This is a genomic window from Vineibacter terrae, assembly GCF_008039615.1.
Classification (GTDB): domain Bacteria; phylum Pseudomonadota; class Alphaproteobacteria; order Reyranellales; family Reyranellaceae; genus Vineibacter; species Vineibacter terrae.
Window position 1 is genome coordinate 1 of sequence record NZ_VDUZ01000038.1, and the last position, 56353, is coordinate 56353.

General features: G+C 68.2%; 52 protein-coding genes (1 of these 52 cut by a window edge). 28 read left to right on the top strand and 24 right to left on the bottom strand.

The window, feature by feature from the left end:
* Positions 1-113: 113 nt before the first annotated feature.
* Complete coding sequence (locus FHP25_RS27875) at positions 114-1205, top strand: HlyD family secretion protein (protein WP_231712504.1); 1092 nt, start codon at positions 114-116, stop codon at positions 1203-1205.
* Positions 1202-2794, top strand: coding sequence for a DHA2 family efflux MFS transporter permease subunit (locus FHP25_RS27880; protein WP_147850261.1), 1593 nt, complete (start codon positions 1202-1204; stop codon positions 2792-2794). The genes FHP25_RS27875 and FHP25_RS27880 overlap by 4 nt, the downstream gene beginning before the upstream one ends.
* A gap of 139 nt (positions 2795-2933) precedes the next feature.
* On the opposite strand, the gene FHP25_RS27885 is transcribed toward FHP25_RS27880, so the two are convergent.
* Positions 2934-4445 (bottom strand): ATP-binding cassette domain-containing protein, encoded by a 1512-nt coding sequence (locus FHP25_RS27885; protein ID WP_147850340.1) that lies wholly within the window; start codon positions 4443-4445, stop codon positions 2934-2936.
* Between the two features lie 402 nt (positions 4446-4847).
* Between FHP25_RS27885 and FHP25_RS27890 the strand changes: the two genes are divergently transcribed.
* A complete protein-coding gene (locus FHP25_RS27890; RefSeq protein ID WP_178133827.1) occupies positions 4848-6038 on the top strand; it encodes a CaiB/BaiF CoA transferase family protein in 1191 nt (396 codons plus the stop codon).
* Between the two features lie 54 nt (positions 6039-6092).
* On the opposite strand, the gene FHP25_RS27895 is transcribed toward FHP25_RS27890, so the two are convergent.
* A complete protein-coding gene (locus tag FHP25_RS27895) occupies positions 6093-6299 on the bottom strand; it encodes a hypothetical protein (RefSeq protein ID WP_147850263.1) in 207 nt (68 codons plus the stop codon).
* Positions 6300-6446: 147 nt separating this feature from the next.
* Here FHP25_RS27895 and FHP25_RS27900 point away from each other — a divergent pair, with 147 nt between their 5' ends.
* Entirely contained in the window at positions 6447-7706 is a 1260-nt protein-coding gene (locus FHP25_RS27900) for a serine hydrolase domain-containing protein (protein WP_147850264.1), read from the top strand.
* A gap of 126 nt (positions 7707-7832) precedes the next feature.
* On the opposite strand, the gene FHP25_RS27905 is transcribed toward FHP25_RS27900, so the two are convergent.
* The gene (locus tag FHP25_RS27905; protein WP_147850265.1) at positions 7833-8849 is read right to left on the bottom strand and encodes an LLM class flavin-dependent oxidoreductase; all 1017 of its coding nucleotides are present in this window, start codon (positions 8847-8849) and stop codon (positions 7833-7835) included.
* A gap of 121 nt (positions 8850-8970) precedes the next feature.
* Entirely contained in the window at positions 8971-9771 is an 801-nt protein-coding gene (locus tag FHP25_RS27910; protein WP_147850266.1) for a hypothetical protein, read from the bottom strand.
* 142 nt (positions 9772-9913) lie between these two features.
* Between FHP25_RS27910 and FHP25_RS27915 the strand changes: the two genes are divergently transcribed.
* Both FHP25_RS27915 and FHP25_RS27920 read left to right on the top strand, forming a co-directional pair.
* Positions 9914-10585 (top strand): CoA transferase subunit A, encoded by a 672-nt coding sequence (locus FHP25_RS27915; RefSeq protein ID WP_147850267.1) that lies wholly within the window; start codon positions 9914-9916, stop codon positions 10583-10585.
* 28 nt (positions 10586-10613) lie between these two features.
* The gene (locus FHP25_RS27920; RefSeq protein WP_178133836.1) at positions 10614-11273 is read left to right on the top strand and encodes a 3-oxoacid CoA-transferase subunit B; all 660 of its coding nucleotides are present in this window, start codon (positions 10614-10616) and stop codon (positions 11271-11273) included.
* A 100-nt stretch (positions 11274-11373) separates the two neighbouring features.
* On the opposite strand, the gene FHP25_RS27925 is transcribed toward FHP25_RS27920, so the two are convergent.
* The 3 genes from FHP25_RS27925 to FHP25_RS27935 form a co-directional block, all read right to left on the bottom strand.
* Complete coding sequence (locus tag FHP25_RS27925; protein WP_147850269.1) at positions 11374-12099, bottom strand: transporter substrate-binding domain-containing protein; 726 nt, start codon at positions 12097-12099, stop codon at positions 11374-11376.
* A gap of 103 nt (positions 12100-12202) precedes the next feature.
* The gene (locus FHP25_RS27930) at positions 12203-12991 is read right to left on the bottom strand and encodes an anti-sigma factor family protein (protein WP_178133828.1); all 789 of its coding nucleotides are present in this window, start codon (positions 12989-12991) and stop codon (positions 12203-12205) included.
* A 14-nt stretch (positions 12992-13005) separates the two neighbouring features.
* On the bottom strand, positions 13006-13554 hold the full coding sequence (locus FHP25_RS27935) for a sigma-70 family RNA polymerase sigma factor (protein ID WP_178133829.1): 549 nt from the start codon (positions 13552-13554) through the stop codon (positions 13006-13008).
* A gap of 136 nt (positions 13555-13690) precedes the next feature.
* Here FHP25_RS27935 and FHP25_RS27940 point away from each other — a divergent pair, with 136 nt between their 5' ends.
* Positions 13691-14578, top strand: a complete 888-nt coding sequence (locus FHP25_RS27940) for a metallophosphoesterase family protein (RefSeq protein WP_147850272.1) — start codon at positions 13691-13693, stop codon at positions 14576-14578.
* Positions 14579-14581: 3 nt separating this feature from the next.
* Complete coding sequence (locus FHP25_RS27945) at positions 14582-14950, top strand: cupredoxin domain-containing protein (protein ID WP_147850273.1); 369 nt, start codon at positions 14582-14584, stop codon at positions 14948-14950.
* A 64-nt stretch (positions 14951-15014) separates the two neighbouring features.
* Here the strand turns inward: FHP25_RS27945 and FHP25_RS27950 are convergent, their stop codons facing one another.
* Positions 15015-15734 carry a DUF2161 domain-containing phosphodiesterase gene (locus FHP25_RS27950; protein ID WP_147850274.1) on the bottom strand — a complete coding sequence of 240 codons (720 nt, stop codon included), beginning with the start codon at positions 15732-15734 and terminating at the stop codon, positions 15015-15017.
* 111 nt (positions 15735-15845) lie between these two features.
* Between FHP25_RS27950 and FHP25_RS27955 the strand changes: the two genes are divergently transcribed.
* The 4 genes from FHP25_RS27955 (at position 15846) to FHP25_RS27970 (ending at position 20637) form a co-directional block, all read left to right on the top strand.
* A complete protein-coding gene (locus tag FHP25_RS27955) occupies positions 15846-16787 on the top strand; it encodes a branched-chain amino acid ABC transporter permease (protein ID WP_147850275.1) in 942 nt (313 codons plus the stop codon).
* Between the two features lie 3 nt (positions 16788-16790).
* Positions 16791-18554, top strand: a complete 1764-nt coding sequence (locus tag FHP25_RS27960; protein WP_218578643.1) for a branched-chain amino acid ABC transporter ATP-binding protein/permease — start codon at positions 16791-16793, stop codon at positions 18552-18554.
* Entirely contained in the window at positions 18532-19239 is a 708-nt protein-coding gene (locus tag FHP25_RS27965) for an ABC transporter ATP-binding protein (protein WP_147850276.1), read from the top strand. Before FHP25_RS27960 ends, FHP25_RS27965 begins: the two co-directional genes overlap by 23 nt.
* Positions 19240-19386: 147 nt before the next feature.
* On the top strand, positions 19387-20637 hold the full coding sequence (locus FHP25_RS27970) for an ABC transporter substrate-binding protein (RefSeq protein ID WP_147850277.1): 1251 nt from the start codon (positions 19387-19389) through the stop codon (positions 20635-20637).
* A 178-nt stretch (positions 20638-20815) separates the two neighbouring features.
* Here FHP25_RS27970 and FHP25_RS27975 read toward each other — a convergent pair whose 3' ends face one another.
* The 3 genes from FHP25_RS27975 to FHP25_RS27985 form a co-directional block, all read right to left on the bottom strand.
* Positions 20816-21319, bottom strand: a complete 504-nt coding sequence (locus FHP25_RS27975; RefSeq protein ID WP_147850342.1) for a DUF3455 domain-containing protein — start codon at positions 21317-21319, stop codon at positions 20816-20818.
* 108 nt (positions 21320-21427) lie between these two features.
* A complete protein-coding gene (locus tag FHP25_RS27980) occupies positions 21428-22375 on the bottom strand; it encodes an LLM class flavin-dependent oxidoreductase (RefSeq protein ID WP_178133830.1) in 948 nt (315 codons plus the stop codon).
* A gap of 347 nt (positions 22376-22722) precedes the next feature.
* On the bottom strand, positions 22723-23571 hold the full coding sequence (locus tag FHP25_RS27985; protein WP_147850279.1) for an LLM class F420-dependent oxidoreductase: 849 nt from the start codon (positions 23569-23571) through the stop codon (positions 22723-22725).
* A 98-nt stretch (positions 23572-23669) separates the two neighbouring features.
* Between FHP25_RS27985 and FHP25_RS27990 the strand changes: the two genes are divergently transcribed.
* Positions 23670-24971 (top strand): cobalamin-independent methionine synthase II family protein, encoded by a 1302-nt coding sequence (locus FHP25_RS27990; RefSeq protein WP_147850280.1) that lies wholly within the window; start codon positions 23670-23672, stop codon positions 24969-24971.
* A gap of 44 nt (positions 24972-25015) precedes the next feature.
* Here FHP25_RS27990 and FHP25_RS27995 read toward each other — a convergent pair whose 3' ends face one another.
* Genes FHP25_RS27995 through FHP25_RS28005 form a run of 3 tightly spaced genes read right to left on the bottom strand, consistent with a single transcriptional unit; the run spans position 25016 to position 27423 of the window.
* Positions 25016-25504, bottom strand: coding sequence for a metallophosphoesterase family protein (locus tag FHP25_RS27995; RefSeq protein WP_147850281.1), 489 nt, complete (start codon positions 25502-25504; stop codon positions 25016-25018).
* Positions 25505-25531: 27 nt separating this feature from the next.
* Positions 25532-26302, bottom strand: coding sequence for an acetoacetate decarboxylase family protein (locus FHP25_RS28000; protein ID WP_147850282.1), 771 nt, complete (start codon positions 26300-26302; stop codon positions 25532-25534).
* Positions 26302-27423, bottom strand: a complete 1122-nt coding sequence (locus FHP25_RS28005) for an LLM class flavin-dependent oxidoreductase (protein ID WP_147850283.1) — start codon at positions 27421-27423, stop codon at positions 26302-26304. Before FHP25_RS28005 ends, FHP25_RS28000 begins: the two co-directional genes overlap by 1 nt.
* A gap of 173 nt (positions 27424-27596) precedes the next feature.
* Between FHP25_RS28005 and FHP25_RS28010 the strand changes: the two genes are divergently transcribed.
* From FHP25_RS28010 to FHP25_RS28020, 3 genes are all read left to right on the top strand, one after another.
* Entirely contained in the window at positions 27597-28622 is a 1026-nt protein-coding gene (locus FHP25_RS28010) for a TIGR03617 family F420-dependent LLM class oxidoreductase (RefSeq protein WP_147850284.1), read from the top strand.
* 70 nt (positions 28623-28692) lie between these two features.
* A complete protein-coding gene (locus tag FHP25_RS28015) occupies positions 28693-29943 on the top strand; it encodes an adenylate/guanylate cyclase domain-containing protein (RefSeq protein ID WP_178133831.1) in 1251 nt (416 codons plus the stop codon).
* Positions 29944-30303: 360 nt separating this feature from the next.
* Positions 30304-31806, top strand: coding sequence for a hypothetical protein (locus tag FHP25_RS28020; RefSeq protein WP_147850286.1), 1503 nt, complete (start codon positions 30304-30306; stop codon positions 31804-31806).
* Here the strand turns inward: FHP25_RS28020 and FHP25_RS41535 are convergent.
* Positions 31730-32116 carry a hypothetical protein gene (locus FHP25_RS41535; protein WP_218578647.1) on the bottom strand — a complete coding sequence of 129 codons (387 nt, stop codon included), beginning with the start codon at positions 32114-32116 and terminating at the stop codon, positions 31730-31732. The genes FHP25_RS28020 and FHP25_RS41535 overlap by 77 nt on opposite strands.
* Here FHP25_RS41535 and FHP25_RS28025 point away from each other — a divergent pair.
* Complete coding sequence (locus FHP25_RS28025; RefSeq protein ID WP_218578648.1) at positions 32099-33322, top strand: hypothetical protein; 1224 nt, start codon at positions 32099-32101, stop codon at positions 33320-33322. The two genes, FHP25_RS41535 and FHP25_RS28025, sit on opposite strands and share 18 nt — an antisense overlap.
* A 63-nt stretch (positions 33323-33385) precedes the next feature.
* Here FHP25_RS28025 and FHP25_RS28030 read toward each other — a convergent pair whose 3' ends face one another.
* The 7 genes from FHP25_RS28030 to FHP25_RS28060 all read right to left on the bottom strand — a co-directional run bounded on the left by FHP25_RS28030 (position 33386) and on the right by FHP25_RS28060 (position 42704).
* On the bottom strand, positions 33386-34579 hold the full coding sequence (locus FHP25_RS28030; protein WP_408068554.1) for an ABC transporter substrate-binding protein: 1194 nt from the start codon (positions 34577-34579) through the stop codon (positions 33386-33388).
* Positions 34580-34755: 176 nt separating this feature from the next.
* Positions 34756-35955, bottom strand: coding sequence for an ABC transporter substrate-binding protein (locus FHP25_RS28035; protein WP_147850287.1), 1200 nt, complete (start codon positions 35953-35955; stop codon positions 34756-34758).
* A 94-nt stretch (positions 35956-36049) separates the two neighbouring features.
* A complete protein-coding gene (locus FHP25_RS28040; RefSeq protein ID WP_147850288.1) occupies positions 36050-37243 on the bottom strand; it encodes an ABC transporter substrate-binding protein in 1194 nt (397 codons plus the stop codon).
* Positions 37244-37411: 168 nt separating this feature from the next.
* A complete protein-coding gene (locus tag FHP25_RS28045; RefSeq protein WP_147850289.1) occupies positions 37412-38620 on the bottom strand; it encodes an ABC transporter substrate-binding protein in 1209 nt (402 codons plus the stop codon).
* Between the two features lie 103 nt (positions 38621-38723).
* A complete protein-coding gene (locus FHP25_RS28050; protein WP_147850290.1) occupies positions 38724-40232 on the bottom strand; it encodes a class I adenylate-forming enzyme family protein in 1509 nt (502 codons plus the stop codon).
* Positions 40229-41422: an acyl-CoA dehydrogenase family protein gene (locus FHP25_RS28055; RefSeq protein ID WP_147850291.1), complete on the bottom strand. Its 1194-nt coding sequence runs from the start codon at positions 41420-41422 to the stop codon at positions 40229-40231. Before FHP25_RS28055 ends, FHP25_RS28050 begins: the two co-directional genes overlap by 4 nt.
* 49 nt (positions 41423-41471) lie before the next feature.
* Positions 41472-42704 (bottom strand): ABC transporter substrate-binding protein, encoded by a 1233-nt coding sequence (locus FHP25_RS28060; RefSeq protein WP_231712507.1) that lies wholly within the window; start codon positions 42702-42704, stop codon positions 41472-41474.
* Positions 42705-42903: 199 nt separating this feature from the next.
* Here FHP25_RS28060 and FHP25_RS28065 point away from each other — a divergent pair, with 199 nt between their 5' ends.
* The 11 genes from FHP25_RS28065 (at position 42904) to FHP25_RS28115 (ending at position 55190) form a co-directional block, all read left to right on the top strand.
* Positions 42904-44463: a long-chain-fatty-acid--CoA ligase gene (locus tag FHP25_RS28065; RefSeq protein WP_147850292.1), complete on the top strand. Its 1560-nt coding sequence runs from the start codon at positions 42904-42906 to the stop codon at positions 44461-44463.
* Between the two features lie 26 nt (positions 44464-44489).
* A complete protein-coding gene (locus tag FHP25_RS28070; protein ID WP_147850293.1) occupies positions 44490-45650 on the top strand; it encodes an acyl-CoA dehydrogenase family protein in 1161 nt (386 codons plus the stop codon).
* Positions 45651-45654: 4 nt separating this feature from the next.
* On the top strand, positions 45655-46290 hold the full coding sequence (locus tag FHP25_RS28075) for a TetR/AcrR family transcriptional regulator (RefSeq protein WP_147850294.1): 636 nt from the start codon (positions 45655-45657) through the stop codon (positions 46288-46290).
* An 80-nt stretch (positions 46291-46370) separates the two neighbouring features.
* Entirely contained in the window at positions 46371-46775 is a 405-nt protein-coding gene (locus FHP25_RS28080) for a Zn-ribbon domain-containing OB-fold protein (protein WP_147850295.1), read from the top strand.
* 2 nt (positions 46776-46777) lie between these two features.
* On the top strand, positions 46778-47917 hold the full coding sequence (locus FHP25_RS28085) for a thiolase C-terminal domain-containing protein (protein WP_147850296.1): 1140 nt from the start codon (positions 46778-46780) through the stop codon (positions 47915-47917).
* Positions 47918-48137: 220 nt separating this feature from the next.
* Positions 48138-48893, top strand: a complete 756-nt coding sequence (locus FHP25_RS28090; RefSeq protein ID WP_147850297.1) for an ABC transporter ATP-binding protein — start codon at positions 48138-48140, stop codon at positions 48891-48893.
* Positions 48886-49590, top strand: coding sequence for an ABC transporter ATP-binding protein (locus FHP25_RS28095; RefSeq protein WP_147850298.1), 705 nt, complete (start codon positions 48886-48888; stop codon positions 49588-49590). The genes FHP25_RS28090 and FHP25_RS28095 overlap by 8 nt, the downstream gene beginning before the upstream one ends.
* A gap of 148 nt (positions 49591-49738) precedes the next feature.
* On the top strand, positions 49739-50620 hold the full coding sequence (locus tag FHP25_RS28100) for a branched-chain amino acid ABC transporter permease (RefSeq protein WP_147850299.1): 882 nt from the start codon (positions 49739-49741) through the stop codon (positions 50618-50620).
* Positions 50617-51552, top strand: a complete 936-nt coding sequence (locus FHP25_RS28105) for a branched-chain amino acid ABC transporter permease (RefSeq protein WP_147850300.1) — start codon at positions 50617-50619, stop codon at positions 51550-51552. Before FHP25_RS28100 ends, FHP25_RS28105 begins: the two co-directional genes overlap by 4 nt.
* 425 nt (positions 51553-51977) lie before the next feature.
* A complete protein-coding gene (gene ftsH / locus FHP25_RS28110; RefSeq protein ID WP_147850301.1) occupies positions 51978-53819 on the top strand; it encodes an ATP-dependent zinc metalloprotease FtsH in 1842 nt (613 codons plus the stop codon).
* 87 nt (positions 53820-53906) lie between these two features.
* A complete protein-coding gene (locus FHP25_RS28115; RefSeq protein WP_147850302.1) occupies positions 53907-55190 on the top strand; it encodes an aspartate aminotransferase family protein in 1284 nt (427 codons plus the stop codon).
* 88 nt (positions 55191-55278) lie between these two features.
* Here FHP25_RS28115 and FHP25_RS28120 read toward each other — a convergent pair whose 3' ends face one another.
* Complete coding sequence (locus tag FHP25_RS28120; RefSeq protein WP_147850303.1) at positions 55279-55620, bottom strand: hypothetical protein; 342 nt, start codon at positions 55618-55620, stop codon at positions 55279-55281.
* Between the two features lie 187 nt (positions 55621-55807).
* Positions 55808-56353: the 3' portion of a fumarylacetoacetate hydrolase family protein gene (locus FHP25_RS28125; RefSeq protein WP_147850304.1), read on the bottom strand. It continues 393 nt past the right edge of the window; only the last 546 of its 939 coding nucleotides appear in the window; the start codon falls outside the window, past its right edge; its stop codon occupies positions 55808-55810.

Below are 56353 nucleotides of genomic sequence, written 5' to 3' on the forward strand. Positions count from 1 at the left end.
CGGCGCTCCAGCGCCGCTCATGTGTCCGGCGCTACGCGCCGGATGCGGCGCTGGAGCGCCGCGGCCCGGCCAAGTCCCCATAACGGCTGTTTGAGCACCACTGGAGGGTCGTCATGAGGGCACCGGTCAGCCTCCAGGGAATCCTGCAGCGCATGGCGGCGGCGCGCGGCGTGCTGGTCCGGGGCGGCATCCTGGCGGTGGCGGTCGCGATCGTCGTCGTCTTTGCAAGCGAATGGGTGGGCTGGACGAGCAGCCGGACGCAGCAGACGACCGACAATGCCTATGTGCGCGGCGACATCACGCCGCTCAGCGCCAAGGTCGAGGGCATCGTGCGCGCCGTGCCGGTCAACGACTTCCAGGTCGTCAAGGCGGGCGAGCTGCTGGTCGAGATCGTCGACGACGACTACCGCGCGCGCCTGGCGCAGGCCGAGGCGGATGTGCTGGCGGCCGAGGCCAGCATCGACAACATCAAGGCGCGCAAGGCCATGCAGAAGCGTCAGCTCGACGAGGCCGAGGAGCAGATCAACGCGATCAAGGCCGATGTCGAGCGCAGCCGGCTGGAGGCCGAGCGCCAGCGCGAGCTGGTGAAATCGACCTATGGCACGGCCCAGCGGCTGGAGGTCGCCGTCGCCGAGGAGAAGCGGTTCCGCGCCCAGCTGGCGCGCAGCGAGGCCGATCTGGAGGCGCGGCGCACGCAGCTCGCCGTGCTCGATACCGAGGAAAGCGAGCTGCGCGCGGCGCTCAAGTCCAAGCAGGCCATGCTCGACCTGGCGCGCATCAATCTGGGCTACACCAAGGTGGCGGCGCCGATCGACGGCATGGTGGGCGAGCGCAACGTGCGCACCGGCCAATATGTGCGGCCCGGCACGCAGCTGATCACCGTGGTGCCGCTGCAGACGGTCTGGGTGGTCGCCAACTACAAGGAAACCCAGCTCACCCGGGTCGAGCCGGGACAGCGCGTCGATATCGCCGTCGACACCTTCCCCGGCGTGACGATCAGCGGGCATGTCGACAGCCTGGCCCCGGCCAGCGGCGCCCAGTTCAGCCTGCTGCCGCCGGACAACGCCACCGGCAACTTCACCAAGGTGGTGCAGCGCATTCCGGTGAAGATCGTGCTCGATGCCGACCATGCCCTCAAAGGCCGCCTGCGGCCGGGGATGTCGGTGGTCACCACCATCCATGCGGATGCGCCGGTGCGCCGATGAGCGACGTCGCGGTTCCTGCGGGCGGCATGCCGCCGGCGCCCGAGACGATCACGGCCCGGGCCGCGGTGGGCGTCCTCAGCGTGATGCTCGGCGCGGCGATGTCGACCCTCAGCACGCGCCTCGCCAGCTTCGGGCTGGCGGATATCCAGGGCGCGATCGGCGCCGGCTTCGACGAAGGGTCCTGGATCACGACAGCCTACACCGTCGGCGACATCGCCATCATACCGTTCGCGTCGTGGATCGGGCTGTCGTTCTCGGTGCGCCGCCTGGTGGTGATCAGCGCCGGCTGCTTCGTCATCTTCTCGCTGCTCTGCCCGCTGGCGCCGGACCTGCCGAGCCTGCTGGCGCTGCAATTCGCGCGCGGGCTGAGCGCCGGCACGCTGATCCCGGTGACGCTGTTCATCATGATCCGCTGGCTGCCGCTGCGCTGGCGGCTGTACGGGTTCGGGCTCTACAGCCTCAGCTCGACGTTCACGTCGAACATCTCGGCGACGTTCGAAGGCTGGATCACCGAAGCACTGTCATGGCGCTTCATCTTCTGGATGGCCGCGGCGGTCGGCGCCATGGTGGTGGCAGGCACCGCATGGGGGTTGCCGCGGGAGCCCTCCAACCGGGAGGTCCTTCGCAACGGCGACTGGTTCGGCATGGCCACCTGCGCGCTGGGCCTGGGCTTCCTGTCGGCGGCCCTGGACCAGGGCAATCGTCTCGATTGGCTGGGCTCGGGATTGATCAACGGCCTGCTGCTGGCCGGCGCGGGCCTGATGGTGGTTTTCGTCGTCCACGAGCTGCGGCATCCGGCGCCTCTGATCGACCTGCGCCTGCTGCGGCATATCAACCTCGCGCTGGGCATGGTGACCATGCTCGCGTTCCGCATCGCCTTGCTGGCCTCAGCCTACGTGCTGCCGCAGTACCTCACGCGCATCCAGGGCTATCGGCCGCAGGATGTCGGCGAGGTGCTGTTCTGGGTGGCGTTGCCGCAGCTGCTGCTGCCGTTCGTGATCCCCACGATCCTGCGCTTCGTCGATGTGCGGCTGCTGCTGGCGCTGGGCTTCGGCCTGCTGACCGCAAGCTGCTTCATGAGCGTGGAGATCACCCATGACTGGGCCGGGCCCGAGTTCCTGCCGGCGGAGTTCATCCAGGCCGTGGCGCAGCCCATCATCGTCGTCTCGGTGATCACGCTGGGCTTCTCCGTCGTGAAGTCACCGGCCGACGGCCTGAGCCTGGCGCGCCTCGTCAACCTCGTGCGCAGCTTCGGCGGCACGGTCGGCATCGCCGTCGTGGGCACGCTGATCACCGTGCGCGAGCATGTCCACGCCAACCTGATCAACCTCAACGTCGACATCGGCGACTGGATGACCGACCAGCGCACGGCGGCGCTGAGCAACGCCGTCGCCGGCCGCAGCGTCGGCGACGAGCAGGCGACGTTGCGTGGCTATGCATTGCTCGCGCGCGTCATCCAGCGCGAGGCCTTCGTCCTGGCCTACGCCGATGCCTTCGCCGTGATCGGGGCCGTGCTCCTGGTCGTGCTGCTGCTCTACGTGCTCGCCCGTCCGGTCGACGTGTCGGTCCATATCCCGAAGCGGGCGTGAGCGGGCCTGCTGTCATCCCGAGCGCAGCGAGGATCTTCCGCAGATGGCGCACGGTGCGTCCCTCGCGGGAGATCCCTCGCTGCGCTCGGGATGACGGCAGGCCTGGGATGACAAAGAAGATATGCGAATGCCCTGGCGCTCACTTTGAGAGATTCCGCATAGCCTCCGGCGCATCGACCTCGGTCATCCGGCCGCCCTGGATCAGAAGGAAGCGCGTGCCCAGCGTCTTCATGAACCGGCGGTCGTGGGACACCAGCACACAGGTCGCCGCGTGCGCCAGGATCTCGGCCTCGAGCTTCTCCTGCCCGGCGATGTCGACATGGTTGGTGGGTTCGTCCATCAGGTAGACATTCGGCTCGAGCAGGCGCAGCGCCAGCAGGCCCAGGCGCGCCTTCTGGCCCGGCGATAGCTGCGCAATGGGCTGAAGCTGCCGCTCCACCGCGAAGCCGGCGCCGGCCAGCAGGCTGCGGCTGCGCTGGTCGCCAAGGCGGAAGCTGTCGCCGATGAAGGCCAGCGGCGTTGCGCCGCCGGGCAGGTGCGACATGAGCTGGTCGATATAGCCGGGTACGACCGATGGGCTGATCGTGACCCCCGGCACGCTGTCATGCTCGATCATCGCCCGGCGCAGCAGCGCGATGAAGCGCGATTTGCCGACGCCATTGCGCCCCAGCACGATGAGACGATCCTGCTGCAGGATCGCGAGCTTGCCGGTGCGGAAGAGGGCGCGGCCATCCGGCGCTTCCACCGTGACATCGTCGAGCCTGACCAGCACGCGCGCATGCGTGCCGCGGTTGGCCAGCCGGATATCGCCCGGCTTCTCGACGGGTGCCCGCCGCAATGTCTGCTCGAGGTCGTCGGCGCGCTGTGCCATCTGCTTGGCCTTCTTCTGGGACGCATCGCTGCCGCTGTTGATGCCGATGTTGCGCAGGGCGTGGGCGCTCTGGCGCAGGCGGTCCGCCTCGCGGCTGTCCTTGGCGAATTTCGCCTCCTGTGCGGCGTCCGCCTCGGCCAGCAGGCGGCGGGCACGCGAGTAGGGATGGGCGTAGTAATGCGATATCCCCTCGCGCAGAAAGAGCGTGTGCGTCGTGCAGGTATCCAGGAACTGCCGGTCGTGGCTGGTGATCACCATGGGGATCCGGCGCGCCGGACTCGTGACCCACGCCTCCAGCAGGCCGATCTTGGCCAGGTCGAGATGGTTCGTCGGCTCGTCGAGCAGCAGCGCGTCGGGGTCAGTGACCCAGGCGCGCGCGATCAGCGCCAGCCGCTGCCAGCCGCCGCTGAGCGCCTGCAGGGGGCGCCCGCGCAGGTCGGCGGGCGTCTCCAGCTCGTCGAGCACGAGGTCGACCCGCCAGCTTTCGCTGTCGCGATCGGCCGGCGGCAAGGCCCGGCGCACGCAGTCGGCCAGGGACAGGCCCAGCAGGTTGGAGGGGACCTCCTGCTCGACGAGCCCGACCCGCAGGCCGCGCGAGCGCACGACCTCGCCGCTCGTGGGCTCGGCCAGGCCGGCCAGGCATCGCAGCAGGGTGGTCTTGCCGGTGCCGTTGCCGCCGACGAGGCCCAGGCGATCGGCATCACCGATCATCAGGTTGAGGTTCTGGAATAGGGGGGCAGGCGCAAGCACGCTCACGCTGCGCAGGCTGAACGAGCCCATGTTCGACTCACTGGTTGTCATGCCAACGGAAAGGCGCGCCCGCGGGCGAATGCCTCAAGATGCCGTTCGGGACAGACCAGACGGAGCGGAACGCTGTGGTGTCAGTTCCGTGCGATGGCCGGCCCCACGACGTGCTGTCGCGGGGCGTGGCAGGGGCCGCGCGGGTGGTGCTGATTGTATGCGCTCACGCAGCCCTCCCTGCCGGATGGAATCCGCTCGAGTGGTTACGGGATGTCGGTGCGGTTTGCAAGAGCACCCGTAGCCGCCCGGGACGGCGGTGTTCCGAATCCGGCACAGCCCGTGCGATCCAGGCTAGCGGGTATGTTGTCCGCGTGGTTGTGTGCGCTGCCCGCTACCGACGACATTGGCGGGCCGTCCATGCTGGGCCCGAGGAGGATTCTGTTGAGCTACGACGCCCCATTCGCCGGGTTGAAGGTGGTCGACCTGAGCCAGGGAATCGCCGGTCCCTATTGCGGCATGATGCTGGCGCAGCACGGCGCCAATGTGATCAAGGTCGAGACCACCGAGGGCGCGGGCGACTGGTCGCGCGGGCTGGGCGTGCGGTATGGCAACCATTCCGTGTTCTCGATCGTGGGCAACATGGGCAAGCGCAGCGTGGCGCTCAACCTCAAGACCGAGGCCGGCCGTGACGTGCTCTGGCGCCTGCTGGACGAGGCCGACGTGTTCATGGAGGGCTTCCGGCCGGGCGTCATCAAGCGGCTGGGCTTCGACTACGAGGCGGTGTCGGCGCGCGTGCCGCGGCTCCTCTACGTCTCGATCTCGGGCTTCGGCCAATCCGGACCGCTGGCCGAGCGGCCGGCGACGGACCCGGTGCTGCAGGCCTATACCGGCATGATGGTGGAGAACCGCGGCGAGGACGGCATCCCGCACCGCGTGCCGGTGATCGTGGTCGACATGTCCACCGCGCTCTACGCTTTCCAGGCGGTCTCGGCGGCGCTCTACGCGCGCCGCGACCAGCCGCGCGGCCGCTTCATCGAGATCAGCCTCATGCAGGCCGCCGCCGCGCTGCAGTCGATCCGCATGATGGCCTGCCATCTGGAGGGCGGCACCATGAAGCCCGGCGCCGTACCGGGCGGCGTGTTCAAGACGGCGGATGGCTGGATATCGATGGCGGTCATCAACGACCGCGACTGGCTGGCCATGTGCGAGGCGATGGAGCTGCCGCAGCTGGGCCGCGACGAGCGGTTCGCCACCCCGGCAGCACGGGTGGCTGATCCCGAGGCGCTCTATGCGATCGTCAGGCCGGCGCTCGCGGCGCGTCCGACGCAGCACTGGGCGGAACGGTTCGGCGCCGCGCGCCTGATGTACGAGCGTCTGAACTCATATGCTGAGTTCATGGCCCAGCCGCACGTGGAGGCAACCAGGCTGATCCATTGGCTGAACCAGCCCGGCATGACCCAACCCGTGCCGATGCCGATCCTGCCGGGCGCTGTGATGCCTGCCGACGGCACGCCAGGCGCCACGGCCCCGGTGTGCGGCCAGCATACCGAGGCCGTCCTGCGCGAGCACGGCTACAGCCCCGACGAGATATCGGGCCTCATGGCTGGCGGGGCTATCGCCTCGGCGCGGTGATCGGCGGGCCTGCGTGCGGCTTGGTCTCCCGGCTGCCGCCTGGACGGGCGGCGATCAGCTCTGCGCCTGCTGCTCGCGCAACGCCGCTTCCAGGCGATGGATGCGGTCTTCCTGGCGTTGATGCATGTCCATGAGCGAGTTGATCACCGAGATCAGGCCGGTCAGCACTTCCCAATGGCGGCCGTTGTCGGTGGTGCGGGCGGTGCGGCAGGCTGCCTGGACGGATTTCATCTGGTCTTTGAGGGATTTCATCTCGTCCATGCTCGCCACCGTCATTCGTTGCCGCCAGCATATAGCGCTACCAGGGAGCCATCGCCATCACAGAAAGGTCACTTGATGTGGAATGATCTGGTGACGGGGTCGCCGGTGATGCGATAGTCGAGGACCGCCTCGGCAGAGGAATCCACCATGCGCTATCTGCAGCGGATCTATGCCGTCCTGGTTCTCGCCGGCTTCTTCGCTGTCGCTCCGGCCCGCGCCGAGATGCCACTGCCGCGCGCCGACACGCCTGAAGACGTCGGCCTGTCGTCGTCGCAGCTGGCGCGCATCGAGGCGGTGACGCGGGAGCATATCGATTCAGGCCTGGTGCCCGGCGCCGTCATGCTTGTCGTCCGCCAGGGCAAGGTCGCGTGGTTCAAGACCCTGGGCTATCGCGATCGCGCCGCGAACGACCTGATGCGCCCGGATGCGATCTTCCGGATCTACTCGATGACCAAGCCGATCGTCAGCGTCGCCGCGATGATGCTGGTCGAGGAAGGCCGGATGCAGATCACCGATCCCGTGGCGCGCTTCCTGCCCGAGATCGGCAAGATGAAGGTGGGTGTCGAGAAGGCCGATGCGGCCGGCAAGCCGGCGCTGGAGCTGGTGGAGCCGGACCACCCGATGACGGTGCAGGATCTGCTGCGTCACACCTCGGGCCTGATCTACGGCGCGCGCGGCCATTCGCTGGTCAACACGGCCTATGTCCAGGCGCGCCTGGGCGATCGCGAGGCGAGCACCGCGGAGTTTGTGTCGCGGCTGTCGGCGTTGCCGTTGCGTTTCTCCCCGGGCACGCGCTGGGAGTATGGCGTGTCGACCGATGTGCTGGGCCGGCTGATCGAGGTCGTGTCGGGCAGGACGCTGAGCGCCTTCCTCGCGGAACGGATATTCCAGCCGCTGGGCATGAGCGACACGGCGTTCTACGTGCCGGCCGACAAGATGGCACGCGCCGCCCAGCCCTGGCAGCGCCCGGACGGACCGCCCATGACCCGGCGCTTCGACGTGGCGCAGAAGCCGCGCTTCGAATCCGGCGGTGGCGGGCTCACCGCGACCATGGAAGACTATCTGCGCTTCGCCCTGATGCTGTCGAACGGCGGCGAGCTGGGCGAGCAGCGCCTCCTGGGTCGCAAGACGATCGAGTTCATGACCGCCGACCATGTCGCGGGCCTGCCGGGGCGCCCGCCAGGACTGGGCTTCGGCCTCGGCTTCGAGGTGCGCCGCAGGGTCGGCGGCGCCGGCCTGCCCGGCTCGGTGGGCGAGTTCGGCTGGGCCGGCAATGCCGGCACCCTGTTCTGGGTCGACCCCAAGGAAGACCTGATTGCGATCTACATGGTGCAGGTGAGCGACGGCGATCGCATCATGCTGCGCAACCAGTTCCGCACGATGGTGCAGGCGGCGATCGTCGACTGAGATCGAATCGCTGGTCGCGGATACACCTGTCATCCCGAGCGCAGCGAGGGATCTCCTGCGCATGGCGCAGGGTGCGCTACTCGCCGGAGATCCCTCGCTGCGCTCGGGATGACAGTGGGACTGCAGCTACGCCACCGGGACCGCGGCCTCGTCCCTGGCCATCACGCCGTGGATCGCGGCGGCGATCTCGAAGGAGCGCAGGCGGGCTTTGTGGTCGTAGATCTGGCCCGCCATCATGAGCTCGTCGACGCCGGTCTCGGCGATAAAGGCCTCGATGCCGCGCCGCACCGTCTCCGGCGAGCCGACCAGCGCGCGGCTCATCGCATGCGCCACGCCGGCGCGCTCGGCCGCCGACCAGCGGCCTTCCATCGTGTCGACCGGCGGCTGCAGGGGGCCGGGCGTGCCGCGCCGCAGGTTGATGAACTGCTGCTGCAGCGAGGTGAAGAGACGCTGCGCCTCGGCATCGGTGTCGGCGGCGACCACCGCGATCCCGGCCATGGCGTAGGGCTGCGCAAGCTGCTCCGACGGCTTGAATTGCTGTCGATAGATGTCCAGCGCATCGAGCAGGTGGTCGGGCGCGAAATGCGAGGCGAAGGCGAAGGGCAAGCCCAGCGCCGCGGCGAGCTGGGCACCGAACAGGCTGGAGCCCAGGATCCAGATCGGGATGTCGAGTCCGGCTCCCGGCACCGCGCGCACGGCCTGCCCGGGTTGGGCCGGCTGCAGATAGGCCTGCAGCTCGATCACGTCCTGCGGAAAGCGGTCGGCGCCGGCGAGATAGCGGCGCAGGGCTTGCGCGGTGCGCATGTCCGTGCCCGGCGCGCGGCCCAGGCCCAGGTCGATGCGGCCGGGATAGAGGGACTCGAGCGTGCCGAACTGCTCGGCGACCATCAGCGGCGCATGGTTGGGCAGCATGATGCCGCCGGAGCCGACCCGGATGGTGCGCGTGCCGGCGGCGACATGTCCGATCACCACCGCCGTCGCGGCGCTGGCAATGCCGGGCATGTTGTGATGCTCGGCCAGCCAGTAGCGCTTGTAGCCCCAGCGTTCGGCATGCTGGGCGAGATCGAGGCTGTTGCGGAAGGCGAGGCCGGCATCGCCGCCGGCGATGATCGGCGACAGGTCGAGTACGGAAAAGGGAATCACGGCGGACCACCTGTTGGCGTGGCATGCGCTGCGCGCACGTTGCATTCGCGCCAGCATATGGGCATCCGCCGCAGGGACGCCAACTCTAAACCGGGTCGCTGCGCCAGGCGTGGTCAGCCTGTCACCGTCGCCAACCCGGCATCAGCCTGCCGAGGAGGCCCACCGGCCGGCCGGGCTGCACCAGCTTGAAATTGTTGGGGATCATGGCGTGGCCACGCCACAGCGGTATGGCGCCATGGCCTTCAGGGTCGAACGGATCGTCGGGACTGGCGAATCTCACCGCAGCGAAATGCCCTGTCTTGCTCAGATGCGCGCAGCTTTGGGCGATCTGAGCCCAGTTCGCGGGCGGTTCTGGGTCCGGGGCGGGATGGCGTGCCGCACGCACGACCACCCATTCCGGCCCGCGGTCTCCCTTGAACCAGATGGCCGGGTTCAGGTCCGGATCACCCGCCGATGCCGTGACCTCGCGGCCTTGCTCTTCCAGGCGCTCACGCACCGCTTCCACGGCGCAGTCGTGCACCTCCCAGTCGGTCATTTCGATGCGCTCGTCGGTGACCAATGCGCCCGGATCGACCGGCTCGCCGGTTTGCGCGTGGCGAAGGCCCCAGCCGCAATGGACCGGCGACCATGCATCCGATGAAAGCCGCATGGGCAGGACGCAGGGGTGTCCGCGGCAGGCACCGGCGATCCTCATCAGTCCCTTTCGGTTCCCCGGCAGCTCCAGCTCCCGGTGCTCATCCTCGATCTGGACGAAGAAAAGCTGGTTGCCGATGCGAAACGACAGGTGCTCCAGGAACGGCGGCTCAAAGCGTGCCTTGAGCCAGGCGAGCGATGCCGGCGCGTGCCGTTGGATGTGCTCGCCCGCCGCCTGCCAGCATTGATGGAACGCTTCGGCAGGCCGGTGCGCTTCAATCCGCTGCATGGCTTGCATCCCCCAACTTCAAGTTGTTTGTGTATAAATTTACACATATTTGCTAATAAATGGAAGGCCGCTCCCTGTTTTCTTGTGCCGGCGCGATGCGCGCCGCAGTGTTGTGCCAGCGTGTAGAGAGTGGAGCACGGCAATGCCGATCGACAAGCGGGTCGCGACGGCCGCGGACGCGTTGCGCGACGTGAGGGACGAGGCCACCGTATTCATCACCGGCTTCGGCGGCGCCGGCTTTGCCAATGTGCTCTTACGCGCGCTTTGTGAGCACGGGCCCAAGGACCTGACGCTGGTCGTGAACTCGGCGACCCATCCGGCGTCGCTGACCCACGAGCTGATCGCGGCCGGCCTGGTGCGCAAGGTGATCGCCAGCAGCGGCCGTGGGCGCGGCGCCGAGCTGTCGCCTTTCGAGCTGCTGCTGCGCGACGGCAGGATCGAGCTCGAGTGCGTGCCGCAAGGCACTTTCGCCGAGCGTATCCGCGCCGGCGGTGCCGGCATCCCGGCGTTCTTCACGCCGGTCGGCTTCGGCACCGATCTCGCCCGCGGCAAGGAGACCCGCACCATCGCCGGCCGCGATTGCGTGCTGGAGGAGGCGATCACCGGCGATCTCGCCCTGGTGCGCGCCGATATCGCCGACCGCTACGGCAATCTGGCCTTCCGCCATGCGCAGATGAATTTCGGACCGGCCATGGCCACCGCCGCATCCCTCACCGTGGCCGAGGTGCGTGAAGCGCACGAGGCGCCCATTCCACCCGAGCGCGTGCAGGTGCCCGGTGTCTTCGTCGACCGCGTCGTCGCGGTGGGAGGCTGAGTTGCCGCAGCCCCTGAACCGCGATCAGATGGCCTGGCGGGCGGCGCAGGACATCGCCGACGGCATGGTCGTCAATCTCGGGATCGGCATTCCGGTGCTGGCATCGGATCACCTGCCGGCCGGCCGCGACGTCTTCTTCCAGTCGGAGAACGGCGTCATCGGTGTCGGCCCCGCCGCGGCACCCGACGGTATCGAGCCCGACCTGGTCGACGCCGGCAGCCGCAAGGTCACGTTGCGGCCGGGCGGCAGCATCATCGATTCGGCCTGGTCGTTCGCCATGATCCGTGGCGGCCATATTGACGTGACCATCCTCGGCGCCTTCGAGGTGGCGGCCAATGGCGACCTTGCCAACTGGGATGCCCGTGTGCCCGACAAGGGCCCGCTGGTCGGCGGCGCGATGGACCTGGCGGTGGGCGCCAAGGCGACCTGGGTGATCATGGAGCACACGACCCGGGACGGGCGGCCGCGCCTGCTCGAGGCCTGCACCCTGCCGCTGACGGCGGTGCGCTGCGTCCAGCGCGTCTACACCGATCTTGCCGTCATCGACGTGACGGCCGACGGCTTCATCGCGCGCGAGCTGCTGGCCGGCATGAGCCTGGAGGCGCTGCGCGCCCGCACCGGCGCCGCCATCACGCCCGCGCCCGGCTGCCGCCCCCTGGTCGCGCCGGCGCTTGGTCATGGCGGCTGATGTTGACGCACGGCGGCGTGAGCCGGACCGCGCGCCTCCCGGCGCGCTCATGGTGCGAAGAGCGCGGCAGGAGCCGCGCGGTCCGGCCCCCGCCGAAGGATTATCCCGCCGGCGCCACGGACAGGCCCGCCACCTTGTGGCGTGCGATGAGGCCGGCGACGAAGCCCGAAGCCTTCAGCGCCTCGACCTGCTCGCGCAGGAAGGCGGCGCCCGCGGTGTTGGCGCGCGCCGTGCCGACGGCCTGCTGCACGGCGGTGAACTGGCCGTCGAGGATGCGCGCGCCGGGAATCTTCTGCACATCCGCCAGCAGCCGTGGCCGCAAGCCGGCGAGCGCATCGAGCTTGTCGCGCACGAACTGCTCGCAGGCGGCATCGAGGCTGCCCGAGCGCATCAGCTCGGCGTGCTTGATGTTGCGCGCGAGCCACAGATCATAGGCGCTGCGCGCCGTCACGGCGATGCGCACGCCGGGCCGGTCGACGTCAGCCACGCTGTGCAGCGGCGAGCCGGCCGGCACGAGGTATGTCGCCTCGATCTCGACATAGGCAGCGGTGAACGCGATCGTCTCGGCGCGCGCCGGCTCGGCGCCGATCAGGCCGATATCCCAGGCGCCGCTGCCGGCGGCATCGGCCAGCTCGCCCGGCGTCTTGTAGGGCACGTACTTCACCGGCACGCCCAGGCGGGTCGCGATCTCGCGCGCCATATCGGGCGCCACGCCTTCAGGATCGCCATCGGCGCTGCGGCCGGTGACCAGCAGGAAATTGCCAAGATTGATGCCGGCACGCAGGACGCCCGTTGGCGCGAGCTGGGCGATGACGTCTGGGGACATGGGCTGACCTTGCAATCGAATGATGCCGGCTATCGTATGTTGATCCGTCGCGGGAGCGCAATTCACCGGGAGCGCGCCACTGGAGTGGCGCGCTCCCGGCAGATCACCGTTCCGCGTCGAGGCGCGCGTTGAGCGCGGCGGCGAACCGGTCGAGATCGGACAGCGCCAGATCGGCGATGGCGTGGAACACGAAGCCGCCATGCGACCAGCGACGCAGGCCGAAGCCGTTGCGCACCTCGCTGCTCACGCCGGGGCTGTCGCCGGGCCAGAGGAAGAGCGCCAGCACATGGCGGTTGCGCTGGTAGACGAGCACCGCCGTCTTGCGGCCGTCGATGACGTCGACGCGGCCGCCCACCAGCGGGAAGCCGTCGGTGGTGAGGTCATGGACCGGCGGGGCATAGGCGACCCGGCCGCCGAACCACGGCTTCACCGTGTGGCGGTCGGATGAGGCGACGTCCACGGGCCGGTCGGTGGCCGTCACCCGCAGGTAGCCGTCCACGATCTCGCGCGCCTCTTGCGGTGCGTCCGCGGTTGTCGGCAGGAAGCGGCCGCCGGCCCAGCCGACGCCGAGCGCGACGACGATGGCAGCGGCCCAACGCATCGTGTTCCGCCGCGTGGCAGAGGGCGCCGCCGCGGCATGACGCGGCATCGCCACCACCGTGGCGCCGTTGCCCTGCGCCGGCAGGGCGGCGAGGATATTGGCCCGTAAGCTGTCCGGCGCGCGCGGCACCGGCGCTGCCCGCAGCGCATCACGCAGCAGCCGGGCCTCCTCGAGGCGCTGCCGGCAGCCGGGGCACTGGGGCAGGGCGCGCTCCAGCGCGACCGCCATGTCGGCCGACAGCTCGCCATCGGCGTAGGCGTCGATCAGGGCTTCGCAGGTGGCGCAATCCATCGCCGTCATCCTCGTCAATCGTCCTCGGCGCGGCGCCGGATCTCGGCCGCCAGCGCCGCGCGCGCCCGCGCCAGGCGCGACATCACCGTGCCGATCGGCACGTCCAGGATCGTCGCGATATGCTTGTAGGAGAGCTCCTCGAGCTCGCGCAGCACCAGAACCTCCCGCGCCGCCACCGGCAGGGCATCGAGCGCGGCCATCACCGAGCGCTTCGCGTCGGCCGCCAGCAAGGCCTTCTCCGGCGTCACCGGCGGGGCGGCGAGCGCCTCGGTGCCGGCCAATGCTTCGTCGAGCGCCACGTCGGCATCCTCCAATCCGGCCATCGGCGCGCCGCGCGCGCGACGCAGCGACATGAACGTGTTGCGCACGATCGTCAGCAGCCAGGGGCGCGCATCCTGGCCATGGAATGTCTCGAAGTAGCGCCAGGCGCGCAGGAACGCCTCCTGCGCGACGTCCTGCGCCTCGCTGTCGTTGCGCGTCAGCCGGCGCGCGAAACCGTAGGCGGCATCGAGGTGCGGCAAGGCCAACGCCGCGAAGCGCTGCGCCCGGGCGGTGTCAGTCATGCCGGCGACGCGAGACATCGATCCCAGACCAGACCATGGCCGTTTTTATTCCATCCGGGATGTCGCCGGAATAACCGTTGGGCATCCCCGGTATCCCCCAGCACGTCCCCTCTGCGCGGGACGCGAGGAGGGCAGGATGCAGACAGGCTACGATCGCCGTGAATTCCTCAGGCTCGGCGGCATCGCCGGCGTCGCCTTCGCCTCGGGGCTGTTCCCGGCCGCCGGCGGCGCCCAGGCGCAAGGCAGCGATTTCCATTTCGTGCAGTTTTCGGACACGCATTGGGGCTACACCGGTCCCGCCAACCCGGACGCGGCGCATACGCTCGAGAAAGCCGTCGAGACGGTCAACGGCCTGGCGGCGCAACCCGACTTCATCGTCTTCACCGGCGACCTCACCCACACCACTGACGACCCCAAGGAGCGCCGCGCGCGGCTCAAGCGCTTCAAGGAGATCGTCTCGGCGCTGCGCGTGAAGGATGTCCGCTTCATGCCCGGGGAGCACGACGCGTCGCTCGACCGCGGCGAAGCCTACAAGGAGTTCTTCGGCGCGCCCAACTACACCTTCGATCACAAAGGCGTGCATTTCATCGCGCTCGACAACGTCTCGGACCCGGCCGCCAGGGTGGGCGACGAGCAGCTGGCGTGGCTCGCAGCCGACCTCAAGCAGCGCAAGCCCGAGGACCGCATCGTGGTGATGACGCACCGGCCGCTGTTCGACCTCTATCCGTCATGGGACTGGGCGACCGCCGATGGCGCCAAGGTCATGGAGCTGCTGATGCCCTACCGCAATGTCGTGGTGTTCTATGGCCATATCCACCAGGAGCACCACCACGTCACCGGCCATATCGCGCACCATGCAGCGCAATCGCTGGTCTTCCCGCTGCCTGCGCCAGGCTCCCAGCCGCGGCGCGCGCCTCTGCCGTTCGATGCGGCGACGCCCTATCGCGGGCTGGGCACGCGCGACGTCGCCGTCGGCGTGGCCAGCTCCTATGCCCTCAAGGAACTGCCGGTCGCCAAGGCCTGAGCCATGATCAACCGTAGAACGACGCTGCGATGGCTGGCAGCGGCGCCGGTCGCTTCCGGCCTGGCGGCTGCCGTCGGCCTTGCCGCCGAGCCGGCCGTGCGCGAGATCCGCATCTCGGCCAAGAAGTTCGAGTTCACCCCCTCGAGCGTCACCGCACGGGTCGGCGAGCCCGTCATGCTGCTGCTGAGCTCGGAAGACCGCATCCACGGCTTCAAGATGCCCGACTTCAACCTGCGCACCGACATCGTGCCGGGCGTCGTCACCGCGGTGCAGCTGACGCCGGACCGTGCCGGCAGCTTCTCCTATTTCTGTGACATCTTCTGTGGCGATGGTCACGAGGACATGGGCGGCACGATGCTGGTGGAAGGGTAGGGGAATTCCTCCCCAACGAAGTTGGGGAGGTGCCCCGAAGGGGCGGAGGGGAGGCGACGTGGTCTCAGTTACGAAGACCCGGCTGCCTCCCCCTCCGCCCGTCGGGCACCTCCCCAACCAGGGTTGGGGGAGGGAACGACACTGCCCAGCCAAACCGCTCCAGCCCGCGCCGGCCTTCGGGGGTGAGTCCGTAGAGCGCGCGGCCGACGTGCTCGAACCAGCCATAGGCGTCTTGCAGAAGGATCCGGCCGGCGCTGGGCAGGTCATCGGCGGCGCGCAGCTGCGCCGGGGTCATCGGACCATGCGTCGCCAGCAGGGCGGCGCAGCGCAACGCCTGCTGACGATATGCCGTCATGACCGGCTGCCGGGTCGTGGCGCCGCCGCGGTTGGGATCCCCGACCCGACGCGCATGCTCGCCCAGCAGGCGCTGCACGCGCCTTGTGTTCTTGCGCGGCTGGTACGGCAGCGGATCGAGCAGGACGTCGACACGCGGGCCGCTGACCAGCATCAAGCCCAGGCCCAGCCGGCGGCACAGCCTCTTGATGTCGCGCAGCCGCTTGGGCCAGGCGCCGATCGCGAGGTAGACCGTGTCGCTCAGGCTCAGCCGGTCGACGCCCTGCAGCACCAGGCTGAGGTTGAAGGCGCGCTTGAGCTCGACCACGACCGGCGGCTCCGCGCCACGCACGGCCACGATATCGCATTGGCGGATCTCGCCCTTCACGACATAGCCCTGGCCTTCGAGGAAGGCCTTCACGGGCGCATAGAGATCAGTCTCGGCCGTCATCGCGGCGCGAGAATGGCAGATCGGCCATGGCGTTCACAAGCGCGACACCCTATGCTCAGAATGGCGAACGCTGGGCCGCAGCATCAGCGTCGTTCTGGCGGGATGGAAGCGATGGGCGCAGTCGAGCTGTTCGCCATCGATTTTTTCCAGGCGCTGATCACCGGCCTGCTGGTCGGCGGCACCTATGCCCTGATGTGTGTCGGGCTGGGCATGATCTTCGGGGTCATGCGCGTGGTGAACTTCGCCCAGGGCGATTTCTTCATGCTCGGCATGTACGCCGCCTACTATGTCGCCACGGCGCTGGGCGTGATGGCCGTGCTCGGGCCCTATGTCGGTCCGGTGGTCGCGGGCCTGCTTGCGGGGCCGATCGTGTTTGCGGTCGGCTGGCTGCTGCACCGGTTCCTTGTCGGGCGCGTCACCGGCGTGGCGGCGGTCGGCGCCGAGGGCGATGGCCACTATGCCCAGATCATCCTCACCCTGGGCATCGCGCTGGTGCTGCAGAACGGCGGGCTCATCCTGTTCGGCTCGCTGCCGCTGTCGGTGCCGACCCCGATGTCGCGCGAGTCGTGGGAGCTCGGCGAGTTCCTGATCAACCAGGCCCGCGCGGTGAGCTTCGCGGTCGCCATCGTCGTCGCCCTCCTGCTGTACCTCTTCCTCAAGCGAACGACGCTGGGCAAGTCGATGCGCGCTGCCGCGGACAACGCCGAGGCGGCCCTCTACATGGGCATCGATGTCGACCGCTGCCATCGCACCGCCTTCGCCCTGGGATGCGGCGTGACGGCGATCGCCGGCGGCCTGATCGCGTCTTCCCAGTCATTCCAGCCCTATATCGGCTTCGACTTCGTGATCACCATGTATGCCGGCGTCGTGCTGGGCGGGCTGGGCAGCATCCTGGGTGCCTTCTGGGGCGGCATGACCATCGGCCTGGTGCAGCAGATGTCGACCCTGGTGCTGCCGTTCCAGCTGCAGAACACGGCGATCTTCGTGGTCTTCCTGCTGATCGTGTTCTTCCGGCCGCACGGCATGTTCGGCCGCTCGGCGGAGCGGACCTGAGCCGTGGCGCGCCGCCGCCCTCCCTACCGCGAGCTGACCGCGATAGCCGGCATCGTCGGCGCCTTCGTCGTGGTGCTGCTGCTGGTCGACAGCGCCTATTACAGGCTGATCCTGACGCTGGTCGTGATCTGGGCCACCCTGGGGCTGGCCTGGAACATGCTGTCGGGCTACGGCGGGCTGATCTCGTTCGGCCATGCCGCGTTCTTCGGCCTGGGCGCCTACACTGTCACCCTGGCGATGGTGAAGCTCGACATCACGCCATGGCTCGGCATCCCGATGGGCGTCGTGGTCGGGATGGTTGCCGGGCTGCTGGTCGGGCTGCCGACATTCCGGCTGCGCGGCCACTATTTCGGCCTGGCGATGCTCGCCTATCCGCTGGCCATGCTCTACGTGTTCGAGTGGCTGGGCTACCAGGAAGTGACGCTGCCCATGAAGCGCGAGCAGCCGGCGGCCTGGATGCAGTTCAGCGACCCGCGCGTGCATGCGCTGCTCGGCCTCGGCCTGATGGTGCTGGCGCTGCTGGCGTCGCTCGCCGTCGAGCGCTCGCGCTTCGGCCGGGCGCTGCGCGCCATCAAGCAGAACGAGGCCGCGGCCGAGGCGGCCGGCATCGACACCTGGCGCTGGAAGATGCCCGCCATGGTGCTGTCGGCCGGCTTCGCCGCGGCAGCCGGAGGGCTCTATGCGGTGGTGCTGCTGATCGTCACGCCGCCGACCGTGTTCGGGGTGCTGGTCTCGGCCCAGGCGCTGATCGTCTGCCTGTTCGGCGGCGTCGGCACGCTGTGGGGACCGGTGATCGGCGCCGCCATCCTGGTGCCGCTGGCCGAGATCCTGCACGGCGAGCTGGGCAGCGTCGTGCCCGGCATCCAGGGCGTGGTGTACGGGCTGGCCATCATTGGCATCATCCTGCTGGCGCCGGAGGGGATCTTCTGGCGCCTGCGCGACCGCTTCTTCGCGCGTGCCCCCGAGGTCCCCAAGCTGGCGCCAGCGCCGGACCCGCCGGTCGCGCTCGCGCGGCCGCACCACGAGCTGCTGGTGCTTGAAGGCGTGTCGCGCGCGTTCGGCGGCCTGCGTGCCATCGACAACGTGTCGCTCGCCGTCGAGGAGGGCACGGTGCACGGCATCATCGGGCCCAACGGCGCCGGCAAGACGACGCTGTTCAACGTCATCAACGGCTTCCTGCAGCCCGATTCGGGCACCATCCGGTTCGACGGCCGCGACATCGTCGGGCTGCGGCCCAACCGCATCTGCCGCGCCGGCATCGGCCGCACGTTCCAGATCGTGCGCGCGTTCCCGCGCATGACCGTGCTCGAGAACGTCACGACGGGCGCCTATGTCGCCACGCCGGATGACAGAGAGGCCGAACGGCTGGCGCTATGGGCGATCGACCGCGTCGGCCTGAGCCGGCGCGAGGCCGGACAGATGGCCGCCGGCCTCACCATGCGCCAGCTGCGCCTGCTGGAGCTTGCCCGGGCGGTGGCGGCGCGGCCCCGGCTGCTGCTGCTGGACGAGATCCTCGCCGGGCTGGGCCATGCCGAGCTGGAGGAGGTCGTGGAGGCAATCCGGCGCATCGCGCGTGGTGGCACCACCGTGCTGATCATCGAGCATACGATGCACGCCATGGTGCGCCTGGCCGACCGGCTGACGGTGCTCGACCACGGCGCGCTGATCGCCGACGGGCCGCCGGCGGAGGTGACGCGCGATGCGGCGGTGATCGAGGCTTATCTCGGCCGGAAATGGGTGCAGCGTGCTGCGGATCGCGTCGCTTGACGTCGCCTATGGCGGCCTGCGCGCGCTCGATGGCGTCAGCATCGAGGTGGCGCACGGCCAGTTCGTCGCCGTCGTCGGCCCCAACGGCGCCGGCAAGACCACCTTGTTCCGCGCCATATCGGGCACGGTGACGCCTGCCGGCGGCACCATCCACTACGACGGCCATGACCTGCTCGCGGTGCCGGCGGCGCGGCGGCCGCATCTGGGCATCGCCCACGTGCCCGAGGGGCGGCAGGTGTTCCCGTCGATGACGGTGCTCGAGAACCTGGAGCTGGGCGCCTACACCGAGGCGGGGAGGGCGCGGTGGCGCGAATCCCTCGACCTGGTGCTGCAGCTTTTCCCGGTGCTCGGCGCACGGCGCGGGCAGCTCGCCGGCACCCTCTCGGGCGGCGAGCAGCAGATGCTGGCGATCGGCCGGGGACTGGCGTCGGCGCCCAAGCTGCTGATGCTGGACGAGCCGTCCATGGGCCTCGCGCCGGCGGTCGCCGACACGATCTTCGACCGCATCCAGCAGATCCACCACGAGCACGGCGTTGCCGTGCTGCTGGTCGAGCAGCGCGTCGCCGAGGCGCTCGAGAGCTGCGATCGCGGCTACGTCCTGGAGACCGGCCGGATCGTCATGCAGGGCAACCACGATGCGCTGATCGCCGACGACAGGGTGAAGAAGGCGTACCTCGGTCTTTAATTTCTTTCCTCCCCACGCAGTGGGGAGGTGCCCGAAGGGCGGAGGGGAGACGACGAGGTCATTGTAGCAAGCATCACGTTGGCTCCCCTCCGGCCCTTCGGGCCACCTCCCCGCGACGCGGGGAGGAATGAACCAAGGGAGGAAACGATGTTGGTACGAGTCGGTTTGCGGAACGTCCTCACGGCGCTGGCCGTCGCAGCCGTGATGGCGTCGACATTCACCGCGCCACCAGTGGCGGCCCAGCCCAAGGATGTGAAGGTGGCCGTGATCGCGCCGCTCAGCGGCCCGTGGGCACGCCAGGGCAAGCTCATGCAGATGGGCGCCGAGATGGCGATCGACGAGATCAACGACAGCGGCGGGATCAAGGCGCTGGGCGGCGCCAGGCTGAAGCTGATCCTGGCCGACGCCGGCGACTCGGCGGAGAAGGCCAAGAACGCCGCGCAGCGCATCCTGGCGCAGGAGCCCGACCTGGTGGGCGGCACCGGCGCCTGGCTGAGCTCGTTCACCCTGGCGGTGACCGAGATCACCGAGCGCGCCGGCGTGCCGATGCTGACGCTGTCCTACTCCGACGCGATCACCGAGCGCGGCTTCCACTACGTGTTCCAGACCTCGCCGACCGGTGGCACCCAGGCCAAGGTCGCCCTGCCGACCCTGCTGCAGCTGGCCGAGAAGGCGACCGGCAAGAAGCCGAAGACTGTCGGCATCATCATGGACAACACGGCCGCGCCCGTCAGCTTTGCCAAGCCGATGCGCGAGGGCGGGCTGCAGGCGCTCGGGCTGGAGCTGGTCGTGGACGAGGTCTTCACGCCGCCGCTGGCCGACGCCACGGCACTCGTCCAGAAGGTGCGGCGCGCCAGGCCGGAGCTGATGCTGCTGCTGCCCACCAACGTGCCGGACGACAAGCTGATCCTGGAGAAGTTCAACGAGTTCAAGCTGGGCCAGGGCCGCGTGCCGCTGATCGCCAACGGCGCCCATATCGGCTCGCCCGAGCTCTTGAAGAATGTCGGGCCGGAGCTGCTCGAAGGCCTGATGTTCATCGTCGCCAACTGGGGCGTGAAGGGCCAGGAGGCGATCATCGAGCGCTTCAAGAAGCGCACCGGCGAGCCCTGGATCACCCAGGACAGCATGACCGCCTACGGCGACATGTGGATCCTCAAGGAAGCGCTGGAACGGGCCGGCGTGGCCGACTCCAGGAAGGTCGCCGAGGCGATGCGCTCGCTCGATCTCAAGGACGGCCCGGCAGCGCTGGCCTTTCCCGGCGGCGTGAAGTTCGAGGCCAACGGCCGCCGCGCCGGCGCCCACCTGGTGATCGTGCAGTGGCAGAAGGGGCAGGCCGTCACCGTCTACCCCACCGAGCTGGCGCTGGCGCCGCCGATCTGGCCCAAGCAGCAGCCGTAGGGGCTCGATCTGTCATCCCGAGAGCCTGTGATTTTATATCTTCCCCCGGAGGGCAGGGCATTCGCGTATGACCTCGCTGTCATCCCGAGCGTCGCGAGGGATCTCCCGCAAATTGCGCACCGTGCGCCTTGCCGCAGGAGATCCCTCGCTGGCGCTCGGGATGACAGCCGGTTCCCTGTCAGCCGCCCTTCTTCAGGAACGCGTAGTCCGCCGAATAGGGCACGCTCAGGAAGCTATTGACGCGCTCGCACGGGCCGTCGGCGACGCCGCCCTTGGTGTTGAGGCGCTGGATGGTCGTGACGCCGGTGAGCTTGCCGGCGCCGCGGTGCGACGTCGCCTCGAGCTTCAACAGGGGGATGTCCTTGGCCGTCGCGCCGGGCGCCCGGCCGCTCACCTTGCCCACGACCACGCTGCCGTCGGTCAGCTCCCAGCTCGGGCCGGCGTAGTGCCGGCCGGCCGTCTGGCCGCTGACGAGCAGTGTTGCCACCGGCTCGCGGAACTGCCAGACGAGCTTGCCGCTATCGTTGGCCTTGCAGTCGTAGATCTGGGCGCCTTCGGCATGCATCGTGGCCACCACGGTCTCGCCGGGTGCGGCGATCGCGGCCGGAACCTGATCCTGCGCCATGACGGGCACCGCGAGGAAAGCAAGGCACGCGACGGCGGAAGGAATGCGCAACGGCATGATCATGCTGGTTCTCCCTCTGGCCCTCGATGTAGATCAAGCGAGGGGTGTGGGACCAGTAAGGCTTTCATATCGTCCCATCAGGCAGACTTTGCCAAGCGCGGCGCCTCACGCGGCCGGCCGCGCGCGCCGCGGCCAACGCGATGCCACCCGCGGCAGCACCGATTCGATCAGTTGCCGGGTCTGCGCGATCATGTCGTCCTCCGACGTGCCGACCGGCCGCAGGATGAACTTCGACAGGCCGGCGTCCACATACTCGGCGATGCGCTCCAGGATGGCATCGGCGCCGCCGATGGCGAAGTAGCGTGCCGGGTCGCGGCCGGTGCGTTTGGCATAGGCTTCCATCGCGGCTCCCATGCCAGGCTCGTCCGGGCGGCCGAAGCGGAAGGGGAAGGCGGCGCCATAGTGATCGTCGTCGATGGTTCGGCCCGAAGAAGCGGCGGCTTGCTTGATGGCGGCGACCACACGGCTGGCCTCCGCGGGCGTCTCGGCGCCGGCCTGCCAGCCGGTGCCGATGCGGGCGGTGCGCTGGATCGCCGCCTCGGAGGCGCCGCCGATCCACATCGGCAGGTCGGGCTGGACCGGCTTGGGCGAGATCGAGGCGCCGGACAAGCGGTAGTGCGCGCCGGTGAAATCGACGCTGTCCTCGCGCCACAGGCGGCTGATGATCTCCAGCCCCTCGTCGGTGCGGCGGCCCCGGGTGCGGGTGTCGGCATTCAGCGCCTTCCATTCCGGCGCCAGCGGGCTGCCGATGCCGAAGGCCGGCAGCAGGCGGCCCTCGGAGAGCACATCGATGGTGGCGCACTGCTTGGCCACCAGAACGGGATCGCGCAACGCCACGGAGATGACGTTCACGCCGAATTTCAGCCGCCGCGTGCGGCCGGCCATCGCCGCCACGGCGGTCATGCATTCCAGAATCGGCTGCCGGCTGACGACCCGGTCGGTCTGCCACAGCGAGTCGACGCCGCCCTGCTCGCACAGGTCGACCCAGCGCCAGTAGCCGGCGGCGGAGGCGAAGGGGAACTCCATCAGGCCCAGCCCGATCGCGACACTCATGGCATGCGCTCCTTGGACCATCGTGCATCAGCGAACACCGCCAGAAAGATCAACCACAGAGACACAGAAATCACGGAGGCGCACAGAGATGAAGAAGGTCGCGCGCCTTTGGCGCGCAGAAAGCATTGTTTCCCTCTGTACTACTGATCTCGAGAGTCCTCGCAAGCCGCGGCAATTTGAGTAGCCTTCATGGTAAGCTTGTCGAACCATGAAGGCGTCGCACAGTGGTCCGTGCGTGGCGCTTCATGGTTCGACAAGCTCACTATGAAGCGTTTTCCTCCCATTTGGGTTGCGGCCAACGGCTGCGCTGTGATCTCTGTGCCTCTGTGGTGAAATCTTTCCGGCCTTTACGCCGCGTGGGCAGCCGCGAGCGGCGCCCATTTGTCGAGCGTGCGCAGGATCTCGTCGGGATCCTTGTCCGGCACGCCCAGCAGCACCCGGTTGACGCCCGCCTTGGCATAGCCCTCGAGGGCTGCGGCATCGGGCGGCGCGCCGAACACCGATGTCGTCAGCGTCGCCGGATCGCGGCCGGCGGCGGTCGCCATGCGGTGCAGCCGCTCGATTGCCTCCACGGGGTTGAAGCCACGCGCGCCGCGCGGGAACCAGCCGTCGCAGTAGGCGACCACGCGCTTCAAGGTGTGGTCGGTCTCGCCGCCCAGCAGGACCGGCGGATGCGGCCGCTGCGCCGGCTTGGGGTAGCTCCAGATGGGATCGAAGTTCACCATGTCGCTGTGGAAGGACGCTTCTTCCTGCGTCCAGATCGCCTTCATGGCCTGCACGCGCTCGCGCATCAGCTTGAAGCGTGTCTCGTAGCGAGCGCCATGGTTTTCCATCTCGTCGACATTCCAGCCGCCGCCGATGCCGAAGACGAAGCGGCCGCCCGACAGCAGGTCAAGGCTGGCGATGACCTTGGCGAGCACGATGGGATCATGCTGCGGCACCAGGCAGACGCCGGTGCCGATCAGCAGCTTGCGCGTCGTGGCCGCGGCAAAGGCCAGCGCCACGAAGGGATCGTGCGTGCGCATGTAGCGCTTGGGCAGCTCGCCGCCGCCGGGAAAGGGCGTCTTGCGGCTGACCGGGATATGGGTGTGCTCGGGCACGAACAGCGATTCGAAACCGCGCTCCTCGAGCGCGCGTGCCAGCTCGGCGATATCGATGCCGTAATCGGTCGGGAAGTAGAATACTCCTACACGCATCGTTCTTCTCCACATGCGGCGGTCGACGTTGCAGCATCCTTTGATACGATACCGACGCCAGCTTGTCGCCGGTTCGATTCCTGGGAGGGAGCGCACCAATGAAGCATAGCCAGGACCGTATCATCACCAGCCATGCCGGCAGCCTGCCGCGCCCCGACGACCTCATCGAAGCCAACCGCCAGCGCGAGACCGGCGGCACGGTGGAGGAGGCGGGGTTCCAGGCCATGCTGCGCTCGGCGGTCGGCGATGTCGTGCGGCGCCAGAAGGAGGCCGGCATCGACGTGGCCGGCGACGGCGAATACGGCAAGTCGATGTGGCACAAGGTGAACTACGGCGCCTGGTGGAGCTACTCGTTCCACCGCCTGAGCGGCCTGGAGCTGAAGGGGCTAGGCCTCTACGACTTCCCCGTGCGCCGCTCGACGCCGGGCGAGGTGGTGCTGTCCAGCTTCGCCGACCGCCGCGACCGGCTGCGCTTCGCGGCCGCGTACGCGGATCCGGAGTCCGGCGTGTCGACCGGGCCGCGCCTGAAGAACTGGCCGACCTGCGTCGGGCCGATCGCCTACAAGGGCCACGAGGCGATCCAGGCCGACATCGCCAACTTCAAGGCGGCGCTGGCAGCCAGCGGTATCGAGGAGGGCTTCATGACCTCGATCGGTCCGGGCAGCGCCTCGCGCATCGGCAACGAGCACTACAAGACCGACGAGGAATTCGTCTTCGCCTGCGCCGACGCCATGCGGCCGGAATACCAGGCGATCATCGATGCCGGGCTGGTGCTGCAGATCGACGATCCGTCGATCGCCGAGAACTTCGACCAGATCAATCCCGAGCCGACGATCGAGGACTATCGCAAGTTCACCATGGTGCGGGTCGAGGCTCTCAACCATGCGCTGCGGGGGCTGCCGCAGGACCGCATCCGCTTCCACCTGTGCTGGGGGAGCTGGCATGGGCCGCACACCACCGACATCGCCATGCGCGACATCATCGAGGTGATGCTGGCGATCAACGCCTCGGCCTATTCGTTCGAGGCCGGCAATGTGCGCCATGAGCACGAATGGGCGGTCTGGAAGGACGTCAAGCTGCCGGACGGCAAGCGTATCCTGCCCGGGGTGGTGAGCCACGCCACCAACGTGGTCGAGCACCCCGATCTGGTGGCCGAGCGCATCCTGCGTTTTGCCAGGCTGGTCGGCCGCGAGAACGTCATCGCCGCGACCGATTGCGGCCTGGGCGGACGCGTGCACCCGCAGATCGCCTGGGCCAAGCTCGAAGCGTTGTCGCAGGGCGCGGCGCTGGCGACGAAGAAGCTGTGGCGGCGAAAATCCTCGACGGGATTTCGGACCGCGGGCGTCCACGCCCGCATTCGCTCGAAGCGAAGCGCAGAGCGAAAGCATGACCGGCGCTGACGCGCCGATGCGCGCGTGGACGCGCGCGGTCCGAAAGCCGTTCGCTACGCTCGGGATGACAGCAGCCTCTGCGGCATGCCGCCAAGCTCGTGGATGCGCGGCCGGAGCGTGTCGCCGGCCAGTTCCGCCGTCGCAAGCGCAATGGGCAGGGTGAAGCGGCGCGGCCCGGCGCTGCCCGGATTGAGATAGAGCACGCCGTCGACGGTCGCGACCTTCGGCCGGTGCGAATGGCCTGACACGACGACATGGATGCCGTGCGCCACCGGATCGATATCCAGCTCGTTGACGTTATGCAGCACGTAGATCGACCAGCGCCCGAGCTTCACGAGCGCCGTGTCCGGATATCCGGTCGCCCATGCACCTCTATCGACGTTCCCCCTGATCGCCGTGGTCGGTGCGAGCTTGCGCAGCGCAGCAATCACCTCGGGCCTGCCGATATCGCCGGCATGGATGATGTGCTGGACATCCGCAAGCCGCTCGATCGCTTCCGGGCGCAGCAGACCATGGGTATCAGAGATGACGCCGATCATCATGGTTTCGGATCCGGCGCGAAGGCCGGCTCACTCGTCCGCGCGTGACTCCCGGATGCGCCGCGTGCCCTGGTACACCGGCTTGGCCGGATCCATCACGAAGCGGATGCGCGGCAGGTCGGTGTCGACCGTGGCAACCGTGGCGACGATCGGGTTGCCGGGCTGCAGGGGGCCGGCATTCCATGCCGCTGGGTCGAAGACGCTGACCTCCGGCCGGCCGCGTTCGGCCTTGTGGAACACGTATTTGGGGTCGACCTGAATCAGCATCGGCGATGTCGTGCCATCCAGCGGCGCATTGGCCATGGTCACCCAGTTGATCAGCTGCACGTCCGACCCGGAGATCGCCTCCGGATTCACCAGCGCGCAGTCCAGGACCGTGACGGCATCCTTCACGACGGTGCCCATGAGCCGATCGTGGCGGCGGGTCAGGCTGACCTTGGCGGCGCTGGCGGGAAAGCCCCAGCCGCGGCGCAGCCCGTCGGCGGCCTCCGGCGTGCTGGCGTAGGCGCCCAGGACCAGGCCGCGCGGATGCGCGCCGGCGCGGCTGCCCAGGCGCACCGTGGCGAACGTGAACGGCCCGACCGGGCTCTCCGGGCAGCGTGTGAACGTGAACGCCAGATAGGACGGCACGGCCGGGTGCATGGCCTTGGGCAGCAGCGCATCGGCGGCGCCGCGCGGCGTCTCCAGCAGCAGCTGCATGGTCTCGGCACCAGGCAGCGCCCAGGCATGGGTATCGAGGTCGGGCAGGGTGGGCAGGTGGGGCGCGATCGTGCTCAGGTCGAGCTGTCCAAAAAGCGGCATCACGCACCTCCCGCGGCAGCCGGCGCCAGGGCCCGCTTGCTGGCCGGCGTGGCGAAGGCCGGCATCACTTCCTTGGCGAACAGGCGCAGGCTGGCCAGCACCTGCTCCTGCGGCACCACCTCATTGGCATTGAGCAGGAAGTTGATGCGGTCGACGCCGATCGACTCCCAGCGCTTGATGGCGCGGATGATGCGCGCCGGATCGCCGAAGCACAGCCCCTCGGCCTGCTCGCTGCTGGCATCGGGCCCGGTCGCGGCCCGCCGCAGCTGCGGCAGCAGGCCCAGCGACTGGTAGGAGCGCGACGCGAAGACCTCGCGCGTGGAGATCAGCTGCGCGGCAAGGTAGTTGAAGGTATCGCCCAGCCGCTTGCCCGTGGCGACGCCGATGTCGTTGTCCTCGTGGCAGAACAGGAAGTTGGTGGTGCCGACCTGCTCGTTGACGAAGGCGCCGACCGGCTCGCACAGCTGAATGCGCCGGCGATACTCGCGGATCTTCTTCTCCTGCTCGGCGAAGCCGGCGAAGGTCAGGCCCAGGCTGCCCAGGCCGCGGTCGGCGGCATCGAGCTCCGTGCCGGGGCTGGTGACGGCCACCCACATCGGCGGGTGCGGGCGCTGGTAGACCTTGGGCAGGATCGTGCGTTCCGGCATCGACCAGAACTCGCCCTGGTAGGAGAAGCTCTCCTGCATCCACATCTTGGGCAGGCAGCGCACGAACTCGTCCCACGACTTCTTGGTGTCGTCTGGGTTGGCGCGGAAGCCGCCCAGCTCCGTCCACGTTGCCGACCGTCCGGTTCCCACCTCCAGGCGCCCGCCCGACAGGATGTCCAAGGTCGCGGTGCGCTCGGCGATCTTGATGGGGTGGTTGAACTCCGGCACGCACACGACGATGCCGTGGCCGACGCGGATGTTCTTGGTCACCATCGCGCACGCCGTGAGGAACAGCTCCGGCGCCGAGCAGTGCGAGTACTCCTCGAGGAAATGGTGCTCAACCGCCCATACCTGCTCGAAGCCCAGCTCGTCGGCCAGCTTCACCTGCTCGAGGCAGTTCATGTAGACTTCGCGCTCGCGTTCGCGCGTCCAAGGCCGCGGCACGGAGATTTCGTAGAAGATCCCGAACTTCATAGGCGCCCTCCGCTACGGACTCCGCCGTTTGCGTCGCAACGATAGGCACGGGCGGCGAAGGCCGGCAAGCTGCCCCGGCCGCGCGCTTTCGCTGGGCAGACATGCCCGATGATAGGTCTTGTCATTGGCTGTGCGGGCCTTTGTCATGGCGGCACTGACAGGAGCGACGTTCCATGCCGATACGCATCTTTGCCCATCTGACCGATGATCTCGCAACGGCAGGCCAGCAGGCGCGGGAGATCGAGGCGCTGGGCTTCGACGGCGTGATGAGCCACGAATCGGCGCACGATCCGTTCTTTCCGCTGCTGCTGGCGGCCGCGAGCAGCCAGCGGCTGCACCTGATGACGGATGTCGCGATCGCCTTCGCGCGCACGCCCATGACGCTGGCCAATCTCGCGCATGATCTCAACGCCTTCTCCGGCGGGCGCTTCGTGCTGGGCCTCGGCTCTCAGATCAAGCCGCATGTCACGCGGCGCTTCAGCATGCCGTGGTCGCATCCGGCGGTGCGCATGCGCGAGCTGATCCAGGCGATCCGCGCCATCTTCGCAACCTGGTATGACGGCGCGCCGCTGCGGTTCGAGGGCCAGTTCTACAACCACACGCTGATGACGCCGGCCTTCACCCCGACCAACACGGCGCACGGCAAGCCGTCGATCGGCATCGCGGCAGTCGGGCCGCTGATGACGGAGACCGCCGGCGCGGTGGCGGATCGGCTGTTCGTGCACCCGTTCACGACCGAGGCCTATCTGCGCCAGGCGACCCTGCCGCACCTGCGCAAGGGGCTGGACAGCACCGGGCGTGACCCCGGGGCCTGCCAGCTCGTCTATGACCCGATGATCATCACCGGCACCAACGAGGCGCAGTTCGCCGCCGCGCGCAAGGCCCTGGCGGACCGCATCGCCTTCTACGCCTCGACACCGGCCTACAAGCCGGTGCTGGACGCCCATGGCTGGGGGGCGCTGCAGCCGGAGCTGCAGGCCATGACCAAGAGCGGACGCTGGTCCGAGATGGGCAGCCTGGTGACGGACGAGATGCTGCGCACCTTCGCGGTGATGGGCGAGGTGAAGGACATCGCGCCCCAGATCTGGAGCCGCTACGGCGACCTCGTCGCCGATTTCGGCCTCGCCAGCAGCGTGGTCGACCGGGAAACGCTGGCGCAAATTGCCGCCGACCTGCGCACGAAAGCCGCTTCCGGCTGATACGGGGCAATATCGGCCCCGCCCCGGATTTGCTAGTCTGCGCCGCCGCAATGAGGCGGCAGCGGAGCGTATGGTGTCGACCCAGTCCAGTGCCGGTGTGGCCGCGTTGAAATCCTGGCTCGTCCAGCAGGCGCTGCTGGCGACGCCCGTGCCACGCATCGCGGCGCGTTTCGCCGACGATCTGCTGGCGCTGGGGGTGCCGTTGTGGCGCGCCCATGTCGGCATCAGCACGGTCCATCCGCAGATCGAGTCCATCGGCCTGACCTGGACGCGGCAGGGCAAGCGCCAGCTGGAGGAGTTCGAGCACGGCTCGTTCGCGCGGATCGCCAACTCGAGCCCGTTCTACGACGCCGTCTCCGCGGCGCATGTGCTGGCGCAGGCACGCGCCGAGGACGCGCAGGAGACCGTGATCCCGATGATCCGCCACCGCCTGGAGCGGGGCGAGGGGCCGCAATCCTATCCCCTGCTGGCCGAGTTCCATGCCGCCGGCGGCACCGACTACCTGTGCTTCGTGATCGTCTATGGCAATGACGGCCGCCTCGACGGCTCGCCAGGCGGCGCGGCCGTCAGCTTCACGACCGACCGCCCCGGCGGCTTCTCGGACGGCGAGATCGCCATCATCGACGACCTGCTGCCGGCCTTCGGCGCCGCGTTGCGGGTCAGCGCCGATCTGCGCAAGACACGCACGCTGCTCGAAACCTATCTCGGCGGCGATGTCGGCCGCCGGGTGCTGAGCGGCGAGGTGCGGCGCGGCTCGGTCGAGGCGATGTCGGCGGCGATCATCGTCGGCGACCTGCGCGGCTTCACCGTGCTGGCCGACACGGTGCCGCGCGACCAGCTCGTCAGCATGCTCGACGACTATCTCGATTGCCTCGTCCGCCCGGTCGAGACCTCCAACGGCCAGGTGCTGAAGTTCCTGGGTGATGGCCTGCTGGCGACGTTCCCGTTCGAGGCGAAGGAGCCCGAGCTGGTCTGCCGCGATGCGCTTGCTGCAGCCACCGCCGCCTTGCAGCGCATCGATGCCTTGAACAGCCGTCGGCGGCAGGACGGCATGCCGACAATGACGCTCGACCTTGCCCTTCATGCCGGTGAGGTGCTCTACGGCAATGTCGGCTCCGACCACCGGCTCGATTTCACGATCGTCGGTCCCGCGGTCAACGAGGCGGCGCGGCTGGAGGCGCTGTGCGCCACGTTGGACGTGCCGCTGCTCGCCAGCCGGCGCTTCGTCGACCTGGCGGGCATCCCGCAGCATTTTCGCAGCCTCGGCCGCCATGCCCTTCGCGGCGTGCGCGCACCGGTCGAGGTGTTCGCGCTGCGCTAGTGCTGGGAATCGCAGGTCGCTGATACATCCGTCATCCCGAGCGCAGCGAGGGATCTCCCGCGTGGGACGCACAGTGCGCTATTCGCAGGAGATCCCTCGCTGCGCTTGGGATGACAGTCGCAACTCGCCTTCCATCGATAGTCGGCACCAGCCCCGACTACAGCAAGAGGCGGGTCAAGGCCGTCATCCCCAGCGCGGCGAGGGATCCTTTCGCTCCGCCGGCCAGCATTCTCTGCCGCGCTCGATGTGACCGGCGTGATCTGAAATCAGTGAACGGATGTGACGAACATCACATTCAGGTGCAATCGGCCGCCGTAGGGTGGGGCATCACCCGAGCCGAAATCACCACCGCAGGGCGACATGACCACCAAACTGCGCTTCAGGAACCTCCGCCCCGCGGGGCTCCTCGTGGCAGCGTCGGCTGCGTTCCTGGCGACATCGTGCGACGGCGAAGGCGCCTTTTTCCGGCCGCATCGCGTGGTATCACAGGTCGAGGCTGGTTCCTCGCACATCGCCGTCACCGCGGTCATGCGCTTTGCCGACGTGCGTCAGGCGATGAAGCCGGCATTCAATCTCAACGCTGCCGACGCCCGACGCGAGGTGATCCCGACCACGACCTATGTGGAGGAGCGCGTGCTCGATGCGCTGTCGGCCGCGCTCGGAATTGGGCTGCCACAATCGACGTTCACCCGGTCTCGCCGCATCGAGACGGTTGACGGCCAGACGAAGGACAGCCTGGTCAACGAGCAATCCAGGACCTCGGGGAGGCCGGTGCAACCCAAGGATCCACCGGGAGGGCTGACGGACGAGCAGCGCAAGGCTGCCACGTTGGCATCGGCCGACGACAAGCGTGCCGATCGCAAGGACCCCATGCTCGAGTATGCCGCGGCGACAGCCCTGTACCAGGAGGTCAAGCTCCTCGAGCAGCATGTCGACCATCTCGCGACCAGGAAGGGGTATACGCCGTACATCGTGCGGCTCAACGTCGGGTTGCAGCCGTTTGCCCGGAACCAGCCCTACGACGCCTATTTGAGCCTCGCGTTCTTCAGCGCACGCCACGCGGCATCGGCCCAGACCGTGCCGCTCGCGTGCCCCCCGGGGGCCCCCGCGGGGGCAGGCCGCGGATCGGCGTGGACGGTGGCACGTCCGCCGTATGTCGTGCCGCTGCTGGTGACGGACAATCTGGAAGCAAGCCGCGCCGCGCGCACGACCGAGCTGGTCCGCCAGATATCGCTTGCCGTCTCAGCGATCGCCCAGGGCGTGGCGATAGACACGTCCTTCGGCCGGACCCGGGACGAGCTGCGGTCGATCGTCGGCGACGAGCTCAACTCGGTCCTGTCCGTGGCCCGCAGCGTGGATAACGTCATCCAGGTGCGGTTTGGCGCCCCGCGTTCGCCGACGTCGGACTACACCATGGTGCCGCGCAACCACGCAGTGAGCGTCCTGCTGCTGATCCCGAATGAGATCGCCACGCCCGCCGGCCAGCAGGTCGGATTGGTGCGGCTGTTCGGCAAGGTGTCGCTGCGCCATGCGACGGAAGGTGAACGGCTCCCGTTCGACCGTGAGACCATCCGGCAGGAGGCGCGGCAGCTGCTGGCGCGATTGCTGAGCCCGCAGGAAGCCGACGACCTTGTGCGCAATTCGGAGGAATTCGACAGGCTGGTTGGCCTGCTGGCGTCGGTCCAGCGGCAGGACGTTTGCGCGTTCGACGCCATCTTCGCCGCCACGCCGTATCGGAAGCGGGTGAGTGAGACGGTCCTGTGGACGGCGCTCGCCGAGCTGAGTGTCAGGTCGGACTACCTCTCGGCGTCATTCGAGGTGCCACCGCCTGCGTCCACGGCAGCCAGATCGGCGACGCGCTGACGGCGCCAGCTTGTAACCAGGGGAGAAGCAGATGACCCATGCCCTTGTCGGAAACATGCAAGCCTGCATCGATGATGCTCGACGCGCGATCCTCGATGGCGAGGAAGGGCCGCCCGATCCCATCGACTTCGGCAACCTGCGCGCGCGCCTGGCGGCCAGCGAACGACAGCTGCCGCCCGTCTACCGGCAGCGCGTCGCATCGCCGTTCGGCCAGGCGCTCGATCAGCTGGGATCCGCCGGCTTCACTGACATGCTGCTGCGCGATGCGGCGCGCGAGCGTGAGGCCGGGCTGGTGCTCGACGTTGCCCATGCCATCCTCCAGAATGGCGAGGCTTACCAGGGCGTGGCCACGGACGCCTTCCAGGAGGTGGTGGCCGACCTCTACGACGGCTTTCTCAGCGCCGAGGATCGGCGCGGCGTGCCACCGCCGGACCACGACGTGCTGTCGCCCCTGGTCAAGTGGGGCAAGCCCCAGTTCGGCCCGTATACCTGGCCGTCGGACGCGACGGAACGGCTGGGGGTCGAGGCCGCCATCGTCAGCCTGCCACCGGCGCATGGCCGCGGTGGCCTGCTGGCCTGGGCTGCGCTGGCGCACGAGGCGGCGGGGCATGATGTGGTGCATGCCAACGACGGGTTGGAGTCGGAGCTGTCCGACAAGGTCCGCGCCGCCCTGTCGAAGTATCCGGCGCTCGCGGACTACTGGGCCGACCGCATGGATGAGACCGCGGCCGACGTGTTGGGCATCCTGAACATGGGGCCCTCCGCCGGGATCGGGTTGATCGGCTACTTCCGGGGCCTGCGTGCGGTGTTCGACGGGGTGGCCAGGCTGAGCAACGAAGCGTCGCCTTACGACCCCCATCCGGCGGACATCCTGCGCGGCTTCCTGGCCGCCGAGGTGGTGCGGCTGTGTCCCTTCGCTGGCAGGGATGCATGGGCCGATGCGATCCTGCAGGAGACGCTCCAGGACTGGGTGAACGGCCAGCTGCGCATCGCCGGAAAACCCATTGACCAGGCCACGGCGCGCAGCTCGGCCGAAGTCGTTGCGCAGGCGATTGCACAGAGCCACCTCACCGAGCTCGGTGGCCACAGCCTGGCCAGCATCCAGACCTGGCGAGACCGGGACGAGCAGATCGTCGATGCCCTGTGTCAGGCGCTCGGCGTGCCCGTCGGGTTGTCCGCCGAGCTGACGGGCGGCGTGTATGCCGCGCATGTCGTGGCAGCGGCCGTGAGGAGCGCGTTGCGCCCGGATGCCGACATCGCTCTGATCTTCACGCGCATGCTGCGGCTGCTGAAGCAGATGCATGACAGCAACCCGGCGTGGGGGCCGCTGTTCGTCATGCGCCGCGGCGATATCGCGCGCCATCGCATATGGCCGGGAACCGGCACGGGCGATGTTCCCGTCTTCGCTCGCGCACCGCAGCCAGCGCGTCCGCGTGCGCAGGGTCATGCCGCGCCGCGCAGCCGGGGGAACGTCCGGGACGCGGCGCGCGATCTCGAACGGGCCGCACCCGGCTAGCCCGGACGGCAAGGAAAACGCGCCGCTTTCGCGGCGCGTTCCGCAACAACTCGCGGGCGCGAGCTACTTCGCGACGAGCGGGCAGTTGCCGTCCTTCATCGGACGGTACGCCTGGTCGCCCGGCACCGTGGCGATCAGCTTGTAGATGTCGTCCTTGCCCTTGGATTCGGCGGGTGACTTGACCTGGAACAGGTACATGTCGCGCACCAGGCGGCCGTCCTCGCGCAGCTTGCCGTTCTTGGTCATGACGTCGTTCACCGGCAATTCGCGCATCTTGGCCATGACGGCCTTGGCATCGTCGGTGCCGGCCGCCTGCACCGCCTTCAGGTAGTGCAGCGTCGAGCTGTAGACGCCGACCGTCAGCATGCTGGGCAGCTTGTCCTTGCGCTTGCGGTAGCGCGCCGTCCAGGCCCGGGTCTCATCGTTGAGGTCCCAGTAGAAGGCCTCGGTCAGCACCAGGCCCTGGGCCACGGGCAGGGTGAGCGACTGCACGTCGGTGGCGAACACCAGCAGGCCGGCCAGCTGCTGGCCGCCCTTGACGATGCCGAACTCGTTGGCCTGCTTGATGGCGTTGATGGTGTCGGCGCCGGCATTGGCCAGGCCGATGATCTTGGCCTTCGACGCCTGCGCCTGCAGCAGGAACGAGGAGAAATCCTGGGTCGACAGCGGATGCTTCACGCCGCCCAGCACCTTGCCGCCGGCGGCGGTCACGACGGCCGTGACGTCACGCTCCAGCGCGTGGCCGAAAGCGTAGTCGGCAGTGAGGAAGTACCAGGAATCGCCGCCCGACTTCACGACGGCCGAGCCGGTGACATGGGCCAGGGCATAGGTATCGTAGACCCAGTGCGCGCCGGTGGCGGAGCAGGCGGGGCCCGTCAGGTCGACCGACGCGGCGCCGGTGTTGATGTCGATCTTGCCCTTCTCCTGGGCGATCTTGCGCACCGCCAGCGCCACCGACGAGGTGCCGATGCCGGTGATCATCGACACGCCGTCGACGTCGTACCATTTGCGCGCGATGGCGGCGCCGACATCGGGCTTGGTCTGATGGTCGGCCGACAGGATCTCGATCGGCCGGCCCAGCACCTTGCCGCCGAAATCGTCGATGGCCATCTGCATGGCCTCGACCTCGCCGATGGTGAGGTCGCCGTAGACGCCGGAGAAGCCTTCCATCACGCCGATGCGCAGGGGCGCCTGGGCCCAGGCGCCGCCGGCCGACAGAGCGGCCAGGAAAAGGCCGCAGATCAGATGTTTCCTCACGCGAATGCCTCCACTGCTTGATTGGGCTTTGCCGCCATTTCCCCGCGTCGTCGGGAACAACGGTTGCCTTCACCTTAATGCGTGATCAGCGGACAGTCGCCGCCTTTCGTCGGACGATGAGCCTGATCGCCGGCACCGCGGCGATCAGTAGCGATCGTCGTTCGCCTACGGTCTGCTCAGTTCTTGACCAGCGGGCAGTTGCCGTCCTTCATCGGGCGATAGGCCTGGTCGCCGGGCACGGTGGTGACCAGCTTGTAGAGGTCGTCCTTGCTCTTGGACTCGGCCGGCGTCTTGACCTGGAAGACATGCATGTCGCGGACGAGACGCCCGTCCTCGCGCAGCTTGCCGTTCCTGGTCATCATGTCGTTGACCGGCAGCTCGCGCATCTTGGCCATCACGGCCTTGGCATCGTCGGTGCCGGCCGCCTGCACGGCCTTGAGGTAGTGCAGCGTGGCGCTGTAGGCGCCGGCGATCACCATGTTGGGCAGCTTGTCCTTGCGCTGGCGGAACTTGGCGGTCCAGGCCCGGGTCTCGTCGTTGAGATCCCAGTAGAACGCCTCGGTCAGGATCAGGCCCTGGGCGAGCGGCAGGGTCATCGCCTGGACGTCGGTGGCGAAGTTCACCAGGGTGACCAGCTTCTGGCCGCCCTTGCCGATCGCGAACTCGTTGGCCTGCTTGATGGAGTTGACGGAGTCGGCGCCGCCGTTGGCCAGCGCGATGATCTTGGCCTTCGATGCCTGCGCCTGCAGCAGGAAGGAGGAGAAATCCTGGGTCGACAGCGGATGCTTGACGGTGCCCACGATCTTGCCGCCGTTGGCGGTGACGACCGCGGTCAGGTCGCGCTCGATCGCATGCCCGAAGGCGTAGTCGGCGGTGAGCAGGAACCACGTGTCGTCGCCGGCCTTGGCCAGCGCCGAGCCGACGACCCGCGCCAGGGCGTAGGTGTCGTAGACCCAATGCGCGCCGGTGGCGGAGCAGGCGGGACCCGTGAGGTCGACCGTGCCGGCGACGGTGTGGATGTCGATCTTGCTGCGCTCCTGGGCGATCTTGCGCACGGCCAGGGCCACCGACGAGGTGTCGATGCCGGTGATCATCGACACGCCGTCGACATCGTACCATTTGCGCGCAATGGCGACGCCGATATCGGGCTTGTTCTGGTGGTCGGCGCTCAGGATCTCGATCGGCCGGCCCAGCACCTTGCCGCCCATCTCGTCGACCGCCATCTGGGCCGCCTCGACCTCGCCGCCGATGAGGTCCGAGAAGACGCCCGTGAACCCGCCGATGACCCCGATGCGCAGCGGGGCGGGGGCCTGCGCCCAGGCGCTGCCGACCGCCAATGACGCCAGCGCAAGGCCGGCGACGAGGATCTTCCTCATGTACTTCCCCCGATTTGATGTTACCGATGTCCGCTGTTCCGGACGCGGCGAAGAACCACGCAAGATCCTTCGCCGCGCCGGGATGAGATAAAGCCTAGTTCTTGATCAGCGGGCAGTTGCCGTCCTTCATCGGACGGTACGCCTGGTCGCCCGGCACCGTGGCGATCAGCTTGTAGATGTCGTCCTTGCCCTTGGACTCCGACGGCTTCTTCACCTGGAACAGGTACATGTCACGCACCAGGCGGCCATCCTCGCGCAGCTTGCCGTTCTTGGTCATCATGTCGTTGACCGGCAGCTCGCGCATCTTGGCCATCACGGCCTTGGGCTCGTCGGTGCCGGCTGCCTGCACCGCCTTCAGGTAGTGTAGCGTGGCGCTGTACGTGCCGGCGATGTTCATGTTGGGCAGCTTGTCCCTGAGCTTGCGGAACTTGGCTGTCCAGGCCCGGGTCTCGTCGTTGAGATCCCAGTAGAAGGCTTCCGTGAGCATCAGGCCCTGGGCAACCGGCAGGGATAGCGATATCACGTCGGTGGAGAACATCAGCAGGGCCGCCAGATGCTGGCCGCTGTCGGTGATGCCGAACTCGTTGGCCTGCTTGATGGCGTTGACGGTGTCGCCGCCGGCATTGGCGAGCGCGATGATCTTGGCCTTCGACGCCTGCGCCTGCAGCAGGAAGGACGAGAAATCCTGGGTCGAGATCGGGTGCTTGACGCTACCCACCACCTTGCCGCCGTTGGCGGTGACCACCGCCGTCACGTCGCGCTCCAGGGCATGGCCGAAAGCATAATCGGCGGTCAGCATGTACCAGGTATCGTTGCCGGCCTTGGCCAGCGCCGAGCCCGTGACATTGGCCAGCGCATAGGTGTCGAACACCCAATGGGCGCCGGTGGCGGAGCAGGCGGGGCCCGTGAGGTCGACCGTGCCGGCCGCGGTGTTGAGGTCGATCCTGCCCTTCTCCTGGGCGATCTTGCGCACCGCCAGGGCGACCGACGAGGTGTCGATGCCGGTGATCATCGACACGCCGTCGACGTCGTACCATTTGCGCGCGATGGCGGCGCCGATATCCGGCTTGTTCTGGTGGTCGGCCGACAGGACCTCGATCGGCCGGCCCAGCACCTTGCCGCCGACCTCGTCGACCGCCATCTGGGCCGCCTCGACCTCGCCCAGGGTGACGTCGGCATAGACGCCGGAAAAACCACCCATGACACCGATGCGCAGCGGCGCCTGCGCAAACGCGCCGCTCGCCGACAATGCCGCCAGCACAAGGCCGGCCAGAAGCCCTTGACGCATGTTGAACGCTCCATCCCGAGATTTGGCTTTTTTTGTCCGTGCGCGGCGCGGGGCTGCTCGGCCATCGCCGCGCACGGGATGCTCAGGGCGCATGCGCGCCCGTTCATGCTCGATCCAGCAGCAGCGGCCATTCTGCCTGGCCCTGTGCTGTCGCGGCACAGCCTCTGTCTAGTTCTTGATCAGCGGGCAGTTGCCGTCCTTCAGAGGACGGAAGGCCTGCTCGGCCGGGACCGTGGCGATCAGCTTGTAGATGTCGTCCTTGTCCTTGGATTCCGACGGCGCCTTGACCTGGAACAGGTACATGTCGCGCATCACCCGGCCGTCCTCGCGCAGCTTGCCGTCCTTCGTCATCATGTCGTTGATCGGCAGCTCGCGCATCTTGGCCATCACCGCCTTGGGCTCGTCGGTGCCGGCGGCCTGCACGGCCTTCAGGTAGTGCAGCGTGGCGCTGTAGACGCCGGCCGTCGTCATGTTCGGCACCTTGTCCTTGCGCTTGCGGAACTTGGCCGTCCATTCGCGGGTCTGGTCGTTGAGATCCCAGTAGAACGACTCGGTGAGCACCAGACCCTGGGCCGCGTTCAGCCCCAGCGCCTGCACGTCCGACGTGAACACCAGCAGGCCAGCCAGCTTCTGGCCGCCCTTGCCGATGCCGAACTCAGTAGCCTGCTTGATGCTGTTGATCGTGTCGGCACCGGCGTTGGCCAGCGCGATGATCTTGGCCTTCGACGCCTGCGCCTGCAGCAGGAAGGACGAAAAGTCCTGTGTCGAGATCGGATGCTTGACGCCGCCCACGACCTTGCCGCCCGCCGCGGTCACCACGGCGGTGACATCGCGCTCCAGGGCGTGGCCGAAGGCGTAGTCGGCGGTCAGGAAGAACCACGAATCGTTGCCGGCCTTGACCAGGGCCGAGCCGGTGACCTGGGCCAGCGCGTAGGTGTCGTAGGCCCAGGACGCGCCGGTCGCCGAGCACGCCGGTCCGGTCAGGTCGACCGTGGCCGAGCCGACATTGAGATCGATCTTGCCCTTCTCGGCTGCGACCCGGCGTACCGCGAGGCCCACGGAAGAGGTGTCGATGCCGGTGACCATCGACACGCCGTCGACGTCATACCACTTGCGCACGATGGCGGCGCCGACATCGGGCTTGTTCTGGTGGTCGGCCTGCAGGATCTCGATCGGCCGGCCCAGCACCTTGCCGCCGACCTCGTCCGCGGCCATCTGCGCTGCTTCATACTGGCCGGCGGTAAGGTCGCCGTACACGCCGGAGAACCCGGCCACCACACCGATCCGCAACGGCGCCTGGGCAAAGGCGCTGCCGGCAGTGAACAATGCCGCCAGCACGGCACCGGCAACTACGCGATTCAATGAAGCCTCCCTCATACACTAACGGTACGTGAAGGCGTTATAACACTTCGCTTGTCCGACGCCATAGCGGGGCCCGCCGCGATGCCTGCGACGTCCTGGCACCGCGCGCATGCGGCGGCTATGCCTGCAGATCGATCACATCGCCGGCCATCTCGCGCACCAGGTGGCGTTGAACCTTCTCGGTCTCGGTCTTCGGGATGCGCGTCACGAATTGGACATACCGCGGCAACATGAAATCCGGGATCTTGCCGGCCAGGAATGCCCGTACCCCGGCTGCGGCGATCGGCGAGGAAACCACCAGCACGGCCTTGATTTCCTCACCGAATATCGGATCGGCAATGCCCACGACCGCGGCATCCTCGACGCCCGGGCAGCGCAGCAGGGCAGTCTCGATCTCGACCGGGGAAACGTTCTCGCCCCCACGCCGGATGATCTCGCGCAGCCGGCCATGGAAGGTGAGGTAGCCATCCGCGTCGAGCGATCCGGCATCGCCGGTGTGGAACCAGAAATTCCGCGCCGCGGTCCAGGTGGCCTGGGGATCCTTGTAGTAGCCGGAGAGGATCACGAAGGGCGTGCGCGGCCGCACCGCGATCTCGCCGCGCGTGCCGGCCGGCACCGGCCGGTCGTCGGCGTCGACGATCCGCACCTCCATGTCGGGGCGGGCGAGGCCGCAGGTGCCGACGCGGCGCGCATCGTCGGTGTTGGCTGTCACCCAGCCGCCGATCTCGGTCATGCCGTAGAGCTCGTGGACCTGCACGCCGAACCGGCTCTCGATGGCCTGCCATGCCGCGACGGGCGCGCCGCCGCCGATGCAGCGGCGCAGCCCATGGTCGTGATGCACACCCGTGAGCCGGCTCGCGAGCATGGCGAGCACCGTCCCGACATAGGTGAAGCAGGTGCATCCGAACCGGCGCGCATCCCCGAAGAAGGACGACACGGAAAAGCGCGGCCGCAGCACGATGGCGCAGCCCACCGTCAGGGCCGACATCACCGCGTACATCTGCGGGTTGGCGTGAAACAGCGGCAGGAAGACCATGATCCGGTCATCGGGCGTGAGCTGCAGCAGGCGCGCCGTGTGCTCGCCGCAGGCCAGGTAGGCGCGGTGGCTGTTGACGACGCCCTTGGGCCGGCCGGTCGTCCCCGACGTGTAGATGATGGCGCATGCATCACCCTCATGCCCGTCATGGCCGGCAGCCGCTTCGCCGGCGCGCGCCGCGGCGAACAGATCGTCCTCGCCGTCGAACGCCAGCACCTGGCGGCCGGCCAGGACCGGCGCGATATCGTCCTGCCGTGCCGCCAGGATCGCGCGCTCGATCAGGACCACCTTGGCATCGCTGTGCTCGATGCCGTGGCGCAGCCCGTCACCGACCAGGCCGGTGTTGAGCGAGACCATCACGGCGCCGCGATGGGCGATGGCGAACCATGCGATCAGGAAGGCCGGCCGGTTGGAGCAGATCAGCGCCACGTGATCGCCGGCGCCGACGCCGTGCGCGGCCAGGACCTGGGCATAGCCGCGCGACAGTGCGTGCACGTCCTGCCATGTCAGCGTCAGCGTGTCGGTGATGACGGCAGCGCGATGCCCGCTGCGGCTCGCCGTCCGCGCCAGGCAGGCGCTCAACGTCGTCACGCGCGTCGCGCCCCCGGCGCCGCCGTGAGGCCGGCGGCCGCCAGCAGGAATTTCGCGGCCGTGTTCTTGAGCACCTCGGACGAGCCGCCGGCGATCTCATAGGCCTTGGCATCGCGCAGGTAGCGGCCGAAGGGCGCGTTCTCCATCACGCCGTAGGCGCCGCACACCTGCACCGCCCGGGCCGCCACGTCCGTTGCCACCGCCGATGCCTTGAGCTTGGCTTCGCTCGACCAGCGCGCGATCTGCTCGTGGCGGTCAAGCGCCGTGCACGCCCGGTAGATCAGCAGGCGGGCGGCGTCGATCTCCGACAGCATGTCGGCGAAGTACCACTGGATGCCCTGGAACTGCAGCACCCGCTGGTCGAAGGCCACGCGGTCGCGGGCGAAGGTCAGGGCGCCCTCGAACGCGGCGCGGGCGATTCCGATGCTGATGGCGGCGGCCATCGTGCGGGAGTAGTCGAGCACCGTCACCGCCTGGCGCACGCCCTTGCCTTCCTCGCCGATGAGGTGGTCCAGCGGCACCCGCACGTCGGCGAACACCACGTTCATGTGCGGGCCGTTGCGCAGCCCGAACGTCGCCGAATTGGGGCCCTTGTAGATCGACAGGCCCTTGGCGTCGCGCGGCACCGCGAACACGCTCACGCCGATGTCGGTCTGCGCCAGGATGACGAAGAACTCGGCGGCGGAGCCGGATGTGATGAAGTGCTTCTCGCCGGTGATCACCCAATCGTCGCCGTCGCGCCTGGCCTTGGTGTCGAGCTGGCGGATGTCGCTGCCATGGCCGGCCTCGGTCAGGGCATAGGAGGAAAGCAGGCCCTCGGCGAAGGCGGGCAGGTAGCGCGCCTTCAGGCTGTCGCGGCCGAAGCGGCCGATCATGGTCTGCGCCTGCAGGATGGTGATCAGCGACACGCCGACCGCGGCGCTCGCGACGGACAGCTCCTCGCACACCGTCGCGGCATGAGCGTAGCCGAGCCCCTGGCCACCATGCTGGCGGTCGAGGACCACGGTGCTCAGCCCGGCCTTCGCCAGGCCTTTCATGATCTCCACGGGATAGATGTCGTCGCGGTCGATGCGCTCGGCGTGCGGCGCCACGTGGCTGGCGACATGGCGCCGCACGCCGGCGGCATAGTCTTCATCGACGAAGGGGGACCACAGGGTTTCCTTCAGCCGATCCGGGGACGCGTCGGGCATCGCAGGCTTCCTCATCGTCGGGGAGCAGGGCGCAGGACAGGAGAGGCCGTCACCTGGCGACGACGTGCGCGCACTTGCTCTCCGAGAGCGGCGCGAAAGCCTGGTCGCCTGGGATGGTCGCGCGCAGGCTCAGCAGATCCCACGGCTCCTTGGAGTCGGCCGGCGCCTTGACCTTGAAGCTGTAGAGGTCGTGCACCATCAGCCCGTCGTCGCGGATGTAGCCGCTTTGCGTGAACATGTCGCGCACCGGCGTGGCGCGCATCTGGCGGACGACCGTCTGCGCGTCGACCGTGCTGGCCGCCTTCACCGCCTTGAGGTAGTGCAGCGTCGCCGAGTAGAGGCCGGCCTGCACCATGGTCGGCATCTTGCCATGGCGCTCGAAGAAGCGGCGCGACCAGGTGCGGCTGGCCTCGTTGAGGTCCCAGTAGAAGGCGGACGTCATGTACATGCCCTGGGCGAGCGGCAGGCCCAGGCTGTGCACGTCGGTGATGAACAGCAGCGCCGCGGCCAGCGTCTGCTGCCTCTGGATGCCGAACTCCCTGGCCTGCTTGATCGTGTTGATGGCATCGGCGCCGGCATTGGCGAGGCCAACGACCTTGGCGCCCGACGACTGGGCCGTCAGCAGCTGCGAGGCGAAGTCGGTCGTGGCGGCGGGAGGATGCTTGGCCGAGCCCAGCACCTTGCCGCCGGCGGCCCGCACGCCAGCCGTGGCGCCTTCCTCCATCGACCGTCCGCCGGCGTAGTCGGCAGTGATGAAGAACCACGTGCTGCCACCCTCGCGCGTGACGATCTCGGCCGTCGAGCGGCCGACCGCGAAGGTGTTGTATGTCCAGTGCAGCACCGTCTTCTGGCAGTCCTCGCTGGTCAGGCTCGGCTGTCCGGACGACGTCATCAGGATCACCTTGTCGTAGACCGGCGCGAGCTTGGAGACAGCCAGCGCCACCGACGCGCCGGTGACGTCGGTGATCATGTCGACGCCGTCCTGGTCGAACCAGCGCCGGGCGATGTTGGACGCCACGTCGGCCTTGTTCTGGTGATCGGCGGAATAGAGCTTGATCTTGAAGGAGGGCTTCTCCGCCGCCTCGAAATCCTCGATCGCCATCCGCGCGGCGATGACGGAGCCGGCGCCGACGAGATCGGAATAGGCGCTTGCCATGTCGGTCAGCACGCCGATCCGCACCTCGTCCTTCATCGAGGGCTTCTGCGCCGCCGCGGAAAAAGCGGCGAGCAAGCCCACCGTCGCCATGCCGGCAAACATCGCCAGCTTCCGCCGTCCTGCCATGCTCATTTCCTCCGGATCGCGCCAGATCGCGTCGATGAAGCCGCCTCGAGCGGCCGGCTTCTTGCCTGCAAACGTCATGCAATCGGGGAAGCGAGTCAACACTAAATGAAAATCGGTTCAATTTTCAAAATGATATTGACCTCGATGCCATACCGGGCATAGTCGTGCGCGAAAGATGCCGAGGGAGGGCAACAGCACCATGGGCTTGACGCGCGCTCTGCACCGCGCCGTGCAGGTGAACGGCAATGGCGCCGCGACGATTGCCGGCGCACGCGTGCAAAGCTGGCGCGCCTTCACGGATCGCGTGGCGCGTCTGGCAGGTGCCTTGCAGGCGCGAGGTGCCGGCCGCGGCGCGCGCGTGGCGATGCTGGCCCGCAACAGCGACCGCTATCTCGAGTATTACTACGCGACGTTCTGGGCCGGCGGCATCGCGGTGCCGATCAACACGCGTTGGGCAGTCCCGGAGATGGTGTTCGCGCTCGACGATGCAGGCGCCGAGATCCTGATCGTCGACCATCATTTCCAGCACCTCGTGCCCGAGATCGCACAAGCCGCGCCGCGCCTGCGGACGATCGTGTTCTGCGGCGACGGGCAGGGGCCGGCCGGCGCTCTGGCGTGGGAGGAGATGGCCGCGCACGGCGACCCGATCGACGATGCCGACGGCGACTGGGACGAGGTTGCCGGCATCTTCTATACCGGCGGCACGACCGGGCGTTCCAAAGGCGTGATGCTGAGCCACGGCAACCTGTTCACCAACAGCATGGCGGAGGCGATCTGGCTCAATCTGCGCCAGCGCTCGTCCTACCTGCACGCGGCGCCCAGCTTCCACCTGGCCGACGCGGCTGCCGGCTTTGCCACCACCGCGGTGGCGGGATGCCATCTCTTCGTCGACGCCTTCGACCCGTCGGCAGTTCTGGACGTGATCCGGGCGCGCGGCGCGACGCACCTGCTGCTCGTGCCCACCATGATCCAGATGCTGCTGGAGCATCCGGCGTTCGTGGCCGACGACATGCGGTCGGTCGAGACGATCTTCTATGGCGGCTCGCCGATGTCGGAGGCGCTGCTGGCGCGCGCCATCTGGGCCTTTCCCAACGCCGCCCTGGTCCAGGCCTACGGCATGACCGAGACCACCGCGATCGCCACCGTCCTGGAGCCCGGCTACCACACCCTGGCCGGCCCGCTGGCCGGCCGCCTGAACTCGGTCGGCCGCGCCGCCTCGCATGTCGAGGTCCAGGTCGTCGACGGCCGGGGTGCCGAGCACCCGCCCGGCGGCGTCGGCGAGATCGTCGTGCGCGGCCCCAACGTGATGAAGGGCTACTGGAACCTGCCCGACCTGACTGCTGCGACCGTCCGCAATGGCTGGATGCATACCGGCGATGCCGGCTACATGGATGCCGACGGCTTCCTTCATGTCGTCGACCGCCTGAAGGACATGATCATCTCGGGCGGCGAGAACGTCTATTCCGCCGAGGTGGAGAATGCGATCGCACAGCATCCGGGCGTGCGGCTGTGCGCCGTCATCGGCATTCCCGATGCCCGCTGGGGCGAGGCCGTCCACGCCGTTGTCTGGCCCACCGGGCCCGCCGCGGTCCGCGGCGAGGAGATCATCGCGCACTGCCGCAAGCTCATCGCGGGATACAAATGCCCGCGCAGCGTCGACGTCACCGACCGCCCGGTGCCCTTGTCGGCCGCCGGCAAGATCCTGAAGAACGTGCTGCGGGAGCCCTACTGGGACAGCCAGGGCAGGCAGGTCCATTGACAGCCGCATGACAAGGAGAGGCAGCAATGAAACGGTCGATCTTTTCGGAAGAGCATGCCGCCTTCCGGTCCTCGGTCCGTCGGTTCTACCAGGAGCACATCACGCCGCATCGTGACCGGTTCGAGGAGCAGGGCTTCGTCGACCGCGAGGTGTGGCGCAAGGCAGGCGAGCTCGGCTTCCTGTGCACGACCATCCCGGAGGAATACGGCGGCGCCGGCGTCGACCGGCTGTATCCCGCCATCCTGATCGAGGAGCAGGGCCGCGCCGGCGACAGCGGCCCCGGCTTCTGGGTGCACTCCGACATCGCCGCTCCCTACATCCTCGCCTATGGCAGCGAGGCGCAGAAGCGGACGTGGCTGCGGCGCCTGGCCTCCGGCGAGGCGATCCTGGCGGTCGGCATGAGCGAGCCCGGCGCCGGCTCGGACCTGCAGGCGATCCGCACGCGCGCCGTGCGCGATGGCGACGAGTACGTCATCACCGGCTCCAAGACGTTCATCTCCAACGGCTGGAACGCCGATCTCATCGTGCTGGTGTGCAAGACGGACCCGAGCGCCGGCGCCAGGGGCATCTCGCTCATCCTGGTGGAGACCAATCGGCCCGGCTTCCGGCGCGGCAAGCTGCTGAAGAAGCTCGGTCTGCGTGCCCAGGATACCGCCGAGCTCTATTTCGACGATCTGAGGGTGCCGGCATCCAATCTCCTGGGCCAGGAAGGCGAGGGCTTCGGCTACCTCATGAAGCAGCTCGCCTGGGAGCGCATGCAGATGGCCATCCTGGCGCTGGCCGTGTGCGAGAAATCGATCGAGGACACGCTGGGCTACACCGGCGAGCGCCGCGTGTTCGGCAAGGCCGTGGCCGACTTCCAGAACACCCAGTTCCGGCTGGCCGAGCTCGCCACCGAGACCCAGGTGGGACGGGTTTTCGTCGATCACTGCCTGGAGCTGGTGGTGCGCGACGCGCTCGACCCCGTCACCGCGGCGATGGCGAAGTACTGGTGCACGGAGATGCAGGGGCGGGTGGTCGACGGCTGCCTGCAGCTCTATGGCGGATACGGCTTCATGTGGGACTATCCCATCGCGCGCGCCTATGCCGACGCGCGGGTGCAACGCATAGCCGGTGGGACCAACGAGATCATGAAGCAGATCATTGCCAAGGCGCTGCCGTCCATCGTCTCGGACTTCGAGGCCTGAACGGATGACCACGCTCTCGACCGACGCCGTCAAGCGGCCGCGCCGCAAGCGCCGCACACGCGAGGAACGCGCCCGCGAGAACTGGGACGCGCTGATCAACGCCGCGGCCGAGATCGTGGGCACCGACGGCTACCAGGGGGCCAACATCGCGCAGGTCACGTCCCGGGCCGGCCTGGCGCTGGGCACGTTCTACCAGTACTTCGAGAGCCGGCAGGACCTGTTCGACAAGCTGCTGCCCGAGGTCGGCGGCCGGCTGCTGGGCGCGCTCGGGCAGGAGATCCAGGGCGCCAGCACCGCGGTCGAGGTCGAGGAGCGGGGCACGAAGGCCTATTTCGAATACGCCAAGGCAAATCCGTCGACCCTGCGCGTCTTCACGGAGGCGCAGGTCTTCGCGCCGGCAGCCTACGAGCAGCACATGGCCAACGTGCTGAGCCACTATGCCGCCTCGCTGCGCGGCAGCAAGGGGCAGGGCGACTTCGCCAATTTTTCGGCCCGGGAGCTCGAGGTCCTGGCCCTGATCCTGATCGCGGCCCGCACGCTGCTGTACCAGCACTACAGCCGCCAGGGCGACGTCCCGGCCTGGGTGCTGCGCACCTACATGAAGATCATCCGGGCACTGGCCGGGATGCCGGCGTCGTAGCACCCCTGATCCTCGCTGCGCTCGGATGTCGGACGCGCTGCGTGCAATCCCCTGACCATCACCAAGCATGGAGCATTGGCATGAGCGAACCCGTCGTTCCGGTTCCAACGCCGGAGACGCGCCACTTCTGGGAGGGCACCGCTGCCGGCGAGCTGCGCCTGCAGCGCTGCGACGACTGCAGCAAGGCGTACTTCCCGCCACGGCCGTTCTGTCCCGCCTGCGCCTCGCGGCGCGTCTCGGTCTTCAAGAGCAGCGGCCGCGCGCGCTTGCACAGCTACGTCATCAGCCACCGCAACGCGCCGGGCTTCACCGCGCCCTACGCGATCGCGCTGGTCGAGCTGGAGGAGGGCCCGCGCATGATGTCGAACATCGTCGACTGCCCGCAGACTCCTGAAGCATTGCGCCTGGATATGCCCCTGGCGGCGACGTTCCGGCAGGTCAGCGACACGATCTGGCTGCCGCAGTTCAAGCCCACGGAGATCTGACCATGCGCAAGCCACGCGCGGCCATCGTCGGCGCCGCCGAAACCACGCAGCTCGGCGTCATCCCAGGCATGTCGCAGCTGCAGCTTCATTGTGATGCTGCCCTCAATGCCCTGGCCGATGCCGGGCTGACGCCGAAGGATATCGACGGCATCGCCTGCGCCGAGGAGATGCCCTGGCTGATCGCCCACCAGCTCGGCATCACGCCGACCTGGGTCGACGGCACCGATGTCGGCGGCTGCTCCTACATCATGCATCTGAGCCATGCCGCGGCCGCCATCGAGGCCGGGCTGTGCACCACCGTGCTGATCACGCACGGCGAGAGCGGCCGCTCCCAGGTCGGTGTCGGGCCGCTCGACATGAAGTGGACCGACATGCACCGCCAGTTCGAGCTGCCCTTCGGTGTCTGGGGGCCGCCGAGCCTGTTCACCATCCCGGTGCTGCGCTACATGAAGACGTATGGTCTTACCGAGGCGCAGCTCGCCGGCGTCGCGGTGGCGCAGCGGCAATGGGCGGCGCTCAACCCGCGGGCCACGCTGCGCGCGCCGACCACGGTCGACGAGATCCTGAGCTCGCGCATGGTCGCCTATCCGTTCCGCAAGCTGATGTGCTGCCTGGTCACCGACGGCGGCGGCGCGTTGATCGTCACCGCCGCCGAGCGGGCCCATGACCGGGCGCAGCGGCCGGTCTACCTGCTGGGCAGCGCCGAGGCGCTGGAAATGCCCATGATCAGCCAGATGGAGGACCTCACCTCGAGCAAGGCATTCCGGGTCTCCGGCCATCACGCCCTGGCGCGCGCCGGCGTCACGCATGCCGATGTCGATCACCTGATGATTTATGATGCATTTGCCCATCTGCCGATCTACGGCCTGGAGGATCTCGGCTTCGTGAAGCCGGGCGAGGCCGGCGCCTTCATCGCCGAAGGGCGCACTGCGCCCGGCGGCGAGCTGCCCACCAACACCAACGGCGGCGGGCTTTGCTACATGCATTCCGGGCGCTACGGCATGTACGCCCTGCAGGAGGGCGTGCGGCAGATGCGGGGCACGGCAGCCGCGCAGGTGGCCGGCGCCGAGATCTCGGTCGTGCACGGCGTGGGCGGCATGTTCGGCGCGGCCGCAACGGCGGTCCTCTCGAGCAACGGCTGACCGCGCCCATCTGCCATCCTGAACGCGGCGAGGGATCTCTTCAGGTCCCTCGTCCCGTATACAATACAATCATCTCGCATGGCTGGAAGCGTGGCGCGGGCTCGCCCGGACATTCCGTGCAGCGGGCTCGCCGGGTGATGCTGCGTGCGGCGTTGTTTTTGGCCGCGGGCTCGTGCTATGGCTCGGTCCACAGGGAAGGCGCGTATACCAAGAAGGCAAGATGCAGAACGATATCATTCTCGAGGCGACAGGCCTGACGAAGGAGTTTTTGGGCTTCGTCGCCGTCAAGGATGTTAATTTGCGCGTGCGTCGACATTCGATCCACGCGCTGATCGGCCCCAATGGCGCCGGCAAGACAACCTGCTTCAACCTCCTGACCCATTTCCTGGTGCCGACATCGGGGCGCATCCGCTTCAACGGCGTCGATATCACGGGTCGGTCACCGGCCGCGATCGCCCGCATGGGGCTGGTTCGTTCATTTCAGATTTCGGCCGTGTTCCCGCACCTCACGGTGCGTGACAACGTGCGCGTGGCGCTGCAGCGGCCGCTGCGCAACTCCTTTCAGTTCTGGCGCAGCGACAGCATGCTCGACCGGCTGAACGATCGGGCGCTGGCGCTGATCGAGGCGGTGGGTCTGGCGCCCTATGCCGGGCTGCCGGCGGTGGAGCTGCCCTACGGTCGCAAGCGGGCGCTGGAGATCGCCACCACCCTGGCGCTGGAGCCCGAGATGCTGCTGCTGGACGAGCCGATGGCCGGCCTGGCGCACGAGGATATCGACCGCATCGCGCAGCTGATCCGCAAGGTCGCGGCCGATCGCACGGTGCTGATGGTCGAGCACAACATGTCGGTCGTGGCCGACCTCTCCGATACCATCACCGTCCTGGCGCGCGGCGAGAAGCTGGCCGAGGGACCATATGCTGAGGTGTCGAAGCATCCCCAGGTGATCGAGGCTTATGTCGGGACGGGCCATGGCTGATCCGCTGTTGAAGGTTTCCGGCCTGAACGCCTGGTACGGCGAGTCGCATATCCTGCACGGCGTCGACTTCGAGGTCGGCAAGGGCGAGCTCGTCACGCTCCTGGGCCGCAACGGCGCCGGCAAGACCACGACGCTGAAGGCGATCATGGGCATCGTCGGCAAGCGCACCGGCCAGATCCGGTTCGAAGGGCAGGAGCTGGCGGGCAGCACGTCCGACATCATCGCGCGTGCCGGCATCGCCTATTGCCCCGAGGAGCGGGGCATCTTCTCCAGCCTCAATGTCGAGGAGAACCTGATGCTGCCGCCGGTGGTGAAGCCGGGCGGCGTCACGGTGGAGGAGATCTACACGCTGTTTCCCAACCTGCTGGAACGTCGCCGCAGCCAGGGCACCAAGCTCTCGGGCGGCGAGCAGCAGATGCTGGCCATCGGCCGCATCCTGCGCACCGGCGCCAGCATGCTGCTGCTCGACGAGCCGACCGAGGGCCTCGCGCCGGTGATCGTGCAGCGTATCGGCGAGGTCATCCGGCAGCTCAAGACGCGCGGCTTCACCGTGCTGCTGGTCGAGCAGAATTTCCGCTTCGCCGCGACCATCGCCGACCGGCACTACATCGTCGAGGACGGCCGCGTCGTGGACATGGTCGTGGCCGCCGATGTCGAGCGCAGCATCGACAAGCTGCACGACTACCTGGGTGTCTAGGTGCGGCGCGTGGTCTTGTTGCAAGCGTGCCACTCCAGTGGCGCACGGCCCGCCGGGCCGGCTCGTGTTGCGATGCTGCTGACGGTCCGGCGCGGCGCGCCGGTGCGCCACTGGAGTGGCGCGCTCCCAGCGAGCGTGTGAGGGCTTGATGTTCGAGCTGATCGGGATTCCACCGCAAGCGTTGTTCGGCCAGCTCCTGCTGGGCCTCATCAACGGTGCGTTCTACGCCATGCTCAGCCTCGGCCTGGCGGTCATCTTCGGCCTGCTCAACGTCATCAACTTCACGCACGGCGCGCAGTACATGATGGGCGCGTTCGCGGCTTGGCTGCTGCTGACCGTGCTGGGCATCCCGTTCTGGGCGGCGCTGGTGCTGGCACCAATAATCGTGGGATTCACCGGCGTGCTGATCGAGCGCCTGCTGCTGCGGCGCATCTACCACCTCGATCACCTCTACGGCTTCCTGCTGACCTTCGGCCTGGCGCTGATCATCGAGGGCGTGTTCCGCTGGAAATGGGGCTCGTCGGGCCAGCCCTACGACAATCCCATCCCCGGCGGCGTCAATCTCGGCTTCATGTTCCTGCCGTACTACCGCGGCTGGGTGGTGATCGCCTCGCTCGTGATCTGCCTGGCCACCTGGTACGCCATCGAGCGCACCCGGCTGGGCGCCTACCTGCGGGCGGCGACCGAGAACCCGACCCTGGTGCGGGCGTTCGGCATCAACGTGCCGCGCATGATCACGCTCACCTACGCGTTCGGCGTCGGGCTGGCGGCCCTGGCCGGCGTCCTGGCGGCGCCGATCCAGCAGGTCTCGGCGCTGATGGGCACCAACCTGGTGCTGGTGGTGTTCGCCGTGGTGGTGATCGGCGGCATGGGCTCGATCATGGGCTCGATCCTCACGGGCTTCGGGCTGGGCCTGATCGAGGGCCTGACCAAGGTGGCGTATCCGCCGGCCTCCAACATCGTCATCTTCGTCGTCATGGCCCTGGTCCTGCTCGTCAAGCCGGCCGGCCTTTTCGGGCGGACCAAATGAGCACACGCAACGTCGGATTCCTGCTGCTGGCGGTGGCGCTGGTCGCGCCGTGGGTGGCATACCCGGTCTTCCTCATGACGGCGCTGTGCTTCGCGCTGTTCGCCTGCGCCTTCAACCTGCTGATCGGCTACGCCGGCCTGATGAGCTTCGGGCACGCCATGTTCTTCGGCCTGGCAGGCTATGTCTGCGGCCATGCCATCAAGGTCTGGGGCTGGCCGCCCGAGCTGGCGATGCTGGGCGGCGCCCTCGCGGCCGGCGCGCTGGGCGTCGTCACCGGCGCGCTGGCGATCCGGCGCCAGGGCATCTATTTCGCGATGATCACGCTGGCCTTCAGCCAGATGGTCTACTTCTTCTGCCTGCAGGCGCCGTTCACCGGCGGCGAGGACGGGCTGCAGGGCATACCGCGCAGCCCGATGCTGGGCGGCCTCTTGCCCGTCCACAACGACATGGTGCTGTACTACGTCGTGCTGGCGATCTTCCTGTTCGGGTTCGGCGCGATCTATCGCATCATCCATTCGCCCTTCGGGCAGGTGCTCAAGGCGATCCGCGAGAACGAGCAGCGCGCCGTGTCGCTGGGCTACAATGCCGACCGCTACAAGCTGGTGGCGTTCATCCTGTCGGCGACCCTGGCCGGCCTCGCGGGCTCCCTCAAGGCTGTCGTCATGCAGTTCGCGACCCTCACGGACGTCACCGCGGCGATGTCGGGCGAGGTCGTGCTGATGGCGCTGGTCGGCGGCATCGGCACCATCTTCGGCCCGGTCGTGGGCGCCGTTATCATCATCACCATGCAGAATTACCTCGCTGCCACCGGCGAGTGGGTGCTGGTCATCCAGGGCGTCATCTTCGTCGCCATCGTGCTGGCGTTCCGCAAGGGCATCGTGGGCGAGATCGCCGACCGCTGGCGCGCCTACAGCGCCGGCAGCAGGAAATAGCAGGCGTTCGTCACGCGAGTCGGGACTGTCATCCCGAGAGTTTGTGATTTTATTCTTCCCCCGGAGGGGGAAGGTGGCGCGAAGCGCCGGAAGGGGGATGTCGCAGCGGATTCGATGCAGCTCATGACAGCGAATTCGTTCAAACATCCCCCATCCGCCCCTTCGGGGCACCTTCCCCCTCCGGGGGAAGGATTAAGTCACACGCTCCGAGCGCAGCGAGGGATCTCCTGCGAATTGCGCACCGTGCGCCTTGCCGCAGGAGATCCCTCTCCTGAGCCTGTCGAAGGGGCGCCCGGGATGACGGGGGCCTCACCCTGCCGCCCTGGCCGGTCACCGGTCGCAGGGGTATCCTGGCCGCGGAAACCCGCCGGCGCGCCGCTCGTTGTACAAGGCGCCTGCGGGCAGCCCGGCAGCGGAGCGTGATCATGACCAAGCAGACCAAGTTCCACGTCTGGTACTGGATCGCCGCGTTCGGCGGCCTGCTGGTGCTGCAGTACATCTTCGCGATGAACCAGCAGGTCGCGCAGATCCCGTACAGCGACTTCGAGAAGTACCTGCAGGAAGGCAAGGTCGCGGAGGTTGCCGTCTCCGACCGCTTCATCCAGGGGCAGCTGAAGGATCCGCTGCCGGGCGGGCAGAAGCGGTTCGTCACCACCCGCGTCGAGCCGGATTTCGCGGCCCAGCTGCAGCGCTACAACGTCCGCTTCAACGGCCAGATCGAAAGCACGTTCTTGCGCGACCTGCTGTCGTGGGTCGTTCCGGTGCTGCTGTTCCTCGGCGTCTGGATGTTCCTGCTGCGCCGCGCCGGCACGATGGGCGGCGGCCTGATGCAGATCGGCAAGAGCAAGGCCAAGATCTATGTCGAGGCGAACACGGGGGTGACCTTCAGCGACGTCGCCGGCGTGGACGAAGCCAAGGCCGAGCTGGAGGAGATCGTCTCCTTCCTGAAGAACCGGGAGCAGTACGGCCGGCTGGGCGGCCGGCTGCCCAAGGGCATCCTGCTGGTCGGCCCGCCGGGCACCGGCAAGACGCTGCTGGCCAAGGCGGTGGCGGGGGAGGCCAAGGTGCCGTTCTTCTCGATCTCCGGCTCGGAGTTCGTCGAGATGTTCGTGGGCGTGGGGGCCGCCCGGGTCCGGGATCTTTTCGAGCAGGCACGCGCCAAGGCGCCGGCGATCATCTTCATCGACGAGCTCGACGCGCTGGGGCGCGTGCGCGGCATCGGTCCTTTCGGCGGCGGCCACGATGAAAAGGAGCAGACCCTCAACCAGCTGCTGGTGGAGCTGGATGGCTTCGATTCGTCGGCCACGGGCCTGGTGCTGCTGGCGGCGACGAACCGGCCCGAGATCCTCGACCCGGCGCTGCTGCGTGCCGGGCGCTTCGATCGCCAGGTGCTGGTCGACCGGCCCGACAAGCCGGGCCGCATCCAGATCCTGCAGGTGCACCTCAGGAAGGCCAAGCTCGCGGCCGACGTGGATCCGGAGAAGGTCGCGGCGCTGACGCCGGGCTTCACCGGCGCCGATCTCGCCAACCTGGTGAACGAGGCGACCCTGCTGGCCACGCGCCGCGGCGCTGATGCCGTGACCATGGACGACTTCAACAATGCCGTCGAGCGTATCGTCGCCGGCCTGGAGAAGCGCAACCGGCTGCTCAATCCCAAGGAGCGCGAGGTCGTGGCGCATCACGAGATGGGGCACGCGCTGGTCGCGATGGCGCTGCCCGGGACCGACCCCGTGCACAAGGTCTCCATCATCCCGCGCGGCGTCGGCGCGCTGGGCTACACGATCCAGCGGCCCACCGAGGATCGCTTCCTGATGACGCGTCAGGAGCTGCTCGACAAGATGGCGGTGCTGCTGGGTGGCCGTGCCTCGGAGTGGATCGTCTTCAAGCACCTCTCGACCGGCGCCGCCGACGACCTCGCCAAGGTCACCGACATCGCCCGCGCCATGGTCACGCGCTACGGCATGTCCGAGAAGATCGGCCATGTCGCGCTTGAGAAGGATCAGCGTTCCTATCTCAGCCCCAATGCCTTTCCCGGCGGGCCGCGAGAGCGGGACTTCTCGGACGAGACCGCAGCTTCGATCGACGAGGAGGTGCGCCGTATCGTCGACGATTCCTTCGATCGAACCGCGGCGATCCTGACCGAGCGGCGCGCGCTGCTGGAGCGGGCGGCGCGCCGCCTGCTGGAGAAGGAGACGCTCGATGAGGCCGAGCTCAAAGCCCTGGTCCAGGAAGCCCGGCCGCCGGTGCGGGGCGAGGCAGCATCGTGACGTCTTTGCGCGTGCATCGATATCTTGGAGCGCCCGTCGCGGTGCGATAGGCTTTCGCCCATACCTGCCTGACCAGGGGCTCTGACCGTGACGTTACATCAAAGCGACACCGAAGCCGCGATCGTCGAGACCGCCCGGCGCGTGCTGCCGGCCGGCGGCTTCGGCAACACCGCCAGCGAGGTTGTGATCCGCGAGGGCAAGGGCGGCCGCGTCTGGGACGCCAGCGGCAATGCCTATGTCGATTTCCTGCTCGGTTCCGGCCCGATGCTGGTCGGCCACGCCCATCCCGACGTCAACCGGGCGGTGCTGGATCAGGTGCCGCGCGGCACCACCTTCTTCGCCAACAACGAGCACGGCATCCGGCTGGCCGAGGCGGTCGTCGAGGCGGTGCCTTGCGCCGAGAAGGTGCGCTTCGTGTCGACCGGCTCCGAGGCCGACCTCTATGCCATGCGGCTGGCGCGCGCCTATCGCAAGCGCGACAAGATCCTGAAGTTCGAGGGCGGCTATCACGGCATGAGCGACTACGGGCTGATGAGCCTGTGGCCGACGCGTCCCGGCAACTTCCCGCAGGCGGCTCCCGATTCCGCCGGCATTCCCGCGTCGCTGCGCCAGGAGATGCTGGTGGCGCCGTTCAATGACCTCGACGCGGCATCGGCGCTGGTGGCGGAGCACCGCGACGAGCTGGCCGGCGTGATCGTCGAGCCCATGCAGCGCTCGATCCCGCCGCGGCCGGGCTTCCTCCAGGGCTTGCGCGAGCTCACCGCGCGCCACGGCATCCCGCTGATCTTCGACGAGGTCGTGACCGGCTTCCGCTTCGCCTATGGCGGCGCGCAGGCCTATTACGGCGTGACGCCGGACCTCTGCACCCTGGGCAAGGTGATCGGTGGCGGCTTCCCGCTGGCCGCCATCGCCGGTCGCGCCGACATCATGGCGCATTTCGACCGCGGCGCGGTAGGCGAGGCCGGCTTCCTGCCGCAGATCGGAACGTTGAGCGGCAATCCCATCGCGGCGGTCGCCGGCCTTGCGACCTTGGACGTCCTGCGCCGCCCCGGGACCTACGAGCGCCTGTTCGCGACCGGCAGGACCCTGATGGAAGGGCTGCGCTCGCGTCTCGAGAAGGCAGGTGTCAAGGCACGGGTGACCGGCGAGCCGCCGCTGTTCGACGTCGTCTTCGCCGACGGCGAGATGCGCGACTACCGCGACACGGCGCGCGGCGATGCCCAGATGATGCGGCGCTTCAACCAGGTGCTGCGCGAGAACGGCGTGCTCAAGGGCGACAGCAAGTTCTACATCTCCCTGGCGCATGACGAGCGCGATATCGCGACGGCGCTGGCGGCTTTCGACGTCGCGGCCGCGGCGCTGGCGGGATAGGGAATGAGGTCGGGCCGCGCCGCTCCAGCGGCGCATCATGATCATGAGGCGGCGCTGGAGCGCCGCGGCCCGACCGTAACGAATTGGCTCAGATCACCTGCCGCAGCACGTGGCGGCGGTTCCTGGTGTGGGGCCGCACCTGCGCCGCCCAGCGGCCGGCCTCGACGGCGTCCTGCCAGGCCTGGCTCAGCAGCACGTCCGGGCTGTCGAGCTCATAGATGGCGGTATAGGTGGGCTCGCCTTCGCCGATGAGCGGCTTCTTCTCGCCGCCGATCATCACGGCGGCCGGCGCCGTCTTGGCACGGCTGACGCCCCGCACGCCGGGAACGCGCCGGATGAACCCGATATGCTCGTCATAGACCTCGTTGAACAGCGCCTCCTTGTCGGGCTCGACATCCATGGAGACGATGAAGAGGTATTTGCTAGCCATGGCTCCCTCCTGTGCAAGGTAGTACCCGAAATCACTGGTTGGTGTGACACACCTGTCATCCCGAGCGCAGCGAGGGATCTCCTGCGGCAGAGCGCACGGTGCGCCATTCGCAGGAGATCCCTCGCTGCGCTCGGGATGACAATCGTGACCCGCTTTCCACCGGATAGCAGATAGCAGCTTCCCCCCATTACGCCGGCGCCTTGGGTGCGTGCTTGCCGGTGAGCTGCGGTGTGGGGCCGGCCTGCCCCTTGTTCTGGCGGTCCAGGCGGGTCTCGCGCAGCCAGGTGCGCTTCAGGTCGTCGCGCACGTTGATGCGCAGGCGGCCCAGCCCCTGAGTCTCCAGCTCGATGCGGTCGCCGTCCTGGAAGCTCGACAGGCCGCGGTGGTTGGTGCCGGTCGCCAGGACATCGCCCGGCTCCAGCGTGTGGATCGAGCTCACCCATTCGATGCAGCGCGGGATCTTGTAGGCCATGTCGCTGGTGTTGAAGTCCTGCTTGATCTCGCCGTTGACCCAGAGCCGGACGGCGAGATTGTGCGGGTCGGCGATCTCGTCGGCCGTCACCAGCCACGGCCCCATCGGCGCGAAGCTATCGCGCGACTTCATCTGGTAGAAGACGTTGCCGGCCGGCGGCAGGCCGCGGGCCGAGCCGTCGATGAAGTTCACGTAGCCGAAGACATGGCTCATGGCATCGGCCGCGCGCACATTGGTGGCGCGCTTGCCGATCACCACCGC

Bases quoted from the DNA above. Each gene is read 5' to 3' on its own strand.
- FHP25_RS27885 (WP_147850340.1), bottom strand. From the start codon at position 4,445: ATGGGCTCGTTCAGCCTGCGCAGCGTGAGCGTGCTTGCGCCTGCCCCC.
- FHP25_RS28010 (WP_147850284.1), top strand. From the start codon at position 27,597: ATGCCGATACGCATCTTTGCCCATCTGACCGATGATCTCGCAACGGCA.
- FHP25_RS28105 (WP_147850300.1), top strand. From the start codon at position 50,617: ATGAGCACACGCAACGTCGGATTCCTGCTGCTGGCGGTGGCGCTGGTC.
- FHP25_RS27920 (WP_178133836.1), top strand. From the start codon at position 10,614: ATGGCCTGGCGGGCGGCGCAGGACATCGCCGACGGCATGGTCGTCAAT.
- FHP25_RS27940 (WP_147850272.1), top strand. From the start codon at position 13,691: ATGCAGACAGGCTACGATCGCCGTGAATTCCTCAGGCTCGGCGGCATC.
- FHP25_RS27910 (WP_147850266.1), bottom strand. From the start codon at position 9,771: ATGCAGCGGATTGAAGCGCACCGGCCTGCCGAAGCGTTCCATCAATGC.
- FHP25_RS28090 (WP_147850297.1), top strand. From the start codon at position 48,138: ATGCAGAACGATATCATTCTCGAGGCGACAGGCCTGACGAAGGAGTTT.
- FHP25_RS28005 (WP_147850283.1), bottom strand. From the start codon at position 27,423: ATGAAGTTCGGGATCTTCTACGAAATCTCCGTGCCGCGGCCTTGGACG.
- FHP25_RS28075 (WP_147850294.1), top strand. From the start codon at position 45,655: ATGACCACGCTCTCGACCGACGCCGTCAAGCGGCCGCGCCGCAAGCGC.
- FHP25_RS28045 (WP_147850289.1), bottom strand. From the start codon at position 38,620: ATGAGGGAGGCTTCATTGAATCGCGTAGTTGCCGGTGCCGTGCTGGCG.
- FHP25_RS27970 (WP_147850277.1), top strand. From the start codon at position 19,387: ATGTTGGTACGAGTCGGTTTGCGGAACGTCCTCACGGCGCTGGCCGTC.
- FHP25_RS28040 (WP_147850288.1), bottom strand. From the start codon at position 37,243: ATGCGTCAAGGGCTTCTGGCCGGCCTTGTGCTGGCGGCATTGTCGGCG.
- FHP25_RS27995 (WP_147850281.1), bottom strand. From the start codon at position 25,504: ATGATGATCGGCGTCATCTCTGATACCCATGGTCTGCTGCGCCCGGAA.
- FHP25_RS27985 (WP_147850279.1), bottom strand. From the start codon at position 23,571: ATGCGTGTAGGAGTATTCTACTTCCCGACCGATTACGGCATCGATATC.
- FHP25_RS28070 (WP_147850293.1), top strand. From the start codon at position 44,490: ATGAAACGGTCGATCTTTTCGGAAGAGCATGCCGCCTTCCGGTCCTCG.
- ftsH (WP_147850301.1), top strand. From the start codon at position 51,978: ATGACCAAGCAGACCAAGTTCCACGTCTGGTACTGGATCGCCGCGTTC.
- FHP25_RS28020 (WP_147850286.1), top strand. From the start codon at position 30,304: ATGACCACCAAACTGCGCTTCAGGAACCTCCGCCCCGCGGGGCTCCTC.
- FHP25_RS28055 (WP_147850291.1), bottom strand. From the start codon at position 41,422: ATGCCCGACGCGTCCCCGGATCGGCTGAAGGAAACCCTGTGGTCCCCC.
- FHP25_RS28100 (WP_147850299.1), top strand. From the start codon at position 49,739: ATGTTCGAGCTGATCGGGATTCCACCGCAAGCGTTGTTCGGCCAGCTC.
- FHP25_RS27955 (WP_147850275.1), top strand. From the start codon at position 15,846: ATGGGCGCAGTCGAGCTGTTCGCCATCGATTTTTTCCAGGCGCTGATC.
- FHP25_RS28000 (WP_147850282.1), bottom strand. From the start codon at position 26,302: ATGCCGCTTTTTGGACAGCTCGACCTGAGCACGATCGCGCCCCACCTG.
- FHP25_RS27980 (WP_178133830.1), bottom strand. From the start codon at position 22,375: ATGAGTGTCGCGATCGGGCTGGGCCTGATGGAGTTCCCCTTCGCCTCC.
- FHP25_RS28095 (WP_147850298.1), top strand. From the start codon at position 48,886: ATGGCTGATCCGCTGTTGAAGGTTTCCGGCCTGAACGCCTGGTACGGC.
- FHP25_RS27925 (WP_147850269.1), bottom strand. From the start codon at position 12,099: ATGTCCCCAGACGTCATCGCCCAGCTCGCGCCAACGGGCGTCCTGCGT.
- FHP25_RS28015 (WP_178133831.1), top strand. From the start codon at position 28,693: ATGGTGTCGACCCAGTCCAGTGCCGGTGTGGCCGCGTTGAAATCCTGG.
- FHP25_RS27915 (WP_147850267.1), top strand. From the start codon at position 9,914: ATGCCGATCGACAAGCGGGTCGCGACGGCCGCGGACGCGTTGCGCGAC.
- FHP25_RS27900 (WP_147850264.1), top strand. From the start codon at position 6,447: ATGCGCTATCTGCAGCGGATCTATGCCGTCCTGGTTCTCGCCGGCTTC.
- FHP25_RS27930 (WP_178133828.1), bottom strand. From the start codon at position 12,991: ATGGATTGCGCCACCTGCGAAGCCCTGATCGACGCCTACGCCGATGGC.
- FHP25_RS28080 (WP_147850295.1), top strand. From the start codon at position 46,371: ATGAGCGAACCCGTCGTTCCGGTTCCAACGCCGGAGACGCGCCACTTC.
- FHP25_RS27880 (WP_147850261.1), top strand. From the start codon at position 1,202: ATGAGCGACGTCGCGGTTCCTGCGGGCGGCATGCCGCCGGCGCCCGAG.
- FHP25_RS28120 (WP_147850303.1), bottom strand. From the start codon at position 55,620: ATGGCTAGCAAATACCTCTTCATCGTCTCCATGGATGTCGAGCCCGAC.
- FHP25_RS28060 (WP_231712507.1), bottom strand. From the start codon at position 42,704: ATGGCAGGACGGCGGAAGCTGGCGATGTTTGCCGGCATGGCGACGGTG.
- FHP25_RS27945 (WP_147850273.1), top strand. From the start codon at position 14,582: ATGATCAACCGTAGAACGACGCTGCGATGGCTGGCAGCGGCGCCGGTC.
- FHP25_RS27935 (WP_178133829.1), bottom strand. From the start codon at position 13,554: ATGACTGACACCGCCCGGGCGCAGCGCTTCGCGGCGTTGGCCTTGCCG.
- FHP25_RS27895 (WP_147850263.1), bottom strand. From the start codon at position 6,299: ATGGACGAGATGAAATCCCTCAAAGACCAGATGAAATCCGTCCAGGCA.
- FHP25_RS28035 (WP_147850287.1), bottom strand. From the start codon at position 35,955: ATGAGGAAGATCCTCGTCGCCGGCCTTGCGCTGGCGTCATTGGCGGTC.
- FHP25_RS27990 (WP_147850280.1), top strand. From the start codon at position 23,670: ATGAAGCATAGCCAGGACCGTATCATCACCAGCCATGCCGGCAGCCTG.
- FHP25_RS28065 (WP_147850292.1), top strand. From the start codon at position 42,904: ATGGGCTTGACGCGCGCTCTGCACCGCGCCGTGCAGGTGAACGGCAAT.
- FHP25_RS41535 (WP_218578647.1), bottom strand. From the start codon at position 32,116: ATGGGCAACGTCGAGCACCAGCCCGGCCTCACGCTCGCGCGCCGCATC.
- FHP25_RS27950 (WP_147850274.1), bottom strand. From the start codon at position 15,734: ATGACGGCCGAGACTGATCTCTATGCGCCCGTGAAGGCCTTCCTCGAA.
- FHP25_RS28085 (WP_147850296.1), top strand. From the start codon at position 46,778: ATGCGCAAGCCACGCGCGGCCATCGTCGGCGCCGCCGAAACCACGCAG.
- FHP25_RS27875 (WP_231712504.1), top strand. From the start codon at position 114: ATGAGGGCACCGGTCAGCCTCCAGGGAATCCTGCAGCGCATGGCGGCG.
- FHP25_RS27975 (WP_147850342.1), bottom strand. From the start codon at position 21,319: ATGCCGTTGCGCATTCCTTCCGCCGTCGCGTGCCTTGCTTTCCTCGCG.